46 protein-coding genes and 1 pseudogene (2 of these 47 cut by a window edge) are annotated in these 57671 nt (G+C 73.7%); 25 read left to right on the top strand and 22 right to left on the bottom strand.

All coding sequences use genetic code 11. The annotated features are described in order from the left end of the window. Positions 1-936: the 3' portion of a lipopolysaccharide biosynthesis protein gene (locus C8054_RS11215; protein ID WP_107156686.1), read on the top strand. 471 nt of this gene lie to the left of the window's left edge; 936 of the gene's 1407 nt are visible here — the last part of the coding sequence; the start codon falls outside the window, past its left edge; it ends in the stop codon at positions 934-936. A 7-nt stretch (positions 937-943) separates the two neighbouring features. Here C8054_RS11215 and C8054_RS11210 read toward each other — a convergent pair whose 3' ends face one another. Beyond that, on the bottom strand, positions 944-1807 hold the full coding sequence (locus C8054_RS11210) for an FkbM family methyltransferase (RefSeq protein WP_158273841.1): 864 nt from the start codon (positions 1805-1807) through the stop codon (positions 944-946). Between the two features lie 113 nt (positions 1808-1920). Beyond that, the gene (wecB, locus tag C8054_RS11205; protein ID WP_107156684.1) at positions 1921-3045 is read right to left on the bottom strand and encodes a non-hydrolyzing UDP-N-acetylglucosamine 2-epimerase; all 1125 of its coding nucleotides are present in this window, start codon (positions 3043-3045) and stop codon (positions 1921-1923) included. A gap of 191 nt (positions 3046-3236) precedes the next feature. Between wecB and C8054_RS11200 the strand changes: the two genes are divergently transcribed. Next, on the top strand, positions 3237-4442 hold the full coding sequence (locus tag C8054_RS11200) for a glycosyltransferase (RefSeq protein ID WP_199199688.1): 1206 nt from the start codon (positions 3237-3239) through the stop codon (positions 4440-4442). Continuing rightward, positions 4439-5740, top strand: a complete 1302-nt coding sequence (locus tag C8054_RS11195) for a lipopolysaccharide biosynthesis protein (RefSeq protein WP_146179907.1) — start codon at positions 4439-4441, stop codon at positions 5738-5740. Before C8054_RS11200 ends, C8054_RS11195 begins: the two co-directional genes overlap by 4 nt. Here the strand turns inward: C8054_RS11195 and wzy are convergent. Beyond that, positions 5629-7275: an O-antigen polysaccharide polymerase Wzy gene (gene wzy / locus C8054_RS11190; RefSeq protein WP_107156682.1), complete on the bottom strand. Its 1647-nt coding sequence runs from the start codon at positions 7273-7275 to the stop codon at positions 5629-5631. The two genes, C8054_RS11195 and wzy, sit on opposite strands and share 112 nt — an antisense overlap. Before the next feature lie 7 nt (positions 7276-7282). After that, a complete protein-coding gene (locus C8054_RS31710) occupies positions 7283-8386 on the bottom strand; it encodes a glycosyltransferase (RefSeq protein ID WP_158273840.1) in 1104 nt (367 codons plus the stop codon). A gap of 207 nt (positions 8387-8593) precedes the next feature. Between C8054_RS31710 and C8054_RS11175 the strand changes: the two genes are divergently transcribed. Beyond that, positions 8594-9787 carry a glycosyltransferase family 4 protein gene (locus C8054_RS11175; protein WP_107156681.1) on the top strand — a complete coding sequence of 398 codons (1194 nt, stop codon included), beginning with the start codon at positions 8594-8596 and terminating at the stop codon, positions 9785-9787. A 112-nt stretch (positions 9788-9899) separates the two neighbouring features. Next, on the top strand, positions 9900-10766 hold the full coding sequence (locus C8054_RS11170; RefSeq protein ID WP_107156722.1) for an NAD(+)/NADH kinase: 867 nt from the start codon (positions 9900-9902) through the stop codon (positions 10764-10766). A gap of 3 nt (positions 10767-10769) precedes the next feature. Here the strand turns inward: C8054_RS11170 and pgm are convergent, their stop codons facing one another. Both pgm and glgC read right to left on the bottom strand, forming a co-directional pair. Further along, entirely contained in the window at positions 10770-12413 is a 1644-nt protein-coding gene (gene pgm, locus C8054_RS11165; protein ID WP_107156680.1) for a phosphoglucomutase (alpha-D-glucose-1,6-bisphosphate-dependent), read from the bottom strand. Between the two features lie 32 nt (positions 12414-12445). Beyond that, positions 12446-13678: a glucose-1-phosphate adenylyltransferase gene (glgC, locus tag C8054_RS11160; RefSeq protein ID WP_107156679.1), complete on the bottom strand. Its 1233-nt coding sequence runs from the start codon at positions 13676-13678 to the stop codon at positions 12446-12448. Positions 13679-13772: 94 nt separating this feature from the next. On the opposite strand from glgC, the gene glgA reads away from it, so the two are divergent. The 5 genes from glgA (at position 13773) to C8054_RS11130 (ending at position 17956) form a co-directional block, all read left to right on the top strand. Next, on the top strand, positions 13773-14978 hold the full coding sequence (glgA, locus tag C8054_RS11155; RefSeq protein WP_107156678.1) for a glycogen synthase: 1206 nt from the start codon (positions 13773-13775) through the stop codon (positions 14976-14978). A gap of 533 nt (positions 14979-15511) precedes the next feature. Next, positions 15512-15877: a helix-turn-helix domain-containing protein gene (locus tag C8054_RS11145; RefSeq protein WP_107156677.1), complete on the top strand. Its 366-nt coding sequence runs from the start codon at positions 15512-15514 to the stop codon at positions 15875-15877. Positions 15878-15941: 64 nt separating this feature from the next. Further along, positions 15942-16337: a Uma2 family endonuclease gene (locus C8054_RS11140; RefSeq protein WP_233219584.1), complete on the top strand. Its 396-nt coding sequence runs from the start codon at positions 15942-15944 to the stop codon at positions 16335-16337. 45 nt (positions 16338-16382) lie between these two features. Then, positions 16383-17108 carry a bifunctional 2-polyprenyl-6-hydroxyphenol methylase/3-demethylubiquinol 3-O-methyltransferase UbiG gene (locus tag C8054_RS11135; protein ID WP_107156675.1) on the top strand — a complete coding sequence of 242 codons (726 nt, stop codon included), beginning with the start codon at positions 16383-16385 and terminating at the stop codon, positions 17106-17108. Positions 17109-17209: 101 nt separating this feature from the next. Beyond that, positions 17210-17956 carry a phosphotransferase family protein gene (locus C8054_RS11130; protein WP_107156674.1) on the top strand — a complete coding sequence of 249 codons (747 nt, stop codon included), beginning with the start codon at positions 17210-17212 and terminating at the stop codon, positions 17954-17956. A 181-nt stretch (positions 17957-18137) separates the two neighbouring features. Here the strand turns inward: C8054_RS11130 and C8054_RS33210 are convergent. Continuing rightward, positions 18138-18311 (bottom strand): annotated as a pseudogene (locus C8054_RS33210) (helix-turn-helix domain-containing protein); the annotation flags it as partial. Between the two features lie 149 nt (positions 18312-18460). On the opposite strand from C8054_RS33210, the gene C8054_RS11120 reads away from it, so the two are divergent. Next, the gene (locus C8054_RS11120; RefSeq protein ID WP_107156673.1) at positions 18461-20590 is read left to right on the top strand and encodes an alpha-1,4-glucan--maltose-1-phosphate maltosyltransferase; all 2130 of its coding nucleotides are present in this window, start codon (positions 18461-18463) and stop codon (positions 20588-20590) included. Further along, positions 20578-22680, top strand: coding sequence for a 1,4-alpha-glucan branching protein GlgB (glgB, locus tag C8054_RS11115; RefSeq protein WP_107156672.1), 2103 nt, complete (start codon positions 20578-20580; stop codon positions 22678-22680). The genes C8054_RS11120 and glgB overlap by 13 nt, the downstream gene beginning before the upstream one ends. Before the next feature lie 14 nt (positions 22681-22694). On the opposite strand, the gene C8054_RS11110 is transcribed toward glgB, so the two are convergent. Then, on the bottom strand, positions 22695-23735 hold the full coding sequence (locus C8054_RS11110) for an App1 family protein (protein ID WP_233219583.1): 1041 nt from the start codon (positions 23733-23735) through the stop codon (positions 22695-22697). Between the two features lie 120 nt (positions 23736-23855). Here C8054_RS11110 and C8054_RS11105 point away from each other — a divergent pair, with 120 nt between their 5' ends. The 4 genes from C8054_RS11105 (at position 23856) to C8054_RS11090 (ending at position 28032) form a co-directional block, all read left to right on the top strand. Further along, complete coding sequence (locus tag C8054_RS11105) at positions 23856-25445, top strand: hypothetical protein (RefSeq protein WP_107156670.1); 1590 nt, start codon at positions 23856-23858, stop codon at positions 25443-25445. A 22-nt stretch (positions 25446-25467) separates the two neighbouring features. Beyond that, positions 25468-26265: a peroxide stress protein YaaA gene (gene yaaA / locus C8054_RS11100; RefSeq protein ID WP_107156721.1), complete on the top strand. Its 798-nt coding sequence runs from the start codon at positions 25468-25470 to the stop codon at positions 26263-26265. A gap of 107 nt (positions 26266-26372) precedes the next feature. Beyond that, on the top strand, positions 26373-27023 hold the full coding sequence (locus tag C8054_RS11095; protein ID WP_107156669.1) for a hypothetical protein: 651 nt from the start codon (positions 26373-26375) through the stop codon (positions 27021-27023). A gap of 55 nt (positions 27024-27078) precedes the next feature. Beyond that, positions 27079-28032 (top strand): TAXI family TRAP transporter solute-binding subunit, encoded by a 954-nt coding sequence (locus C8054_RS11090; protein WP_107156720.1) that lies wholly within the window; start codon positions 27079-27081, stop codon positions 28030-28032. 39 nt (positions 28033-28071) lie between these two features. Here the strand turns inward: C8054_RS11090 and C8054_RS11085 are convergent, their stop codons facing one another. After that, positions 28072-29514 carry a HAMP domain-containing sensor histidine kinase gene (locus tag C8054_RS11085; protein ID WP_233219582.1) on the bottom strand — a complete coding sequence of 481 codons (1443 nt, stop codon included), beginning with the start codon at positions 29512-29514 and terminating at the stop codon, positions 28072-28074. A 10-nt stretch (positions 29515-29524) separates the two neighbouring features. After that, positions 29525-30181, bottom strand: coding sequence for a response regulator transcription factor (locus tag C8054_RS11080; protein WP_107156668.1), 657 nt, complete (start codon positions 30179-30181; stop codon positions 29525-29527). Between the two features lie 87 nt (positions 30182-30268). On the opposite strand from C8054_RS11080, the gene C8054_RS11075 reads away from it, so the two are divergent. Both C8054_RS11075 and C8054_RS11070 read left to right on the top strand, forming a co-directional pair. Further along, a complete protein-coding gene (locus tag C8054_RS11075) occupies positions 30269-30607 on the top strand; it encodes a DUF952 domain-containing protein (RefSeq protein ID WP_107156719.1) in 339 nt (112 codons plus the stop codon). A 67-nt stretch (positions 30608-30674) separates the two neighbouring features. Continuing rightward, positions 30675-31217, top strand: a complete 543-nt coding sequence (locus C8054_RS11070) for an acyltransferase (protein ID WP_107156667.1) — start codon at positions 30675-30677, stop codon at positions 31215-31217. A gap of 57 nt (positions 31218-31274) precedes the next feature. Here the strand turns inward: C8054_RS11070 and C8054_RS11065 are convergent, their stop codons facing one another. The 4 genes from C8054_RS11065 to C8054_RS11050 all read right to left on the bottom strand — a co-directional run bounded on the left by C8054_RS11065 (position 31275) and on the right by C8054_RS11050 (position 37653). Then, positions 31275-33023, bottom strand: coding sequence for a CDP-glycerol glycerophosphotransferase family protein (locus C8054_RS11065; RefSeq protein ID WP_107156718.1), 1749 nt, complete (start codon positions 33021-33023; stop codon positions 31275-31277). A 200-nt stretch (positions 33024-33223) separates the two neighbouring features. After that, positions 33224-34507, bottom strand: coding sequence for a nucleotide sugar dehydrogenase (locus C8054_RS11060; protein ID WP_107156666.1), 1284 nt, complete (start codon positions 34505-34507; stop codon positions 33224-33226). A gap of 3 nt (positions 34508-34510) precedes the next feature. Then, complete coding sequence (locus C8054_RS11055; protein WP_107156665.1) at positions 34511-36079, bottom strand: glycosyltransferase; 1569 nt, start codon at positions 36077-36079, stop codon at positions 34511-34513. Then, positions 36076-37653: a glycosyltransferase family 4 protein gene (locus C8054_RS11050; protein WP_107156717.1), complete on the bottom strand. Its 1578-nt coding sequence runs from the start codon at positions 37651-37653 to the stop codon at positions 36076-36078. The genes C8054_RS11055 and C8054_RS11050 overlap by 4 nt, the downstream gene beginning before the upstream one ends. A 278-nt stretch (positions 37654-37931) precedes the next feature. Between C8054_RS11050 and C8054_RS11045 the strand changes: the two genes are divergently transcribed. Further along, complete coding sequence (locus tag C8054_RS11045) at positions 37932-39116, top strand: hypothetical protein (RefSeq protein ID WP_233219581.1); 1185 nt, start codon at positions 37932-37934, stop codon at positions 39114-39116. Positions 39117-39135: 19 nt separating this feature from the next. Here the strand turns inward: C8054_RS11045 and C8054_RS11040 are convergent, their stop codons facing one another. Continuing rightward, positions 39136-40977: a hypothetical protein gene (locus tag C8054_RS11040; protein WP_107156663.1), complete on the bottom strand. Its 1842-nt coding sequence runs from the start codon at positions 40975-40977 to the stop codon at positions 39136-39138. A 206-nt stretch (positions 40978-41183) separates the two neighbouring features. Between C8054_RS11040 and C8054_RS11035 the strand changes: the two genes are divergently transcribed. After that, positions 41184-42542 carry a glycosyltransferase gene (locus C8054_RS11035; protein ID WP_233219580.1) on the top strand — a complete coding sequence of 453 codons (1359 nt, stop codon included), beginning with the start codon at positions 41184-41186 and terminating at the stop codon, positions 42540-42542. Continuing rightward, entirely contained in the window at positions 42539-44689 is a 2151-nt protein-coding gene (locus C8054_RS11030) for a glycosyltransferase (protein WP_233219579.1), read from the top strand. Before C8054_RS11035 ends, C8054_RS11030 begins: the two co-directional genes overlap by 4 nt. A 60-nt stretch (positions 44690-44749) precedes the next feature. Here the strand turns inward: C8054_RS11030 and C8054_RS11025 are convergent, their stop codons facing one another. From C8054_RS11025 to C8054_RS11005, 5 genes are all read right to left on the bottom strand, one after another. Next, the gene (locus tag C8054_RS11025; RefSeq protein WP_107156715.1) at positions 44750-46369 is read right to left on the bottom strand and encodes a glycosyltransferase family 4 protein; all 1620 of its coding nucleotides are present in this window, start codon (positions 46367-46369) and stop codon (positions 44750-44752) included. Positions 46370-46409: 40 nt separating this feature from the next. After that, complete coding sequence (locus C8054_RS11020; RefSeq protein ID WP_107156661.1) at positions 46410-48089, bottom strand: glycosyl transferase family 1; 1680 nt, start codon at positions 48087-48089, stop codon at positions 46410-46412. Next, positions 48086-49114 (bottom strand): Gfo/Idh/MocA family protein, encoded by a 1029-nt coding sequence (locus tag C8054_RS11015; protein WP_107156660.1) that lies wholly within the window; start codon positions 49112-49114, stop codon positions 48086-48088. The genes C8054_RS11020 and C8054_RS11015 overlap by 4 nt, the downstream gene beginning before the upstream one ends. Beyond that, positions 49111-50220: a DegT/DnrJ/EryC1/StrS aminotransferase family protein gene (locus tag C8054_RS11010; protein ID WP_107156659.1), complete on the bottom strand. Its 1110-nt coding sequence runs from the start codon at positions 50218-50220 to the stop codon at positions 49111-49113. The genes C8054_RS11015 and C8054_RS11010 overlap by 4 nt, the downstream gene beginning before the upstream one ends. 130 nt (positions 50221-50350) lie before the next feature. Further along, the gene (locus C8054_RS11005) at positions 50351-50983 is read right to left on the bottom strand and encodes a TetR/AcrR family transcriptional regulator (protein WP_107156658.1); all 633 of its coding nucleotides are present in this window, start codon (positions 50981-50983) and stop codon (positions 50351-50353) included. A 155-nt stretch (positions 50984-51138) separates the two neighbouring features. Between C8054_RS11005 and C8054_RS11000 the strand changes: the two genes are divergently transcribed. The 4 genes from C8054_RS11000 (at position 51139) to C8054_RS10985 (ending at position 56127) form a co-directional block, all read left to right on the top strand. Beyond that, positions 51139-52041 carry an ABC transporter permease gene (locus tag C8054_RS11000; protein WP_107156657.1) on the top strand — a complete coding sequence of 301 codons (903 nt, stop codon included), beginning with the start codon at positions 51139-51141 and terminating at the stop codon, positions 52039-52041. Next, the gene (locus tag C8054_RS10995) at positions 52034-52834 is read left to right on the top strand and encodes an ABC transporter ATP-binding protein (RefSeq protein WP_107156656.1); all 801 of its coding nucleotides are present in this window, start codon (positions 52034-52036) and stop codon (positions 52832-52834) included. Before C8054_RS11000 ends, C8054_RS10995 begins: the two co-directional genes overlap by 8 nt. 102 nt (positions 52835-52936) lie before the next feature. Continuing rightward, on the top strand, positions 52937-54436 hold the full coding sequence (locus C8054_RS10990) for a bifunctional cytidylyltransferase/SDR family oxidoreductase (RefSeq protein ID WP_107156655.1): 1500 nt from the start codon (positions 52937-52939) through the stop codon (positions 54434-54436). Between the two features lie 17 nt (positions 54437-54453). Next, a complete protein-coding gene (locus C8054_RS10985; protein WP_107156654.1) occupies positions 54454-56127 on the top strand; it encodes a CDP-glycerol glycerophosphotransferase family protein in 1674 nt (557 codons plus the stop codon). Here C8054_RS10985 and C8054_RS10980 read toward each other — a convergent pair. Continuing rightward, positions 56124-56921 (bottom strand): alpha/beta fold hydrolase, encoded by a 798-nt coding sequence (locus tag C8054_RS10980; protein WP_107156653.1) that lies wholly within the window; start codon positions 56919-56921, stop codon positions 56124-56126. The genes C8054_RS10985 and C8054_RS10980 overlap by 4 nt on opposite strands. 156 nt (positions 56922-57077) lie before the next feature. Continuing rightward, a protein-coding gene (gene uppS / locus C8054_RS10975; protein ID WP_233219578.1) for a polyprenyl diphosphate synthase crosses the window boundary here: on the bottom strand, positions 57078-57671 show its 3' portion. The gene runs 189 nt beyond the window's last position; the window shows 594 of its 783 coding nt (coding positions 190-783); its start codon lies beyond the right edge, outside the window — the gene reads right to left on this strand; its stop codon occupies positions 57078-57080.

The following is a 57671-nucleotide window of genomic DNA, read 5'->3' as shown; positions in this document are numbered from 1 at the left end:
GTGACCGTCGCCTACACGGCGATGACCCAGTTCCCGGACGTGTGGTACGCGGTGGGCGAGTTCCACGCCGGCAGCGGTTGGGCGGCGGGGATGGCGACCGGCGGGCTGGCCACCATGCTGGCCGCCGCCGCCGTGGACCGTCGGGCCTGGGTGCTGCTGCTCGCGCAGGGGGTCGGCATGTCGCTGGTCGCCGCCGCGCAGACGGTGTGGCTGCGGCGGGCCGGACTGCTGCCGTGGCACCGGCCCGGCCCGGCCGAGTTCGCCATGCTCGTCCGCTCCGGCGTCCGCGCGCTCGCCCTGACGCTGGGCCTGACGCTCGCTCTGCGCACCGACCGGTACATCCTGGGCGCGTTCACCGGCGTGCAGACGGTCGGCGTCTACTCGGTCGCGGTCACCCTCAGCGAGACACCACGGCTCATTCCCGCCTCGCTCGGGCAGATCGTCTACCGGGAGGTGGCCCTCGGCGGCGGCGTGCACCGGGCCGGCCGGGTCCGCCGGCTGGCGTTGCTCTGCTCGGTCGTCAGCGGCGTCCTGCTGGCGGTGGCCGGCTGGCTGCTGGTCGTACCGGTCTTCGGGGCGGAGTTCGCCGACGCCCGCGAGCTGCTGCTGATCCTGATCATCGCGGAGGTCTGCCTGGCCCCGTTCGAGGTGGCCAACCGGGGCCTGCTCGGCGGCGGCTGGATGAACCACGCCGGCCTGCTCGGCGCCGGCGGGAGTGCCCTGGCCGTCGTCCTCTACGTGGTGACAATTCCGCAGTGGGGCGCGGCGGGGGCGGCGGGGGCCAGCGTGCTGCTGTACGCGGCTCTCTCCGCGACCTCGTGGTCGCTGTTCCGCCGGCGACTGGCCGGTCGCCGGGCGGCGACGGAGGCGGGCGGCGTGACCGGTCGCCACCGCCCGGAGCGGGTGGGTGGCGCCGCACGTGCCACCCACCCGTGACCGCGCCTCAGGCGGACGCGCTGGCCAGGCCCGATCCCGTGCCGGCACCCGAGCCGCCCGGCCGGGAGGCGTAGACGTAGTACCGCACCCACGGCCGCGGATCGTCCGGCCGGGTGCGGAGCTGGTAACCGGCGTCGCGCAGCAGCGTGGTGACCGTGTCGAACGTCCGCTGCCAGGACTGCTCCGCCCCGGTCGCCAGGAAGTCGTGACAGGAGACGACGAGGTTGTCGACCATCGACAGATGCGGGCGGAACGCGGTGAGCACCTCCGCCTCGGCACCCTCGATGTTCATCTTCAGCAGGTCCACCCGGTCGACGCCGAGCGAGCCGAGCACGTCGACGAGGGTGCGTCCCGGCACCGCGACACCGCCGGCCTCCGCGCTGGTCAGACTGTTGGCCAGATGCAGTTGCGTGTCGTCCTCGAGGTGGACGGTCCCCGGTGTGCCCACCACCGCGCACTCCACCGCGGTGACGTTCCCCAGGCCGTTCAGCTCCACCATGCGGCGCAGGCAGGCGAAGGTGCCCGGGTGGGCCTCGACGCAGACGACCCGGCCCTCGGGACCGACCAGCCGGGAGAAGACGCGGGCCTCGCCGCCGATGCCGGCGCCGATGTCGACCACCGTGTCGCCCGGCCGGGGCCGGTAGCCGTGGAGGAAGATCTCCTCGGCGGCGTCGTCCTGGGCCCCGGCGGAGGGACCGCCGATCGTCCGGTTGACGACCAGCCCGTTGCGGTACCGGTGGACCCAGTGGTCGCCCTCGTGGCGGACCAGGCACAGCGAACGGTCGCGGACCGTCACGTACGCGGTGGCGAGCACGCTGCCCAGCCGCGGATCCAGTCGGGTGTTGACCACACCCCGCAGACGACTTCTCATCGGTCGGTTCATCGTGGACGGAACTCTCTCTCGGACGGATCGGAACTCGGCCGTTGTCGACGCGACCGACGGAAGCACAACGATCCGGACAAGTCCCCAGATACGCGGCACGGTCAGCGTCGGATGCCGGCCCAGTCGTGGTGCCGCCGCACCGTCGAGAGGATGAAGTCCACGACCCGCCGTGAGGTGTCCGGCACCCGGTAGTCGGCCGGGCAGGGCACGCCGGCCGCGATCACCTGGGCGGTGACCACCTCCACCGCCTCGACCACCGCCGGGGCGTCCAGGCCGGTCATCACGATGCCCCCGGCGTCGAGCGCCTCCGGTCGCTCGATCGACTCGCGCAACGTCACGGCCGGAAAACCGAGGATCGCCGACTCCTCGCTGATCGTGCCGCTGTCGGACAGCGTGCAGCGGGCTTCGCGTTGCAGCCGGACGTAGTCGAACAGACCGAACGGTTCGTGGAAGGCGATCCCCTCCAGCGTGCTCGGGGCCGGCGACAGCGACTCCAACCGCTTGCGGGTGCGGGGATGGGTGGAGACCAGCACCGGCAGACCCCACCGGTCCCGGACCGCGCGCAGGCAGTCCAGCAGCCGGGCGAGCCGGTCCGGACGGTCGACGTTCTCCTCCCGGTGCGCGCTGACGAGGAAGTATCCGCCGGCGGTCAGCTCCATCCGGTCGAGGACGGCGGACCGCTCGATGTCCGGGCGGTAGTGCTCCAGGACCTCCCGCATCGGCGAACCGGTGTGCAGGATCCGCCGTGGGTGCAGCCCTTCGGCGAGCAGGTTGCGCCGGGCGTGCTCGGTGTAGACCAGGTTGAAGTCCGCGACGTGGTCCACCACCCGGCGGTTGGTCTCCTCCGGGACGTTCGGGTCGAAGCAGCGGTTGCCCGCCTCCATGTGGTACACCGGGACGCCCATCCGCCGGGCCATCAGAGCGGCGATGCAGCTGTTGGTGTCGCCCAGCACCAGCAACGCGTCCGGCCGGACCTCGCGGACGGCCTCCTCGGTGCCGGTCAGCACCCCACCGAGCACGCGGCCCAGCGAGGACGTGTCCACCCCGAGGTGGCGGTCGGGTCGGCGCAGCCGCAGCTCGGTGAAGAAGATCTCCGACAGGGTCAGGTCCCAGTTCTGGCCGGTGTGCACGAGCACGTGCTCCACGGTCCGGTCCAGTCGGTCGAGCACCCTCGACAACCGGATGATCTCCGGCCGGGTGCCCACCACGGTCATCACGCGCGTCATGCTTCGTCCCCCGTCACGGCCCGGCGGCCTGCCACGGTCCAACGAGCCCGCGGTCGGACCGGTTACTCCGGCTCGCGTTTCGCGGGCGCTCGCAACCCGCGCCCCGACCGGGTCGTTCACAGGGCGAGCACTCCGGACCCCCCGGAACCCGGGGAGGTGCCGGGTCGGCGGGCGGCACGGGGGGAAATCTGGTGCGGGTCATCGTGACGATGGAGGCACGTCTGCTGCGGACGGCGGACGGCCGGGTCTGGACGCGGGGCGGCCCCGACCACACCACCTGGGCACGCTACCTGTCGGTCTTCGACGAGGTCCGCATCGTCGCCCGGGTGCAGCCCACCGACGGGACGCCGGTCGGGGCGAGCGCGGTGGACGGGCCCGGGGTGCACGTGTGGGCCGTGCCGTACTACGTCGGCCCGGGGCAGTACGTGTCCCGGTGGCGGGAGGTCAGACGCGCCGTCGGCGCCGCGATCGGGCCGCACGACGCCTGCATCCTGCGGGTGCCGTCCCAGATCGGCACGCTGATGGCGCGGGAACTGCGTCGACGCCGGCAGCCGTACGCGCTGGAGGTCATCGGCGACCCGTGGGAGGTGTTCGCGCCGGGCGTCGTCCGCCACCCGCTCCGGCCCTTCTTCCGCCGCCGGTTCGCCCGGCAGCTGGCCGGACAGTGCCGGCACGCCTCGGCGGTGTCGTACGTGACGGCACGGTCGCTCCAGGCGCGCTACCCCGCCGGCCCGGCGACCGTGTCGCTGTCCTGTTCCGACGTCGACCTGCCGGCCGAGGCGTTCGCCGCCGGGCCGCGGCCCGCCGCCGACGTGGCGCGCGCGTGGCGACTCGTCTCGGTCGGCTCGCTGGATCAGCTCTACAAGGGCGTGGACGTCCTCGTCGACGCCCTCGCCCTGCTCGCCGACCGGTCCGTCGACGTACGCCTGCGGCACGTGGGGGACGGACGGTTCCGGTCCCGGTTGGCGGAGCGGGCCGACCGGTGCGGGGTGCGGCAGCGGGTGACGTTCGTCGGCACGCTGCCCCCCGGGGACGCGGTGCGCGCGGAGTTCGATCGGGCCGACCTGCTGGTGATGCCGTCGCGTACCGAAGGGATGCCCCGTGCCCTCGTCGAGGGCATGGCCCGGGGCCTGCCGGCGATCGGGTCGGCCGTCGGTGGCATCCCGGAGGTCCTGCCCGCGGCCGACCTGGTGCCACCGGGCGACCCCGCCGCGCTCGCCGACGCGATCCAGCGGATGGTGGCGACGCCGGCGCGGATGGCCGAGGCGTCCGCTCGGAACCTGGAGACCGCGCGGACGTTCGCCGCCGAGCGGCTGACGGCCCAGCGAGACCGGTTCTACACCCTGGTCCGCGATTCCCGCCGTCGACCGGACGAGGCGCGGATGGAACGCCTGTGACGATGCTCCGGCCGCCGGGGAGAAGCCGGCGACCACCCCGCACCGTCACGGTGCTCACCTGCTCCTCGCTGATCCAGGCGGCCGGTTACGCCGCCACCGCGATGCTCTCCAGCGCCCTGCTGGGCGCGGACGGGCGCGGGCTGATGGTCCTCGGCGTCTCGATCGCGAGCCTGGTGGCGCTCCTCGTCGGCCTGGGCACCGGCGCGCAACTGCGGGCCCGCCTGCCCTCGGCCGACGACCCGGCGCTGCGCCGGCGCGTGCTGGGCGCGTACACCTGGGCGTCGCTCGGGGCGGTGCTCCTGGCCTGCACCCTGGCCGCGGGCATCTCCGCCGGCTCCGCGCGCCTGATCGACCCGGCGATGGCCGCGCCGGGATATCTCGTCGCCATCGTCGTCGTGTCGATGGCCTACACCGGCCTGACCCAGCTCCCCGATCTCTGGTACGCGACCGGCAGTTTCCGGGCGGGCACGGTCTGGGCCTCCGCCGTGGTCTGCGGCGGGCTGCTGGGCATGTCGGCCGCGACCCGGGTCGACCTCTCCGCCGACGCGCTCCTGCTGGGGCAGGGCACCGGCATGCTGGTCGTCTGCCTGGCCCAGGTCGCCCGCATGCGGCGGGCCGGGCTGCTGCCGTTCGCCCGGCCGGCGGACGAACTCCCCCGCCTCTTCCGGTTCGGCAGCCGGGCGATGGGCCTCACCGTCGGGTTGACCGTGGCGCTGCGGGCGGACCGCTACGTCCTCGGCGCGTTCGTGGACACGGCCGCCATCGGCGTCTACTCGCTCGCCGCGACCCTGGCCGAGGTCCCCCGGCTGGTGCCGATCGCCCTGGGCCAGCTCGTCAACCGGCAGGCCGCGCTCGGCCACGGCGTGGACCGGGTCCGCCGCGCCAGCCGGATGGCCCTCGTCGCCGCGGTCGCCGCCGCACTGCTGATCGGCGGCGCCGGATGGCTGACCATCGAACCCGTCTTCGGGCCCTCGTTCGCCGCCGCCGTACCGTTGCTGGGCCTGATGCTGGTCGCGGAGGTCGCCTTCACCCCGTTCACCATCACCAGCCGGGCGCTCCTCGGCGCGGGGCGGATGACCGCGGCGGGCGCGTTGGGGATCGGCGGTGGCCTCAGCGCCCTCACCGCATACCTGATCCTCATCCCGCTGTGGGGGACGGTCGGCGCGGCCGTGGCCTCACTGACCGTCTACACGGGCCTGTCCGTGGCGGGCTCGGTCCTCGTCCGCCGGCTCCTGGGCGAATCCGTGCCGGAAGCCTCCGCCGCCCCTGCCGACCAGCGGCCGCGCACGTACGCCTGACCCCCGTCGCGACGAACGCGCGCTCCGGCCGCCGTCGGGACGGGCGGCGTGGACCCCTCGTCACCGGCCCCGGGCGCTGCCGCCGGCCGGTCACCGACGCGCCCGGCTCGAAAGTCCAGGAGAAGCCCGACCCCGACCGCCACCAGGCATCCGACCGTCTGGACCAGGACCGGCGAGAAGTCGTTCCGGCTCCACACCAACAGCGTGTAGGCGAACATCCCGGTCACGAACCCGGCCCGGGAGGAGTCCGGGCGGGAGTCCAGCAGACCGGCGACGACACCGATGAGCGCCATCACCACCAGCACCCCGAGGATGCCGGCGGCCCGGTAGGACTCCGCGACCGGAGAACCGCCGAGGGGCCCGAGCCGGTCCATGATGGTGGTCATGAACACGCGGGGGTCGTGGTCGACCGGGGTGACCGGCAGGCCGAGCGCGCGACCGAGCACGAGGCGCTCGAACGGCGCCGCGTAGGTGCCCCATCCGACGAACGGCAGCGCGTCCGACGCGTGCCATTCCCGGGCGGCCACCACGGTCTGGAGCGTGCTGCCCAGCTCGGCGAGGCCGTCCGCGGGGTTCAGGCGGACGGCGGAGAAATTCGCCACCGCCACTCCCTCGAGGCGGATCTGGCGCACCACGGAGCCGGCCAGCAACGCGGCGGTCAGGGCGAGGACGTGCCAGGCCCGCACCCGGATGGTCCGCCGCCGGGCGGCCGCCACCAACCACGCCGCCACGGCGAACACCGACTCGCCGCGGAACCCGATGGTGAACGACACCAGGCTGAACGCCAGGAAGAGGTAGAGCGCCCACTTCCGCTGGGTGTCGTTGCGGCTGAAGCCGAGTGCGCTGAAGCCGAGCCCGATGAGGATGAAGCCGGTCGACAGCAGCGGCATGTCGACGTAGGCGCGCATCGACAGGTAGTCCTCGGTGAACACGGTGTTGACGCCCCGCCCCGCCACCTGCTCCGCCCACAGGACGAGCCCGACGACGAGCAGCAGCAGGGACACGGTGCTGATGCCCGTCCGGCCGGTGACCACCGGCGGACGGACGACACCCGGGCGGAAGCCGACGAGCGTCACCACCGCGTAGCCCGTCACGAACGCCAGGATGCCGATCGACACCGTGATGATCGCCGGGGCCAGCATCTGGCTCGTCAACCACAGCGAGTCGCCGTTCGGGCCGTTCACGTACAGCGTCGGTCGCCACCGCAGGATGAGGTACGGGAGCTGTCCACAGTGGAACAGCACCAGCACCAGCAGGTACACGAACCCGAGGGTGAGGCGTCGGCCCACGATGAGTCGCGCCGTCACGACCATGGCGCCGACGGCCACCGCGGTGGTGAAGATCGCCGCCGACTGGACCGAGACGCTCAACGCGTCCTGGAAGCGGAGGGTCAGCGTCAGCAGCACGACGCCGACCGCGGCGACCCAGATCGACAGGACCCGGTCGGGATGGCAGCCGGCCCGCGTTCCGGTGACGATCGCCCGGGCCGCCGGACCGGAGTGGTCCGTCCCGGTCCTGTGCACGGTCGCGGTCATCTCGCGTTCAATCCGCAGTTCCTCCGACGCCGCCGACCGCCTCCAGGATCTGGTCCGCGTGGAACGCCGCGACGTCCTCCCGCTGCCACGCCCGCAGGGACTCCGGCCTGATCTGCACCGTTCGGGCACGGAGCTGGGCGAGCAGAGCCAGCGAGAGGGCGGTGGCGTCCGGCGGCGCCAGGAGCAGCCCCTCCCGCACGTGCCGGGCGACGGCCCGGGTGCCGCGATTGTCGACCCCGACCACGGGAGTGCCGACCACGAGCGCCTCGGTGACGACCAGCGGGAACCCCTCCCGCAGGCTGGTCAGCAGCACCACGTCGGCCGCCGCCAGCTCGGCGGCCGGGTCGTCGGTCCACCCGGTGGGCACGATGCCCGCCTCCTCCGGCGGCGCCCATGACGGTTCGCGGGCCACCGTGGAACCGACGATCCGCAGTTGCAGGTCCGGGCGCGTCTGCCGGGCGAGCCGCCACGCGGCGACGGCCAGGTCGAGGTTCTTGTCGGGGGTCAGGCGGCCCATGATCAGGACACGTGGCGCGCCGCGCCCACCCTCGCCGACCAGCCGGCGCGCCGCGCGCAGCCCGACCACGTCCACCCCGGCCCCGCCGCACGGGGCGAGCCGGACCTCGCTGCGCGGCGCGAGGCGGCGGTACGACGCCTGGTCGTCCGGGTTCTCGGTGACATACCACGGAGTGAACCTGGCCGACGCGCTCTCCACCGCGGCGAAGATCCGCCCGGACCGGCCGGACGCCCCGAAGAGCGTGCCGTGCACGACGGCCAGGTGCCGGGTCCGGGTGGCCCGGGCGACGACCCGGCCCAGCGCGATGGCGTACGGCGTGTGCAGGTGCAGCAGCGCGGGCCGCTCGTCGCGGACGATCCGCGCCAGGTCCCGACCGGCGCGGACGAGACCGCCGAGCCCGGCCCGCCGGAAGGGGGTGATCTCGTGGACCTCGTCGAAGCTACGACGGAGCGACGGGGGGACGCTGCCGCGCCCGGCCACCGCGACCCGGCGGAAGCCGTGCGACTCCAGCGCCCGGGAGACCGGGGCGACCACGCCCTCCAGCGTCAGGCCCAGCGCGGCGACGAACAGCACGGTGGGCGGCGGCTGGGCCACCGACCGCCGCTCACCCGGCCGTGTACTGCCTCGAACCCGCATCAGGTCCCTTTCCTGTCTCACGACGGCCCGCCCGACGGCCGGATCGGCCCCGCCCGGCATTCCGGTCGCCACGTCGTGTCGCTTGAGGTCAACGAACCACCGGACGGGTGGTGATGCCGCGGACGGCCGGCGCGACCTCCGCCCGGGGAGATCGTTGAGCACCACATGTCCGCCCGTGAGATCGGCGTGCCGCCGACCGCCGACCACCGACCACCGGCGCGATGCCTCGCGGTCGCCCGCGTGCTGGGTTCGCTGGACACCGGCGGCACCGAGCTGCGGGCGCTGGAGATCGTTCCCCGGCTGCGGGAGGCCGGGGTGGCCACCCATTTCGTGACCATCACCGGTCGGCGGGGCGCCAACGCCGCGGCGGCCGAGCGGGCCGGCGCCCACGTCCACCCGCTGCCGCTCGGCCCGTCGTTCCCGGTGCGCTTCGTCCGCCTCCTCCGGCGGCTCGGGATCCGGGTGGTGCACGCCGACGTGCACACCTTCTCGGGGGCGATCCTGCTGCTCGCCGCCATCGCCGGCGTACCGGTCCGCATCGCGCACTTCCACTCCGACGGCGACGGGTGGCCGGACACCGTGCGACGCCGCGTCCAACGTGCCGTGATGCGGAAGCTGATCTCGACGTTCGCCACCGACGTCCTCGGCGTCGCGCCGAGTTCGCTGGCCGGTGGCTACGACGCCGACTGGCCGTCAGATCCCCGGTGCCGGGTCGTGCCGACCGGGCCCGACGTGGATCGGCTGCGCCGGCTCCCGGAGTCGGATCTGCGGGCCGAGGTGGGCGCGGCGCCCGACGACCTGCTCTGCCTCTTCGTCGGTCGACCCGACCCGGTCAAGCGCCGCCCGATGCTGCCCCGGATCGTCGCCGCCCTGGCGGCACGCGGTGTGCCGGCCCGCGTCGTCGTCGTGGGACCGCACGAGCCGGACGCCGACGAGGAGGTCCGACGGACCGCCCGTACGCACCACGTCGAGGACCGGGTGCACCTGCTCGGCGCCCGCGACGACATCGGCGCGTTGCTGCGCCAGGCCGACGTGATGATCCATCCGGCGAGTCGGGAAGGGCTGCCCGGGGTGGTGCTCGAAGCGGTCGCGACCGGCACTCCGGTCGTCGCCACCGACCTGCCCGGCGTGCGGTACATCGGCGACGAACTGGGTGGGGTGTCCCTGGTGGACGTGGACGCGCCGCCCGAGCGCTGGGCCGAGCGGGTGATCTCCCTCGCGCTCACCCCGGGCCGGGACCGGGACGTGGAGGCCGCGCTGCGGCGGTACGAGGCGAGCAGCTTCGCGCCCGAGGCGCTCCGGCGGGAGTTCCTGGCGACGTACCGGGCACCGGTCGGTGACGGTGCCGCCCACCACTGAACGCCGTCTTCGCCGGGCGGGCCGCCCGCCGGTGTGGTGAGCTGTATCGGTGGCGGGGTATGTGTTCGGGCTGGTGCTGCACCCGACCCGGGACGTCTCCGAGGTGGTGGAGATGATCGTGGGCTGGGCCACCCGGCACGGCAAGACGCTTGCCGTACGCGCCGAGGACCGGCACCGCGTGCCGCCCTCGGTGGCGGCGGTGCCCGCCGACGCGCTGGCCGCGCAGAGCGACGCGCTGATCAGCATCGGCGGGGACGGCACCATGCTCGGCGCGTTGCGGCTGGCCGTGCGGGACCCGAAGCCGGTGCTCGGGGTGCACCTGGGCCGGGTCGGTTTCCTGGTCGAGGTGCAGCCGCCCGATCTGCCCCGGGCGCTGGAGCGGCTGGTGGCGCACGACTTCACCATCGAGTCGCACGCCTGCCTGGCCTGTGACGTGTGCGGCGACGACGTGGTGGCGTTCAACGACATCGCGCTGGTCCGGCAGCCGGGGGCCGGCTTCGTCACCGCCACGCTCGCGGTGGACGACCAGCGGTACGGCTACTACCGGTGCGACGCGATCGTGGTGAGCACGCCGACCGGCTCGACCGCGTACAGCTACGCCGCCGGCGGCCCGCTGGTCTCGCCGGCCACGGAGGCGCTGGTGGTGACGCCGTCGGCGCCGATGGCCGGGATCTCCCGGTCGGTGCTGCTCTCCCCGCACGAGAGCGTCCATCTGGAGCTGCGGCCGGACTCGGCGCCGGTGGCGGTGGAGATGGACGGGCTGCTGATCCGCGAGGCGGCGACCGGCGGGTCGGTGCACGTCCGGTACGTTCGCGACGCCGGCCGGGTGGTCCGCCTCGACCCGCGCCGCTACCAGGAACGCAACCAGCTCAAGCTGAGCCTGCTGGACCTGCCGCTGCTGCCCGACCAGCTCCGCGAGCTGCTGCCGGACGGGCTGCGGGAGCAGCTCAACCGTCGTGAGCTGCCCCCGGACCGCTGACCGTCAGGCCGTGCCGAGCACGCCGTCGACCAGTGCCTTCGCCTCGTCCTGGATGCGGGCCAGGTGCTCCGGCCCCTGGAACGACTCGGCATAGATCTTGTAGACGTCCTCGGTGCCCGACGGCCGGGCCGCGAACCAGCCCGACTCGGTGGTCACCTTCAGCCCGCCGATCGACGCGCCGTTGCCCGGGGCGCTGGTGAGCGTGGCGGTGATCGGCTCGCCGGCCAGTTCGGTGGCGGTCACCTGCTCCGGCGAGAGCTTGCCGAGGACGGCCTTCTGCTCCCGGCTGGCCGGTGCGTCGATCCGGGCGTAGGCGGGCGCGCCGAACCGCTCGGCCAGCTCGGCCCAGTGTTCGCTGGGCGTGCGCCCGGTCACCGCGATGATCTCGGCGGCCAGCAGGCAGAGCAGGATGCCGTCCTTGTCGGTGGTCCAGGTGCTGCCGTCACGGCGCAGGAAGGACGCGCCGGCGCTCTCCTCGCCGCCGAAGCCGACAGTGCCGTCGAGCAGGCCGGGCACGAACCACTTGAAGCCGACCGGCACCTCCAGCAGCGGCCGGCCCAGGTCGGCCGCGACCCGGTCGATCATCGAGGAGGAGACCAGCGTCTTGCCCACCGCCGCGGCCGGGCTCCACCGCTGGCGGGTACGGAACAGGTGGCCGATCGCCACCGCCAGGTAGTGGTTGGGGTTCATCAGCCCGCCGTCGGGCGTGACGATGCCGTGGCGGTCGGCGTCGGCGTCGTTGCCGGTGGAGACCGCGAAGCGGTCCCGGGCGGCGATCAGCGAGGCCATCGCGTTCGGTGAGGAGCAGTCCATCCGGATCTTGCCGTCGCCGTCGAGCGTCATGAACCGCCAGGTCGGGTCCACCTCCGGGTTGATCACCGTGAGGTCGAGGCGGTGCCGCTCGGCGATCTCCCCCCAGTACGCGACGCTCGCCCCGCCCATCGGGTCGGCCCCGACGCGCACCCCGGCGTCCCGGATCGCGTCGATGTCCAGCACGGCGGGCAGATCGTCGACGTACCGGGCGAGGAAGTCGTACTCCCCGGTGGTGTCGGCGGCGCGGGCCCGCGCGTACGGGATGCGCTTCACCTCCTTGAGCCCGGCGGCGAGGATGGCGTTCGCGCGGTCCTGGATCCACTTCGTGACGTCGGTGTCGGCGGGCCCGCCGTTTGTGGGGTTGTACTTGAACCCGCCGTCGGACGGCGGGTTGTGCGACGGGGTGATCACGATGCCGTCGGCGAGGCCCGACGTGCGGCCCCGGTTGTGGGTGAGGATGGCGTGCGACGCCGCCGGGGTCGGGGTGTAGCCGTCCCGGCTGTCGCGCAGCACGGTGACGTCGTTCGCGGCCAGCACCTCCAGCGCGTCGACCTCGGCCGGCGCGGAGAGCGCGTGCGTGTCCCGGGCCAGGAACAGCGGGCCGTCCACGCCGTGCTCCCGCCGGTAGTCGCAGAGCGCCTGCGTCACCGCGAGGATGTGGTCGGAGTTGAACGCGTTGCGCAGGCTCGACCCGCGGTGCCCGGAGGTGCCGAAGGAGACCTGCTGCGCCGGGTCGTCCGGGTCCGGGTGCTCGGCGTAGTAGGCGGTGACCAGCCGGGGCACGTCGACCAGGTCGGCGGGCTCGGCGGGCTGCCCGGCACGGGGGTGGGCCACTGCGGGATCCTCCTCGGGTTGGATGGGGCCGGTCAGGGCTCGACGCGCTGGCCCTTGCCGATGACGACGATGCCGTTGTCGGAGACGGTGTAGCGCTGGCGGTCCTTCTCCAGGTCGACGCCGATCTCGGCGCCCTCCGGAACGTAGACGTTCTTGTCCAGGATCGCGCGGCGGACGACCGCGTGCCGGCCGATCTCGACGCCCTCCATCAGCACCGCGCCGTCGACGTGCGCCCAGGAGTGCACCTTGGCCTTCGGCGAGACGACCGAGTTCTCCACCAGCGAGCCGGAGATCACCGCGCCGGGCGAGACCATCGAGCCGACCGCCCGGCCGACCCGCTCACCCCACTGGTGGACGAACTTGGCCGGCGGGTACGGCGGCTGGTCGGTGTAGATCGGCCAGTCGAAGTTGTAGAGGTTGAACACCGGGTGCACGTTGATCAGATCCATGTGCGCGTCGTAGAACGAGTCGAGCGTCCCCACGTCGCGCCAGTAGCCGCGGTCCCGGTCGGTGCTGCCCGGCACCTCGTTGTCCTTGAAGTCGTAGACGTTGGCCTCGCCGCGCTCGACCAGCATCGGGATGATGCTGCCGCCCATGTCGTGCTTGCTCGTCTTGTCCTCCGCGTCGCGCTCGACCGCCTCGCAGAGCGCGCCGGTGGAGAACACGTAGTTGCCCATCGAGGCGTAGATCTGGTCGGGCGCGTCGGGCAGCCCCACCGCGTCGGTGGGCTTCTCCCGGAACGCCCGGATCCGCTTGCCGTCCTCGCCGACCTCGATCACGCCGAACTGGTCGGCCATGCTCAGCGGCTGGCGGATGCCGGCCACTGTCACCCCGGCGCCGGAGGCGATGTGGTCCTCCACCATCTGCCGGGGGTCCATCCGGTAGATGTGGTCGGCGCCGAAGACGATCACGTAGTCGGGCTGCTCGTCGTTGATCAGGTTGAAGCTCTGGTAGATCGCGTCGGCCGAGCCGGCGAACCACCACGGGCCGCGGCGCTGCTGCGCCGGCACCGGCGTGACGTAGTTGCCGAGCAGCGTCGACATCCGCCAGGTCTTGGTGATGTGACGGTCGAGGGAGTGGGACTTGTACTGGGTCAGCACGACGATCTTGAGAAAGCCGGCGTTCGCCAGGTTGGAGAGGACGAAGTCGACCATGCGGTACATCCCGCCGAAGGGGACGGCCGGCTTCGCCCGGTCGGTGGTCAGGGGCATCAGGCGCTTGCCCTCCCCGCCGGCCAGGACGATCGCGAGCACCTTGGCAGCCATGGTCAGACGCTATCCACCCGGACGCGACTTCACCACTCGGACGGCCACACTTGCGTACCCGGTGCGATCCGGCGGTCTGCACTAGGGTGCGGGCATGGCACCGATGCGCGTCGACCTGCTCACCCGTGAATACCCGCCGGAGGTCTACGGCGGGGCCGGGGTGCACGTGGAATACCTGGCCCGCGAGCTGCGCCGCCTCGCCGACGTGCGGGTGCACTGCTTCGGCGCGCCGCGCGACTCCCCGGGCGTCACCGCGTACGCCGAGCCGGCCGGGCTGGCCGGCGCGAACGCCGCGCTGCGCGTCATGGGCGTCGACCTGGAGATGGCCGCCGGCACCGCCGGCACCGACGTGGTGCACAGCCACACCTGGTACGCCAACCTGGCCGGGCACACCGCGAAGCTGCTGCACGGGGTGCCGCACGTGGTGAGCGCGCACAGCCTGGAGCCGCTGCGCCCGTGGAAGGCCGAGCAGCTCGGCGGCGGGTACGCGCTCTCCTCCTGGTGCGAGCGGACCGCGTACGAGAGCGCCGACGCGATCATCGCGGTGAGCGCGGGCATGCGGCGCGACGTGCTCACCGCGTACCCGGCGGTGGACCCGGACCGGGTCCGGGTGGTCTACAACGGCATCGACACCGCGCAGTACGCCCCGGACCGGAACACCGACGTGCTCGACCGGCTCGGCATCGACCCGGCCCGGCCCAGCGTGGTCTACGTCGGGCGGATCACCCGGCAGAAGGGCCTGCCGTACCTGCTGCGCGCGGCCCGGGAGCTGCCCGCCGACACCCAGCTCGTGCTGCTGGCCGGCGCACCGGACACGCCGGAGATCGGCGCCGAGGTGGAGGAACTGGCCGCCGAGCTGCGGGCGAAGCGCTCGGGCGTGGTCTGGGTGGCGGCGATGCTGCCCAAGCACGAGGTGATCCAGGTGCTCACGCACGCCACGATCTTCGTCTGCCCGTCCGTCTACGAGCCGATGGGCATCGTCAACCTGGAGGCGATGGCCTGCGAGACGGCCGTGGTGGCCACCGCCACCGGCGGCATCCCGGAGGTCGTCGCCGACGGCGAAACCGGGCTGCTGGTGCCGATCGAGCAGGCCGCCGACGGCTCCGGCACGCCACGGGACCCGGAACGCTTCGTGGCCGACCTGGCCGCCCGGATGAACGAGCTACTGGCCGACCCGGCGCGGATCGCCGCGTTCGGCGCGGCAGGCCGGCGGCGCGCCGTGGAGCACTTCTCCTGGCCCGCCATCGCCGACCAGACGCTCGCCCTCTACCACTCCGTGCAAGGCGGGGCCCCTTCTTGACGCCTCCGGTAGAGGCGGGGCCCCTTGTTGACCGGGGACGCGGTTGATGATCCTGTCGACCAGTTCCGGCGTCCATTCCACGTACTCGATCTCGGCGCCGCCCGCGTGCCGGGCGTAGAGGTAACGACCGGTCGGGCTGGCAGCCTCCGGTGTGGTGACCTCGCCGCCGGCGGCGTGCAGCTCCGCGACGACCGTGTCCAGGTTGTCGACGATCACGGTGGCCGAGGCGTGCGCGTAGCGGGCCCGCTCCGTGGCTGGACCGGCGATCACCAGGAAGTCACCGATCGCGGCCAGTTCGATCGCGCCGAACCCGAACCGTAGGTCCGGCTCCGCACCGGTAAGGGTCCGCAGCAGCGGCAGCGAGGTGTCCAGGTCGTCCACCCACAGCCGGGCGTACGTTTTGAGAACGGTCATGCTTTTCCCCTCATCAAGGTTCTGGCCAGACCGTAGGACAATGATTCCGAACAGGTAAAGTACGCACTTTTTGGTAAGAGGCGGCACACGTGAGCGGTTTTCACCGGGCGGATGACGTCGTGGGCACGCCGACGGCGACCGATGTGGCGCGGGTGCAGGCGGTCGCCCGGGAGGTGTTCGGCGTGGTGGGCACCAAGTGGGCGCTGCCGGTGATCGAGGCCATCGGCCCGGACTCACCCCGCTTCGGCGAGTTGCACCGGCAGGTGACCGGTATCAGCCACCGGTTGCTCACCGTGACGCTGCGGCAGTTGGAGCAGCAGGGGCTGGTCCACCGGACGCTCCACCCGACTGTGCCACCTCGGACCGAGTACCGGCTCACCACTGCCGGGCGGGACATGCACGACACGATCAACGGCTTCTGTCGATGGAGCCGCCGCCACCTGGACGAGGTGTTGGCCGCGCGCCGACGGTTCGATCGACCCTGAGCGCCGGTCCGACGCCAGGACGAAGGAGGGGGCCCGGTTCAACGCATTCGGTAGAGGCAGGTCCTTGCTCAACCGGTGTCGACCGGCCGGCGAGCGCGCCGGGGCGGACCACATCGCCCAAGCGGTCGGGCTGCGTATCCCGGGCCGGCGCGGCGGGGTCGGCGGACGCATCCCCGATCTGGTGGTCTGGAGCAAGGCCCAGGTCGATGGTGTGTGGCTGCCGGCGGCCGACGTCCTTCTCGTCGCCGAGATCGTCTCGCCAGGATCCGACGGCATCGACACGGTGACCAAGCGGAGCGAGTACGCCGCCGCCGGCATCCCGCAGTACTGGATCGTGGAGCAGGATCCGGCACAGACGGTCACGATGCACCGCCTGGCGGGCGAGCGCTACGAGGTGCGCGCGACCATGCCGCTCGCCTGGGTGCTCAACACCGGCCCGGTCGAGTACGACCTCGGCTGAGAACTCCGTCGCCGAGGCGCGGCACCAGGGGCTACGGTCGGCCGGATGCTCGATGCGATCTTCGCCCATCCGCGTCTCGCGGCGATCTACGACGCGTTCGACGACGACCGTGGTGACCTGGCCGCCTACCTGACGGTCGCCGGTGAGCTGGGCGCCCGCACGGTGCTCGACGTGGGATGCGGGACCGGGTCGCTGGCGGTGCTGCTCGCCCGGCACGGTCACGCGGTCGTCGGCGTCGACCCGGCCGGGGCGTCCCTCGACGTCGCCCGCGCCAAGGACGGCGCGGACCGGGTCCGCTGGCTGCACGGCGACGCCACCGCGCTGCCGGCGCTCGACGCCGACCTGGCCACGATGACCGGGAACGTGGCCCAGGTGTTCCTGACCGACACCGACTGGGCCCGCACGCTCCACGGCATCCGTGCCGCGCTCCGCCCGCACGGGCACCTCGTCTTCGAGACCCGGCGGCCCGAGCGGCGGGCCTGGGAGGAGTGGGCCACCACGGCTCCGGTCACCCGGGACGTCCCGGGCGTCGGGCCGGTGGAGCAGCACCTCCACGTCACCGGCGTCGACCTGCCGCTGGTGTCGTTCCGGCACACGTACCGGTTCCTCGCCGACGGCGCGGTCCTCACCTCGGACTCGACGCTGCGGTTCCGCGACCGCGACGAGGTCGAGTCGAGCCTCGCCACCAACGGCTACCGGGTCCTCGACGTGCGGCAGGCGCCCGACCGCCCCGACCGGGAGTTCGTGTTCGTCGCCCAACGGTCGCCCTAAGCCGGACACCGAAGCCCGCTGATCCGGATGACCGGCGGACACGTCCGGCCCGCCCGCAAACTCCGACGACATCGACGCCCGCCCACGCCAGGATGGCCGGTATGGCAGACGTTGAAGTCGTCGTCGCCCACCGCCAGCGCGTGACGCTGCGCGTCGGCGACGTGTTCCTGAAGATCGACGGAGACCCGTCGCACGCCGACGTCGAGGTGCGGGCGATGGCCCTCGCGCCGATACCGACCCCGGCGGTCCGCTGGCACGAGCCGCCCGTACTCGCGATCGCCGCCGTGCCCGGCACGGCGCTCGGCCTCCTCGGCGAACCGTCGCCCGCGTCGCCGTCGGCGTGGGCCGCCACGGGGGCCGCCGTCCGGCGGTTGCACGACGCGCCGTTGCCGCCGTGGCCGGGACGCCGGCTCGACGACGTGGCGGCGGAACTCGACAGCGAGTGCGCGTGGCTGCTCGCCAACGCCGTCCTGCCCGCCGAGGTGATCCGGCGCAACCGGGAGATCGCCGGGGCCGCGCTCCGGCCGCGGAAACCGGTGTTCGTCCACGGCGACCTCCAGATCACCCACGTGTTCGTCGACGGCGACGAGGTCACCGGCGTCATCGACTGGTCCGAGGCCGCTCCCGGCGACGCCATGGCCGACCTCGCGACGCTGACGCTCGGGCACGAGGAACGCCTGGACGACCTGCTCGCGGGCTACGGCGCCGGCGCGGACCGGGAGGTGATCCGCGCCTGGTGGTCGCTGCGCAGCCTGGTGGCGTCACGCTGGCTGATCGAGCACGGCTTCGACCCGGACGCGCCGGGGTGCGAGTTCGACGTGCTCCGGGCCCGGATGCGGGAGCCCTAGGCGGGCCGGCCGGCGGTGGGACGGGGCAGGCCGGGCGGGGCGGCCGGCGACCGCGCGCCCGGCTGCTTTGCTCGTCACCGGCCCGCGCCGCGCGGTCGAGCAGTTCGCGGGCGGCGGCCGGGAGGTGGTAGCGGGCGAGCGCGGCACGCAGACGCTCCACGTCGACGACGGTCGGGGGCGGCCGGTCCGGCGACTCGACCAGCAGAACGTCCAGGTCGATCCGGAGCGCGTCGGCGATCTCGCGGAGGTTGGACACCCGTTCCAGCCGGCGTACCCCGCGTTCCGCCTTGTCCACCCAGCTCTTCGACTTGCCGAGGCGGTCGGCGAACTGCTGCTGCGTAAGCTCGGATGCCAGTTCGGCGAAGTGGTCCTATCCCGGTCGTAGGGACACCACTACTTCACCGAGCTGGTGTCGATCATTGACCGAAACCCGCCAATGGCGCGATCCGGTGCATCGGGGGGCGCTGCCGAGCGCGAGACGATCTCGCGCAGTAGGTTGAGCGGGTGACTGGACGGTTCCCGATCGAAGACGTCTCCCCCGTCGTCGCCTGCGGTCGCTACCCGGCCAAGGCGGTGGTCGGCGAGGTCGTGCCGGTGTCGGCGCGCGCCTACCGCGAGGGCCACGACGCGCTCGGCTGCAACGTGGTCTGGCTCGGCCCGGACGGCGCGGCCCGCCCGTTCACCCGGATGCGTCCCGGCGAGCCGGGGCAGGACCGCTGGCACGCCACCATCTGCCCGGACGCGGTCGGCGAGTGGCGGTTCACCGTCGAGGCGTTCCAGGATCCGTACCTCACCTGGCAGAACGCAGTGACCAAGAAGCTGGCCGCCGGGCAGGGGCCGGCCGAGCTCGCCAACGACCTGGCCGAGGGTGCGCGGGTGCTGACCGCCGCGCTCGACCTGGTGCCGAAGGCCGATCGGAAACGCGTGCGGACAGCCGCGAAGGCGTTGCGCGACGAAGACCAGGATCTCGCGCGCCGGGTGACGCCGGCGCTGGACCTCGCGCCGCTGCTCTGGGCGTACCCGGTCCGTGAGCTGGTCACCACCGGCGACGAGCGGACGCTGTGGGTGGACCGGCCGCGCGCGTTGTTCTCCGCCTGGTACGAGTTCTTCCCCCGTTCCGAGGGCGCGATCCCGGCCACCGTGGACGCGCCGGCCCGCTCCGGCACGTTCGTCACCGCGCTCGACCGGCTGCCCGGCGTGGCCGCGATGGGCTTCGACGTGCTCTACCTGCCGCCGATCCACCCGATCGGCCGGGTCAACCGCAAGGGCCGCAACAACGCGCTCACCGCCGGGCCGGACGACGTCGGCTCGCCGTGGGCGATCGGCGCGGCCGAGGGCGGCCACGACGCCATCCACCCCGACCTGGGTACGCCGGAGGACTTCCGCGACTTCGTCGCCGCCGCCGCCGAGCAGGGCCTGGAGGTGGCGATGGACCTGGCGTTGCAGTGCGCGCCGGACCACCCGTGGGTCACCGAGCACCCGGAGTGGTTCACCACCCGCGCCGACGGCAGCATCGCGTACGCGGAGAACCCGCCCAAGAAATACCAGGACATCTACCCGGTGAACTTCGACAACGACCCGGAGGGCATCCGGGCCGAGGTGCTGCGGGTGGTCCGGCACTGGGTCGGCGAGGGCGTGAAGATCTTCCGGGTCGACAACCCGCACACCAAGCCGTTCGACTTCTGGCACTGGCTGATCGCCGAGGTGAAGCGCGTCGATGAGGACGTGCTGTTCCTGGCCGAGGCGTTCACCCGCCCGGCGATCATGCACGGGCTGGGCAAGATCGGCTTCACCCAGTCGTACACCTATTTCACCTGGCGCACGACGGCGGCCGAGATCCGGGAGTACTGCGAGGAGCTGGTCGCCTCGGCGGACTGGATGCGCCCGAACTTCTGGCCCAACACGCCCGACATCCTGCACGAGTCGTTGCAGCACGGCGGGCCGCCGATGTTCAAGATCCGGGCGGTGCTGGCCGCGCTGCTCAGCCCCTCCTGGGGCATGTACGCCGGCTTCGAGCTGTTCGAGCACGTCGCGCGGCCCGGCGCCGAGGAGTACCTGGACAACGAGAAGTACGAGCTGCGGCCCCGCGACTGGGCCGGCGCGCTGGCGCGCGGGCGGTCGCTGGCGCCGTTCATCACCACGCTCAACCGGGTCCGGCGCGACAACCCGGCCCTGCACCAGCTCCGCAACCTGCGTTTCCACGACATCGACAACCCGGCGCTGCTGTGCTGGTCGAAGCACGACCCGGCGACCGGCAACACGGTGATCGTGGTCTGCTCGTTCGACTCCCGCACCGTGCAGTGGGGCAACACCACGCTCGACATGCCGGCGCTCGGGTTCGACTGGCACGAGCGGTTCACCGTGCGCGACGAGCTGACCGGCGCGGAGTACGACTGGGGGCAGCGCAACGCGGTGCGCCTCGACCCGTACCTGCAACCGGCGCACGTGCTCACCGTGCGCCGTCCGGCCGAGCCGGAGACCGCCGAGCCGGCGCACCCGGCCGAGCCGGAGACCGCCGAGCCGGCGCACCCGGCCGCGCCCGACCTGACCGTCGAAGACGTACCCGCCGACCTCTCCGGCGGCACCGCACCGACCGCACCGGCCGAGAAGGACGACGCACGATGGACCAGCTGATCGCCGGCGAGGCGCACGACCCGCACGCCGTGCTCGGCGCGCACCCGGCCGACGGGAGCACCACGATCCGCACGCTGCGCCGGGGCGCGGGCGAGGTGACGCTGCTCGTCGACGGGGAACGGCACCCGATGAAGCGGGTGCACGACGTCGGCGTCTTCGAGTCGGTGGTGCCCGGCGAGGTGCTCGACTACCGGGTCGAGGTGGACGGCGCGACGCTCGACGACCCGTACCGTTACCCGCCCACGCTCGGCGACCTGGACCTGCACCTGATCGGCGAGGGGCGGCACGAGCGGCTCTGGTCGGCGCTCGGCGCCCGGGTCTTCGACGAGGGCGTGGCGTTCACGGTCTGGGCGCCCAACGCGCGCGGCGTGCGGGTGGTCGGCGACTTCACCGGCTGGGGGCCGGACGACGGCTGGCCGATGCGCTCGCTCGGCTCCAGCGGAGTGTGGGAGGTCTTCCTGCCCGGCGTCCCGGCCGGCAGCCGCTACAAGTACCGCATTCTCGGCGCCGACGGCCGGTGGCGGGACAAGGCCGACCCGATGGCCACCCGCACCGAGGTGCCGCCCGCCACCGCGTCGGTGGTGCACCATTCGGCGTACGCGTGGGGCGACGCGGAGTGGCTGGAGCGCCGGGCGGCGCGGCGGCCGCACGAGGAGCCGATGAGCGTGTACGAGGTGCACCTGGGCTCGTGGCGGCCCGGCCTCGGCTACCGCGAGCTGGCCGAGCAGTTGACCGCGTACGTCACCGAGATGGGCTTCACGCACGTGGAGCTGCTGCCGGTGATGGAGCATCCGTACGGCGGCTCGTGGGGCTACCAGGTCACCGGCTTCTACGCGCCCACCGCCCGGTTCGGCGACCCGGACGACTTCCGCCACCTGGTGGACCGGCTGCACGCCGCCGGCATCGGGGTGATCCTGGACTGGGTGCCGGGGCACTTCGCCACGGACGAGTGGGCCCTCGCGCGCTTCGACGGCGCCCCGCTCTACGAGCACCCCGACCCGCGCCGCGGCGAGCAGCCCGACTGGGGCACGTACGTCTTCGACTTCGGGCGCAACGAGGTGCGCAACTTCCTGGTCGCCAACGCGCTGTACTGGCTGGACGAGTTCCACGTCGACGGGCTGCGCGTCGACGCGGTCGCCTCGATGCTGTACCTCGACTACTCCCGGCCGGAGGGGCAGTGGGCCCCGAACGTGCACGGCGGCCGGGAGAACCTGGAGGCCATCGCGCTGCTCCAGGAGGTCAACGCCACCGCCTACCGGCGCCATCCGGGCGTGCTGATGATCGCCGAGGAGTCCACCGCCTGGCCGGGCGTGACGCGGCCGACCTCGGACGGCGGGCTCGGCTTCGGGTTCAAGTGGAACATGGGCTGGATGCACGACACCCTGCTCTACACCTCGAAGGACCCGATCTACCGCCAGCACCACCACCACCAGCTCACGTTCTCCCTGGCGTACGCGTGGAGCGAGAACTACGTGCTGCCGATCAGCCACGACGAGGTGGTGCACGGCAAGGGCTCGCTCGCGGGCAAGATGCCCGGCGACACCTGGCAGCGGCTGGCGAACGTGCGGGCGCTGCTGGCGTACATGTGGGCGCACCCGGGCAAGCAGTTGCTCTTCATGGGCTGCGAGCTGGCCGACGACCGGGAGTGGAGCGAGGAACGCGGCCTCGACTGGTACCTCACCCACGACCCGGCCCGCGCCGGGGTGCAGCGCCTGGTCGCGGACCTGAACCGCGCCTACCGGGCCACGCCGGCGCTCTGGGCGCAGGACACCGACCCGGCCGGGTTCCGCTGGATCGCCGGGGACGACGTCGCCAACAACGCGGTCTCGTTCATCCGGATCGCCCCGGACGGCGGGACGCTGGTGTGCGTGACGAACTTCTCCGCGACGCCGCTGGCGGACTACCGGATCGGCCTGCCGGCGGGCGGCACCTGGACCGAGGCGCTGAACACCGACGCCCACCACTACGGCGGGTCGGGGGTGGGCAACCTGGGCGAGGTGCACGCGGAGAACATCCCGTGGCACGGCCTGCCCGCCTCGGCGGCCCTCCAGGTCCCCCCGCTGGGCGTCCTCTGGCTCCGCCAGAACTGACCGGAGCCCGGCGCTCAGACCAGGTCGGCTTCGCGGAGGAGTTTCCACAGGCCGGCGCCGTCGGGGGCGCTGAGCCACTTCTGGCCGATCGGGCCGGAGGAGGAACGTCCCTGCGGCGCGGGGAGGCTGCCGGCGAGCACGGACTGCGTCGGCGAGAGCCGCCGGATCGCCACGCCGGCCACGTTGTCCGGGTGGGCGGCGGCGAACTCCCGGTAGATCTCCGGGTCGTGCTGCCCGTCGTCGCCGATGAGCAGCCAGCGCACCTCGGGGAACTCCCGGGACAGCCGGGCCAGCGTGGCCCGCTTGTGCTCCCGCCCGCTGCGGAACCAGCGGTCGGCGGTCGGCCCCCAGTCGGTGAGCAGCAGCGGCCCGGCCGGGTACAGGTGCCGGGACAGGAACCGGGTCAGCGTGGGCGCGACGTTCCAGGCGCCGGTGGAGAGGTAGAAGACCGGCGCGCCGGGGTGGGCGGTGGCCAGTCGTTCGTAGAGCACCGCCATGCCGGGCACGGCGTTGCGGGCGTGCTCGTCGAGCACGAACGTGTTCCACGCGGCGAGCATCGGCCGGGGCAGCGCGGTCACCATGACCGTGTCGTCGATGTCGGAGAGGATGCCGAACCGGACGTTCGGGTCGAGGACGCGCACCAGCGCCTCCACCGGCTCGGCGTCCGCCACGCTCAGGCGTACGCAGCCCCAGCCGGGCGTGAAGTCACCCTCGACGACGGTGTCGACGAAACCGCTGCGGTCCGCGGTCACCTCGTGGCGCACGCCGTTGACCTCGACGGTCACCCGGGCGTGCTTGGCCGGCAGGGTGGCGAAGCTGCGCCAGCCGCGCACCTTGTCCAGCCGGCCGCGGCGTCGGGTGTCCGGTCGGCCCAGCAGCACGCGGCAGAGCACCCGCGCCCAACCCGGCGCGCCGTAGCCGGCGTACGCGATGATGTTGGGCTGCCACCCGGTGCGCCGCAACCGGCGCTCCACCAGGCCGTGCAGCGCGTCCTCGATGCGCGCGGCGCGGTGCAGTTGGGGCACGGCGAGCTGGTCCGGTGGTGTGGGCGGCACGTGCCAACCCTGCCACAACCGGCCGGGCCCGGCCACGCGAGTGATCTCCGCCGATCCGCCCCGGCACCGGGTGGGCAGCGTGTCAGACTGCGGTCGGGGGCGACGACGGGGGCCTGGGTCGTGTCGACAGCGAAACGCAACCCGGACGCGCCGGCGCTGGTGGCGTTGCTGCTGGGCGCGGCCGGGGTCGGCTACCGGCTGGTGCTGACGCTGTTCACGGTGCCCGCCTCGAACAGCGACGAGGCCACGTTCGGCCTGGCCGCGCTGCACATAGCCGGCGGCCACGAACGGCCGGTCTTTCTCTACGGCCAGCGCTACATGGGGATGCTGGAGTCGTACCTGGCCGCCCCGCTGGTGGGGTGGGCCGGGCCGAGCTGGCCGGTGCTGCGGCTGCCACTGCTCGCGCTCTACGCGGTCTTCCTGTGGCTGGCGTACCGGTTGACCCGCCGGCTCTTCTCCCCCTGGCTGGCGGTGGCCGTGGTGGGCCTGCTCGCGCTCGGCTCGGAGCGGGTGGTCCGGGACCAGCTCACCGTGGTCGGCGGCCGGCCCGAGGTCAAACCGGCGGTGCTGGCGCTGCTGCTGCTCGCGGTCGCGCTCGGCGAGCGGCGGGTCCGGCACCGCTGGCTCGCCACCGGCGCGTTCGGCCTGCTCACCGGGCTGGCACTCTGGTCGGACTGGCTGATCACGCCGTACCTGCTGGCGGCCGGCGTGGTGCTGGTGCTGGCCGCGCCCCGGGACCTGATCGGCTGGCCGGGCGTGCTGCTGGTGGTCGGTTTCCTGGCCGGCGTGGCCCCGATGATCAAGGACAACGTGGTGGCGCCGGCCGGGCAGGACTCACTGTCGGTGTTCCGGGAGATCAGCACGAAGGAGGGCGTCGCCCCGTCGCTCGCGGCGCGGCTGCACGGCGGGCTGCTGGAGGGGGTGCCGCTGGCGTCCGGGCTCTGCCCGATGGACGGCTGCGCGCGCTGGGCGCAGTGGTTCGGCGTGCTCTACCCGGTGCTGCTGGCGGTCGCCGCCGGGCTCGGCGTGGTCGCGTACCGCCGGGCCGGGGACCCGGCCGCACGGGTCCGGGCCGCGGCGATCCTCGCGCTCATCGCCGGCGCGGCGTTGACGCTGCTGGCGTACGTGCGCAGCCCGCTCGCCGCCACCGACCCGCTGGGCGACGCCCGGTACCTGTCGGTGCTCCAGGTGTCACTGCCGGCGGTGCTCTGGCCGCTCTGGCGGGCCGCGGTACCCGCGCTGCGGGCCACCGCCGGCCGGGCGGACCGGCTGCGCGGCGTGCCGGCCGCCGTGGTGCTGGCCGGGCTGACCGCCGCCACGCTGGCCGGCACCGCGGCGTTCCTGGTCGGCCTGCCCGGGATCCGCGCCGACGAGCGGGACGCCCGCCGGTTGGCCGGCGCGGTGCGGCGGGCCGGGCTGCACGAGGTGTACGGCGACTACTGGACCTGCAACCGGCTGATCTTCAACACCGGCGAGGCGGTGGCCTGCGGTGTGCTGGACGGCAACCTGACCCCGGGGCAGAACCGCTACCCGGCGTACTGGCAGCGGGTGGCCCGGGCGGCCCGCCCCGGATACGTGGTGGCGGTCGGGTCGCCGGCCGAGCGCGCCCTGCGGCGGCTGCTGGGCGGGCGGGCCGACGCGGCGGTGGTGGCCGAGGTGGGGCACAGTCGCGTGTACCACCCGGAGCGTGCCGTGCGGCCGTGGCGCTGACGCCCGCCCGTACGCTGTGCCGATGCTCATCCTGCTGCCCCCGTCCGAGGGCAAGGCCGACGCCGGCACCGGCCGCCGGCTGGACCTGTCCCGGCTCTCCCTGCCCGAGCTGAACCCGACCCGGGACGCGGTGCTGGACGCGCTCGTCGCGCTGTGCGCCGGGCCGGACGAGACCGCCGCCCGGGACGCGCTGGGGCTGAGCGAGGGACAGCGCGGCGAGCTGCGCCGCAACGCGCGCCTGCGGGTGGCGGCGACCGCGCCGGCCGGGCGGCTCTACACCGGGGTGCTCTACGAGGCGCTCGACCTGGCCACGCTCCCCCCGGCGGCGCAGCGGGCCGCCCGCCGGTCGGTGCTGATCAGCTCCGGCCTGTGGGGCGCGGTGCGGCTCACCGACCGGGTGCCGCCGTACCGCTGCCCGGTCGGGGCGCGGCTGCCGGGGATCGGGGCGCTGTCGGCGTACTGGCGGGCCGCGCTGGACCCCGCCGTGACGGCGGCGGCGGGTCGCGGCCCGGTGCTGGACCTGCGCTCCGGCGCGTACGCGGCCACCTGGACGCCGTCGGGCCCGCTCGCCGACCGGACGGTGACGGTGCGGGTGCTGCACGAACGGCTGGTGGACGGCAGCCCGTCCCGGTCCGTGGTGAGCCACTTCAACAAGGCCACCAAGGGCCGGCTGGTCCGGGACCTGCTCGTCGCCGACGCCCGCCCGCGCAGCGCCGCCGCGCTGGTGGGGGCGCTGCGCGACCTGGGGCACACGGTCGAGGAGGGCCCTCGCACGCCCGGTCGGCCCCGACTGCTCGACGTGGTCGTCACCGAACTCTGAGCGCGGCTTCGCGCAAATTTTGCTCAAGGCTCGGGCGCAGCGGTTCCCCGGCCCGGCGGCGCGGGCCACGGTAGAGGGGCCCCGACGTCGACCAAGGAGCTGTGCCGATGCTCTCCGAGCCCACCACGCTGCTCGACCGGCCGCGCCCGTCGTCGCCCCCGCCGCTGGACTGGCCGACCCTGACCGACGCCTTCGAACTCGCCTGCCTGGTGCGCTGCACGACGCCGCCGGCCGCGCACGTCCGCCGGCTCGACGTCGACCCGTACCGGGGCGGGATCGCCGAGTTCAACCGGGAGGACGCGGCGCACCGGATGCGGCACCTGCTGCGCCGGCTCGACGTGCCGGTCGCGCACGAGCTGACCACCGGTGGGCTGCGCCGCCGGTACGAGCTGCACCGGCTGTCGGTGCTCCCGGAGCACCGGTCGGCGTACGCGAACCTGCTGGCGGCCGGCTGGCGGCAGGGTCGTCGCGAGCTGCTCGGCGGGCCGTTCCCGGGCGCGTCGACGGCCCGCCGCGTCTGGCGTCCCCGGCTGGCCACCGCGGTCTGGCGGGCCGCGCTGCTCGCCGGCGGCCGGCACGTACGCCGGCACTGCCTCGGCATCCGGCTCACCGACCGGGACCTGGCGGCGGTGCTGGTGCGCGGCGCGGCGCTGCTGGAGGTGCCGGCGGCGTTGCGGCCGGGTTCGGGCTGTTTCCTGGTGAGCGTCGCGAACGGCGAGCATCGGGCCCGGATCACCGAGAGCGCCGCCCTGGGCTGACCGGTCCCGGCGGCGGGCTTGCGCGGCGGCGGGTGCACGGCGCAGAGTGCAGCGCGTGAACCGACACTGGTCTGCGCGCGGCCGGCGCCGGACCGCGGCCCCGCTGGCGTTGCTGCTGCTGCTCGTCGCCGGGGTGACCGGTTGCCGGGACGAGCCCACCGAGCCGGTGCGGATCCGCATCGCCACCGGCAGCCCGACCGCCGTCTACCATGCCTTCGGCCAGTCGCTCGCCGCGCTGCTCAACCGGGAGCTGCCCGGGGTGCGGGCGGACGTGGTGGTGACCGCCGCCTCCGCGCAGAACGTCCGGCTGGTCGGCGCCGGTGACGCGGAGCTGGGCTTCACCCAGGCCGACGTGCTGCCGCCCCGGGAGCCGGCCCACCCGGCCGTGCTCGCCGTGGCCCGGGTCTACGACGACCTGCTGCACCTGGTGACCACCGCCGGCGGCCCGGTCCGCACGCTGGCCGACCTGCGCGGCCGGCGGGTCTCGGTGGGCGCCGACGGCTCCGGCACCGAGGTGACCGCCACCCGGCTGCTGGAGGTGGCGCAGCTCGGCGGCGCCCGGATCCGCCAGGAGCATCTGGGGCTGGACGACTCGGTGGCCGCGCTGCGCGAGGGGCGGATCGACGCGTTCTTCTTCTCCGGCGGCCTGCCGGTGCGGGGTGTCGCCGAACTGGCCCAGCGCAGCGCACTGCGGATGGTGGACCTGGGCGACTGGACCGAGCCGCTGCGGCGCGCGTACGGGCAGGTCTACGTCACCCGGGACATTCCCCGCTCGGTCTACCAGACGGAGCCGGTCAGCACGGTGGCGAACCCGAACTACCTGATCGTCCGCGCCAGCCTCCCCGCCGATCTGGTGCGCGAGGTGACCCGGTTGCTGATGGAACGCCGGGAGGAGTTGGCCGCGGCGCATCCTGCGGCCGGCCGGATGAGCCCCCGGTCGGCGATCGTGACCACCCCGCTGCCGCTGCACCCGGGCGCGGCCCGGTGGTACCGCGACGCCAAGCCCTGACCGGGCACCGGAGCCTTCCGGCCCGCTGACGCGGGCCGCTCAGCGGCCCACCGGCTCGTCGTGGCGCTGCGGCGCGGCCGGCGCGTCGGCCGCGTCGAGGCCACCCGGGTCGTCGGGCGGCGCCGGGAACCACAGCTCCGCGACCAGGCCCCGCGGCTCCCCCTGGCGCATGGTGAGCCGGCCGTCGGACGCGTCGACGAGCACCGCGGCGATGGTCAGCCCCAGCCCCGCGCCGTCCACGTTCTGCACGTCCGGCGCCCGCCAGAACCGCTCGGTGGCCTGGTCGAGCTGGCTGGCCGTCATGCCGGGACCGGTGTCGGCCACGGTCAGCGCCGTCCCGCCGTCGGCCGGGTGGACGGTCACCGTCACCTCTCCCCCGGCGCCGCTGAACTTGACCGCGTTGTCGATGAGCGCGTCGAGCGCCTGGTCGATCGCGGTCGGCACGGTCCGGGCGTACGCCGGCGTGTCGACCGGGTCGAGCCGGAGCGTGACCGCCCGGTGCCGGGCCAGCGGCAGCCAGGCCGCCACCCGGGACGCGGCGGCGGCGCCCGCGTCCACGGTGACCCGCTGGTTCTCCTCCCGCTCGGCCCGGGCCAGCGTCAGCAGCGCGTCGAGCACGGTGGCCAGCCGGTCGGTCTCCTCCAGCGCCAGCCGGTGCTCGGCCCGGCCGTCCGGGTCGGTGAGGCTGGGGCCCAGCTCCTCCACCCGCAGCCGCAGCGCGGTCAACGGGTTGCGGAGCTGGTGGCTGGCGTGCGCGACGAAGGCCCGCTGCCGGTCCATCACGTCGGAGACCGCGTCGACCATGTGGTTGAAGCTGGTCGCCAACCGGCGCAGCTCCGGCGGGCCGAGGCGGGGCCGGACCCGGGCGGTGCGGCGTCCCTCGGCGATCTCGTGGGTCGCCGCGTCCAGCTCGGTGACCGGGCGCAGCACCCAGCCGGCCAGCCCGAACGCGGTGGAGACGCAGGCCAGCACCGCGAGCAGGCCGATGCCGGCCAGCATCAGCCACCACACCGTGACGGTGCGGCGCACCGCGTCGGCCGGGGTGGTGGTGACCACCGCCCCGAGCACCTCGCCGCCGTCGTTGATCGGAACCGCCGTCACCAGTGGCCCGTCCACCCAGGGCCAGACCGACTCCGGGCCGCTGAACTGCTGCCCGGACAGCGCGGTGTCGACCGCCGGGCCGGTGCCGGCGTCCGGCTCCCACCGGGACGACGCGGCCACGGTGCGCCGGTCCCGGTCCACCACCGCCGCGCCGATGCGGTAGAGGTCGTCGTAGGCGGCCAGTTCCCCGTCCAGCGGGCCGGGGCTGCCGCCGCGCAACGCCGGGCCGGCGAGCGACGCGAAGCGGGTGGCGTCGGCGAGCCGGTCGGCCCGGACCCGGTCGGTCTCCCGGGACGCCAGCGTCACCGCCAGCGGGGTCTCCAGCGCGAGCAGCACCAGCACCATCAGCAGCAGGTAGCTGATCACCAACCGGCGGCGCACCGTGGCCTCCTCACGTGGTGCGGAGCCGGTAGCCGACCCCGCGTACGGTCTCCACCAGCGTCGGGTCGCCGAGCTTGCCGCGCAACGAACCGACGTGCACCTCGACGGTGTGCCGGTCGGCCCAGGTGGTGCCCCACACGTCGAGCAGGATGCGGTCCCGGGGCACCGCCACCCCGGGCTGGCGGGCCAGCGAGAGCAGGATGTCGAACTCCTTACGGGTCAGCGTCACCGCCCGCCCGGCCACGCTGACCGTCCGGCCGCCCACGTCGATGCGGACCTCGCCCGCCTCGATCAGGTGGCGTTCCGGCACGGTGTGCGCGGCCCGGCGCAGCACCGCCTCGATCCGGGCCTGCAACTCCACCATCGAGAACGGCTTGACCACGTAGTCGTCGGCGCCCAGCCGCAGGCCCAGCACCCGGTCGCGTTCCTCGCCCCGGGCGGTCACCGCGATGATGCCGAGCTGGCTGCTGCGCCGGCGCAGCTCGCGACACAGGTCGGTGCCGTCGCCGTCGGGCAACGTCAGGTCGAGCAGCACCAGGTCGCAGGGGGCGGCGGAGAGCGCGGCGGCCACCGTGGCGGCGTGCTCCACCTGGTACCCCCGACGGGTCAGCGCGGACGACAGCGCCGCGGCGACCCGTCGGTCGTCCTCGACCAGGAGGATCCGCACCCGTGTCTCTCCGTCCGCTCGACCTGTTGCCCCCGGAATGGTGGCAGACGCGTCGCCCGGGCGCGACTGCCGTTCTAGGCTGCGGTGGTGATCTACAAGATTCTCGCCGACGACGAGTGGCGGGCGGCGCGGGCGGCCGGGAGCTTCGCCGGCACCGCCCTGGACCGGCAGGACGGCTACCTCCACCTCTCCGCCGCCGGGCAGGTGGTGGAGACCGCGCGCCGGTACTTCGCCGGCGTCACCGGCCTCACGCTGCTCGCGGTGGACGAGGCGCGGCTCGGCGACGCGTTGCGGTGGGAGGAGTCCCGCGACGGCGCGCTCTTCCCGCACCTGTACGCCGCGCTGCCGGTCGACGCGGTGGTCGCCGCGCACGCGCTGCCGGCGGACCGGCCGGCCGCCGACGCGGTGGCCGAACTGGTCACCTGACGCGCTCGTTATGCTGCGTCGAGCCCCGCCCGACGGCGCGACGCGCCCCGCAACGATGCGAGTGGAAATGACTGACAGCAACGACCGGTCCGCCTCCGTCTTCGTCCACCCGACGGCCGACGTCGAGGACGGCGCCCGGGTCGGCGACGGCACCAAGGTCTGGCACCTGGCCCACATCCGGTCCAGCGCCCAGGTCGGCGCCGACTGCGTGATCGGCCGCAACGTGTACGTCGACGCGAGCGTCACGGTCGGTGACCGGGTGAAGATCCAGAACAACGTCTCCGTCTACCAGGGCGTGACCATCGAGGACGAGGTCTTCGTCGGGCCGTGCGCGGTGTTCACAAACGACTTCCGGCCGCGCGCGCAGAATCCGGACTGGACGATCACCCCGACGCTGGTCCGCCGCGGCGCGTCGATCGGCGCCAACGCCACGCTGGTGTGCGGCATCGAGGTCGGCGAGTACGCGATGATCGCGGCCGGCTCGGTGGTCACCCGGGACGTCCAGCCGTACCAGCTCGTGGCCGGCAACCCGGCCCGCCCCAAGGGCTGGGTCGACGCCAAGGGCGAGGTCGTCTCCCGGGACGTCGACAACCCGCCGCGGCAGGGCTGAACGCGCGACGGGGGCGGCGACCGGACCGGTCGCCGCCCCCGCGTGTCGGTGCGCCGGTCAGCCGCAGAGCCGGCCGATCTCGTCCCGGAACCGGTCCATCGGGTTGGACCCGGCCGGGCCGAGCAGGTACTCCTTCAGCTCCCGCCGCGCCTCGGTCATCGGGTCGTCGCCGACCCGGGTCACGTCCAGGATCTTGGCCAGCTCGCCGCAGTCCGCCGAGAGCAGGTACGCCGCCCGCGCGGTGGGGAACTGCCGGCGGAACTCGTCCTCGGACAGCCCGGCCGGGTTCGCCACCACGTACGGCCGCTCGCTCTGCACGAAGTCGGAGACCACGCTTGAGACGTCGCTGACCAGCAGGTCGGTGACGTTGAAGCAGTCGAACAGCGCCGGCGTGCGGCCGGTGACCACCAGGTGCGCGGCACCGTCGAGCGAGGTCGGGTCGGTGTCGCCGCCGGCGGCCCGGATCCGGGCCACGATCCGCTCGTGCGCCGCCCTGGCCTTCGGCGAGCGGGTGCCGGTCAACGGGTGCGGCTTGTAGACCACCCGCAGGTTCCCGGCGGCCAGCAGCCCGGCCACGATCCGCTCCCCCATCAGCACCAGCGAGGTGTGGTAGGGGTCGTCGTCCAGCCAGCCCTCCCAGGTCGGCGCGTAGAGCACGGTGAACGCGTGGTCGGTGGCGCCGGAGCCGAACGTGTGCACGCCGGCGAGCTGCGGGCGACCCACCTCCACGATGTCGCGGTCCAGCACGCCGACGCCGGCCCGGGCGTACCGCTCCCGGCCGGCGGGACCGGCCACCCACACCTCGTCGTACACCTTGCTGTACGGGTTGACGCTGGCCGCCTTGTCGCTGTCGCCGTGGCCGACGAAGACGTGCTTCACGCCCGGCTCGCGCAGCAGGTGGATGTTGGCGCCGACGTTCGCCGCGTACAGCGCGACCCGCAGCGAGCCCAGGTCGAGGTTCATGAAGTCGACGCCGGCCGGCACGCAGACCACCGGCAGCCGGGTGTCAGCGAGCTGGCCGAACGCGTCCGCGGCGCGCAGCAGCACCACCGCGCGGCGACCGGTCGCCTCCAGCGGCGCGAGCCACATGTTGGCCTGGTAGACGTCCTTGGCCGGGCCGGCGAAGTAGAGCGCCACCTCGGGCTGTTCCCGGGCCAGCCAGTCGTGCACGGCGGGCAGCACGCCCGGCGACCCGCCCCGGCCGCGCAGCGCGGTCAGCGCCAGCACCACGGCGGTGACCAGACCGGCGACCAGCGTGACCAGGCCGGTGAGCACCACGGGGGCGACCCGGTCCAGCGCGGCGGCCACCACGGCCGCCGGCACCAGCAGCACGTTGAGCAGCGGCATCCGCAGCCCGGCCAGCCCGCGCGCCCAGGCCGGCGGCACCGGGACGCGGCGCAGCGCGCCGAGGTCGATGTTGCGGGTGTACGCCGGCGGGTCGACCCGCCCGTCGATCGTCTTCGTCACGGCGGTGGTGAGCACGGCGAGGGTCCACAGCGCGGCGGGCAGCAGCAGCACCGCGACCGTGCCGGCGACGCCCGGACGCACGGCGGCGAGCACCAGCAGGACCACCGACAGGTCCCGCAGCAGCCGCCGGAACGTGGCGCCCACACCGGCCTTGGCGAGCAGCTCGGCCGTTGCGGCGTACCGGACGGCCAGGGCCGCCTCACCGGCGAGGGCGACCACCGCGGCCACCGCGTACGGGACCACCAGGCCGAGCGCCCCGGCGAGGATCATGACGCCGTACCCGAGGAGCGTCGCGCCCACCGCGGCGAGGCCCTGCTGGCTGCGTACTCTGCTGAACAACGACACGCTCCCTGTCTGCCCGCCGGGGTCGGCGGAGCCCGATACGGACGGCTGCGACCCTAAACGGGTCAAGTGACGCAAGTATTACCGGGGTGTCCGACAGGTGAACATCGGACGACGGCTTTCCCGCCCGGTACCCGCTCGGGCACAGCACGAAGCGGGCCCCGGCCGGAACGGCCGGGGCCCGCCGCGCAGCCTGATCAACCGCCGATGACCACCCGGCGCACGCCCGCCCAGCGAGCCGGGTCGGTGACCCGACGGCCGTCCACCAGCACCGTCACGCCCGGCAGGTCGGCCGGGGTGAGGTTGCGGTACTCCGCGTGGTCGGCCTGGATCACCGCCGCGCCGACCGGCTCGCCGTCGTAGCCGGGCAGGCCGTGCGCGGCCAGCTCCTCGTTCGAGTACATCGGGTCGGACACGTACGGCGTCGCGCCCCGCCGGCGCAGCGCCTCCACGGTCGGGAAGACGCCCGAGAAGGCGGTCTCCTTCACGCCGCCCCGGTAGGCGGCGCCCAGCACCAGCACGCCCACCCCGGTCAGGTCGCCGTACGCGGCGGCGAGCAGGTCGACCGCGTAGTCCGGCATCGCGGCGTTGGCCTCGCGCGCCGAGCGGACCACGGTGGCCGCCGGGTCGTTCCACAGGTACATCCGCGGGTAGATCGGGATGCAGTGGCCGCCGACCGCGATGCCCGGCGAGTGGATGTGGCTGTACGGCTGGGTGTTGCACGCCTCGATCACCTTGGTGACGTCCACGCCGACCGTGTCCGCGAAGCGGGCGAACTGGTTCGCCAGGCCGATGTTCACGTCCCGGTAGGTCGTCTCGGCGAGCTTGGCCAGCTCGGACGCCTCCGCCGAACCGAGGTCCCACACGCCGTTGGGCTTGTCCAGGTCGGCGCGGGCGTCGAAGTCGAGCACCGCCTCGTAGAACCGCACGCCGTGCGCGGCGGACGCCTCGTCGATGCCGCCGACCAGCTTCGGGTAGCGGCGCAGGTCGGCGAAGACCCGGCCGGTGAGCACCCGCTCGGGGCTGAACACCAGGTGGAAGTCGGTGCCCGCGGTGAGGCCGGAGCCCTCGGACAGCATCGGCGCCCAGCGGCTGCGGGTGGTGCCGACCGGCAGCGTGGTCTCGTAGCTGACCAGCGTGCCCGGCTTGAGGCCACGGGCGATGGCCCGGGTGGCGTCGTCCATCCAGCCGAAGTCCGGCACGCCCTCGGCGTCCACGAACAGCGGCACGACCACGACGACCGCCTCCGACTCGGCGACCGCGGCGGCGGTGTCGGTGGTGGCCGACAGCAGCCCGGCGGCGACCGCCTCCTTCAGCTTGACGTCCAGGTCGGCCTCACCCGGGAAGGGCACGGCACCGTCGTTGACCAGCTGGACGACCCGCTCGGAGACGTCGGCACCGAGCACCCGGTGCCCCTTCGAGGCGAACTGCACGGCGAGCGGCAGGCCGATCTTTCCGAGCGCGACGACGCAGATGTTCATGAACTACTTTCCTCCAGAGGGCCAGATGCGGCGCAGGCGGGCAAGGAACCGACCGGGGGTCACCGGCGTGATCGCGACGATCACGTGGCCCTTGTGGTTCGTGGTGGGTGTGACGAGGTGCAACCGGGCGCCGTGGCGGGCCAGCAGCTTGGGCGCGGCGACGGGTCGGTCGGTGCGCATCGGCGCCGAGCCGGCCCCGCCCAGCGCGGACACCTCGGCGCGTACCGTCCGCCGTTCCCCGTTCGGCGCGACGACCGCCAACAGCCGGTCCACCGCGAAGTCGGTCCGTACGACGGTACCGGGCCCGTCCGGCGTCACCGACGTGGCACCCGTGAGATCGCCCACGCTCACCCGCAGCGCCTCGGCGCTCAGCTCGGCCAGCTCCGCCCACCGGCTCCGGGCGGTGACCACCAGGGCCCGCGCGCCGGCGGCGTCCCGCCCCCAGGCGAGCTCGGTCGCGGTCAGCTTCGCGAGCTGCGCGGCGGCCCGGTCGGTGACGTCGTACCAGTCGTCCGGGTAGCCGAACGCCGGGTCGCGGAACCCGACGTGGTGGGCGTACCAGCGGCCGTCGTCCACGGTGACCTCGGGCAGTGTCTTGTCGGCCTGCTGCCCGATCAGCTCGCGCACCGCGTCGAGCCCACCGTCGCGCGCCACCGCCAGCCGCACCCGCAGGGCCGGCTCCATCCGGGCGAGCACGCCCTCGGTGAGGTACGCCCCGGCCAGCTTCCGGACCCGGTCGTGGACGTGCTGCTGCACGTCCGGGGAGAGGGTGAGGAACTCCTCGCGGAGCAGCTTCGCCACCTCCCAGCTGAAGTGGCGCACCAGCACCGCGTCCCGCTTCGGGCCGGGCCCGATCAGGCCGGCCACGAACGCGACCAGCTCCTCGGCGCAGCGCAACCGCTCGGAGAAGCGGCTGGCGTAGGTGATGTTCTGGGCGTTGTCCCGCTTGACGGCGAAGTAGTAGTCGTAGTCGCCGAGGACCGAGACCTTCTTCGCCCGGAAGCACGCCTCCAGCGTGAACGGCTGGTCGCTACCCATCGGCATGTCGGTGCGGAAGCGCAGCCCGTGCTGCTCGACCAGCTCCCGCCGGAACAGCTTGGTGTTCGACAGCGACCAGGGCAGCGCGCTGTCGAACAGGTCGAGCCGCTCCGCGGTGCAGGCGTACGCCGCCTGGTGCACGTAGCGCTTGTTCGTGCCGACCATCCGGCCGAGCACCACGTCGGAGTCCCACCGGTCGGCGGCGGCGACCAGGCGCTCCAGGGCCTCCGGCCCGAGGTGGTCGTCGGAGCCGACGAAGAAGACGTAGCGGCCCCGGGCGTGGTCCAGCGCCAGGTTGCTCGGCGCCGCCGGACCACCGGAGTTGGCCTGGTGCAGCACCCGGACCGTCCCCGGGTAGCGGGTGGCGTAGCGGTCCAGCTCCGCGCCGCTGCCGTCGGTGGAACCGTCGTCGACCGCGACGACCTCCAGCCGGTCCCGGCCGATGGTCTGGCCGACAAGCGAGTCCAGGCAGGCGGTGAGGTACGGCATGGTGTTGTAGACGGCCACCACCACCGTCACGTCCGGCTGGCTCACGCGCCCACCTCCACCGAAGCCGGAACCGCTGTCGGAGCCGGCGCGGACGCCGGCGTGGCCGGGCGGGGCGGCGCGTCGGGCAGCAGCCGGGCGTAGACGTCGTCGAGCACCCGCGCCTGCGCCTCCCAGGTCCAGTCGGCCAGCAGGCCCGGCCGGTCGTACGCGGCGCGGTACCGCGCCGGATCGGCGAGCACCGCGGTGACCGCCCGGACGAAGTCGGCCACGTCCTCGGCGCGGAACACCTCGCCCTGGCCGGTCTCCCGGACAGTCTCGGCCATGGTCCGCACGTCGGAGACGACGAGCGGCAGGCGGGCGTGTGAATACTCGAAGAACTTGGTGATCAGCGCGATCTCGTGGTTCGGCCAGTGCTGGATCGGGATGACGCCGACCTGCGCGCCGGCCAGGAAGCGGACCACCTGGTGGTGCGGCACGTACGGCAGCACGTGCAGCCGGTCCGCCACGTCCAGCTCCTCGGCGCGGGTGACCAGGCCCCGCACGTATGCCGAGGTGGGCTTGTTGACCACCAGGGCGACGTGCGCGCCGGGCAGCCGGGGCAGCGCCTCGACCAGCACGCCCAGCCCGCGCTTGGCGGCGGCCACCCCGCTGTAGACCAGCAGCGGGGCGTCCGGCCCGAGCCCGCACAGCGCGCGGATGTCCGGCACCGGCCCGGTCGGGTCGGCCGGCACCTCGTCGACCGCGGGGGCGTTGAGCACGACGGCCGGGCGCTCGGCCAGCCGGTGCTCCTCGCGCAGCAGGTCGGCCAGGCCGCCGGAGACGGTGGTGGTGGCGTCCGCGTACGGCACGTACTCCCGCTCGTGCGCCACGTTGCCGGGCAGCCAGCGGGCGTTGTCCCGCCACGGCTGCACACCGGGGAGGTATTCGTGGGCGTCCCACACCAGCGCGATCCGCCGGCCCCTGGCGGCGGCCCGGATCTTCGCGCGGGCGCCGACGCCGAGCATCCGGAAGTCGTTGGCGTGGATCAGGTCCGGCGCCAACTCGTCGACGACCGGGCCGTAGGCCAGCTCGTAGTCCCACAGGCCGGGCTCCAGCCGGCGCCACGCGCCGTCGCCGCGCAGCCTCCGCCAGAACGCGGTGTACGCGCGGTCCCAGGGGCCGTCCAGCTTGCGGCCCTTGCGGGCGCGGGTGAGCTGACGGTTGCGGAACCCGACCCACCGACGGGTCAGGCCGGCCAGCTTCTCCTCGGCGCGCAGCGTGGCCCAGGGCAGCCCGCCGGGGCGGCCGGCGCCGGCGTCGCGGGCCGCGGTGGTCAGCGCCGCCCGACGGACGGCCAGGTCCGCGCGCCACGCCCGGACCGTCTGGGTGCGGTGCGCGGCGACGCCGCTCGGCGGGTACGCCAGCGGATGCCGCAGCCAGGCGCGGCGGAACTCGTGCCGGCGACGGGACAGCGGCTCGGCCATCGGGATCAGGCGCACCTCGGCGGCGCCGAGCCGCCAGCTCTGCGGCTGGCCCACCGGCGCGCGCCCGAGCAGGACGACGTCCCAGCCGGCGTCGGCGGCGGACCGTGCCGCCTTCTGCACCCGGGAGTCCCCGATGACCCCGTTGTCCACCAGCATGACCACCCGTCCCCGGGGGCCCGCCGCTGCGGTCGTGCCGTCAGATCCCATCCCTGCCCGTTTCGTCGTCGCCAGCACCGCGCCCGCGGACCCGAGCGAGTCTACGACAACGGTTCCGGCCGCCACGCCCGCCGCCGTCGGTGGTCCGTGACCTGTCGCGCCGATTGCTACCCTCCATGCTGTTCAACGACCGGCGCTCGCCCCGGGTCGTCGCCGGGCCGGCGGTAGGCCGCCCGCCCGCGGCCCGCGTGCCGCCGGATCACTCCAGGTCAGCGCGGATGGATCAGACAATGGACGTGGTGACGACCGAGGAACCGAGCCGCCCGGCGTCGGCAGCGCCCGACCCGCCCCGGCCCACGCCCGCCGGGCGGCTGCGCCACGCCGCCCGCGCCGCGCTGCCCGCGCTGGCGGTCTACGCCGTGATCCGCCTGATCGGGCTGCTGACCGTCTGGATCTGGGCCGGCAACGTGGGGAGAAACCCGGTCGAGGAGCTCACCCGGGCCGACGGCAACTGGTACCTCGCCATCGCGCGGCACGGGTACGACGGGTACGAGAAGACGCAGAGCAACATGGCGTTCTTCCCGCTCTACCCGGGCCTGACCGGGGCCCTGGACCGGATCTCCCCGCTCAGCCCCCGCGAGTCGGCGCTGCTGGTGGCGTGGCTGGCCGGGCTGGCCGCCGCGTGGGCGCTGTTCGCGATCGGCGCGTACCTGCACGACCGGCGCACCGGCGTCCTGCTCGCCGCGCTCTGGGCGGCGATGCCGCACGCGGTGGTGGAGTCGATGGGCTACAGCGAGAGCCTGTTCACCGCGCTCGCCGCGTGGACGCTGTACGCGCTGCTGCGCCGGCACTGGGTCACCGCCGGGGTGGTCTGCCTGTTCGCCGGCCTGACCCGGCCCACCGCCTCGTCCCTGATCCCGGTGGTCGGGCTGGCCGCGCTGCTGGCGGCGCTCCGGCGGCGGGACGGCTGGCGGCCGTACGCGGCGCTGCTGCTCGCGCCCGCCGGCTGGCTGGCGTACCTGGCCTGGGTGGGGGCGCGGACCGGACGGCCGGACGGCTGGTTCCACATCCAGTCGGCCGGCTGGGGCACCTCGTTCGACTTCGGCGTCTACACCGTCGACCGGGGGCAGCAGGCGCTGGTGCAGGTGGCCGCGCTGCCGCTGCTGGTGGTCACCGTGGTGGCGCTGGTGTCGCTGATGTTCTTCGTGCTGAGCGTGCTCGACCGGCAGCCCTGGCAACTGCTGCTCTACAGCGGCCTGCTGCTGGTGACCACGCTCGGCGCGGCCGGCTACTACCACTCCAAGGCGCGGTTCCTGCTGCCGGCGTTCCCGCTGCTGCTGCCGGCGGCCGTGGGCCTGGCCCGGGCCGGTCGGGCCCGGGCCGTCACGGTGCTGGTGACGCTCGTCGTGTTCTCCGCCTACTTCGGCGGCTACCTGCTGCTGATCTGGACGAAGTCGCCCTGACCGCCCCGCCGCCGGGCGGTCAGCCGGTGACCGACCGGACGTCCCAGAGCCACACGTCGTCGACCCGCCGGCCGGGCCCGTACAGCGCGTCGAGCACGACCTTCAGGTCGTCGTGGCGGCGCGCCCCCCGGTCCGGAAGCACCACCGCGTCGGCCTTCCAGTACCGCACGTCGGTGCGGGCCTGGGCGATGTCGGCCGGTCCGACCGCGGTGTCCCGTTCGCCCCGGGACACGGCGGTGAGCAGCTTGGCGGTGGGCTGCGGGTCGACGCCCCAGCGCCCGGTCGCGTCGGTGGCCGAGACCGGCCCGAGGAAGTAGCCCTCGGGCACCGCGAAGCCGGCCACCGCTGCCGAACTCCAGTACAGCGACGTCATGCCGTTGACCGGCACGGGCACCAGGGTGCGACCGGGTGCCACGTGGTCGCGCCAGGCCCCGCCGGTGACGAACTCCGGCACCGGCGTGCGGCCCCGCGCCTCCAGCGGCACCGGCAGCACCGGCAGCAGCGCGGCGGCCACCGCGACGGCGCCGACCCGGGCGGCCAGCCGTCCGGACGGCTCGTCCCGCCGGGCGGCGAGCCGGTCGCCGGCCACGGCCAGCAGGACGCCGAGCGCCACGGTGGTGATCAGCGCGAACCGGGCCACCACCACGGAGTCGAACACGGGCAGGTCCTGCACCAGCGCGAACGGCGCCGGGATGTCGGTGCGGCGGGTGCCGGACGTCCAGGTGGTGCCGATCGAGAACAGCGCCGAGACCAGACCGACGACGCCGAGCACCCGGGCCGTCACGTCCCGCCGCAGCCACCACAGCGCGCCGGCCGCGAGCACCAGCAGCGACCAGCCGTAGAAGCTGGCCTGCTCGGTGGTGTTCGGCGCCCAGCCGACCGCGCTGGTCGGGCCACCGGCCACCGACTGGGTGGCGTACTTGACGTACGAGCCGAGCTTCAGGGCGTAGATGTCCGGGGTGCCCGGGTGCCCCACCCGGTGCTGCGGCCCGGCGAACTGCATCCAGAGCGGGTACGCCGCCGCGGCCCCCACCAGCACGGCGGTGATCGCCAGCCCGGGCAGCATCGGGCGGGCGCGGCGCAGCGCGTCGCGGGGTCGCACCGCCAGGTGGGCCAGGACCAGCATCAGGCAGCCGAGCGCGGTGAGGAAGAGGATCTCCAGGCTCACGAAGAACTGGGCCACCACCAGCCCGCCCAGCACCAGGCCGTCGCGGACCACGTGCCCGCCCCGGGACAGCGCGACCACCCGCCAGACGATGAACGGCACCAGCCACTGCGCGGTGATGTGCGGGTGGCCGTTGCTGTGTGAGACCAGCGCCGGGGCGAAGGCGCAGAACAGCCCGCCGACGAACGCGGCGGCCCGGGAGTCGACCAGGTGCCGGGAGAGCACGTGGTACCAGGCGTATCCGGTGCCGGCCAGGTTCAGCGTGATGAACAACAGATAGGAGAAGGACGCGCCGAACAGCAGGGTGACCGGGGCGAGCACCAGCCCGGGGAGCTGGAGCCCGACGTTTGTCATCAGGTTCACCCCGGCCGGGGCGTTCTGGAGCGTGGTGAAGAACGGGTTCTCCAGGTGGCTGACCGCGTGCGCCGCGTACGCCAGCATCCACTCGTTGAAGCCCTGGTCGTTGGGGCGGCTGCCGAGCAGTCGCCCGCCCGGGTCCCGCCAGCCCCGGGCGGTGACCCAGACCGCGCCGAGCAGGAACACCAGCGCGACCACCGCGTCGACCCGGGACCACCGCCGGCGAGCCGGACGACCCTCGGCCGCCGGCGCCGGACCGGGGGTGTCGCCACCGGCCACCTCGGCGTCCCCGGCGGGGACGGGCTCACGATCGCGGGTGTCGGGCGCGGGCGAGGTCATGGCGTAGCAGTCTACGAAAGCGGTGACGCCCATCCCTCGGTGGCACGTCCGGCGCGCGGGGCGGCGTTATTGTAGGGTCCGCAGGCTGTCCGAGGGCCGTTCCGCTCTCCCCCACCCTCCCAGGATCGGAATCGATGAACAACGGGCGAACTCTCTGGGACTCGTTGAAGCTCCCCCGGCCGCGACGGTCCGGGTCCCGACCGCACATGATCTATTTGGCCATCGGCTTTCCGCCGGCGGCCAAGAGCTGCGCCTACCGGATGCGGGAGACCGCGAACCAGTTCGCCGCGGCGGGCTGGGACGTGACCGCGGTCACCATCGCGGACGAGGCGTGGGAGCGCGAGTACGGGCTGGACCACACGCTGTCCCAGGGGCTGGACCCGCACGTCCGGGTGGTGAAGCTGCCGCTGTTCCGGGACGACCTGGAGACCGACATCCGCGCGTTCACCGAGCAGCGCGCGCTGGCCCACCTGGACTACCTGGCCGAGCTGCGCAAGCAGAACCTGAAGATCTTCCCGGAGCCGGTCTTCGGCGGGTGGCGGCCGGCGCTGGAGAAGGCGCTGCTCCAGATCCACCGGGAGCGGCCGGTCGACCTGCTGGTCACCACCTGCGCCCCGTACGTGAACCTGTCCGCCACGTGGAAGCTGTGGGAGACCCACCGGGTCCCGTACGTGGTGGACTTCCGCGACGGCTGGTCGGTCGACGTGATCAACAACGGCGAGGCGTTCACCCGGGAGTCGGTCTCCGGGCAGTGGGAGATCAAGCTGCTGACCAACGCCATCGCCATCTGGAACGTCAACGAGCCGATCTCCCGCTGGTACCGCGAACGCTATCCGGAGCTGGCGCACAAGATGCGGGTCGTGCGCAACGGCTACGACGCGGCCAGCATCCCGGCCGAGGCGCTCCCCGCCCCCGCCGACCGGCCGCTCACCTTCGGCTACCTCGGCGCGCTCAACCTGCCGGTGCCGCTGCTGAGCGCCGTGCTGGAGGGCTGGCGGACGGCGCGCGCGGAGGACCCGGCGCTGGCCGACGCCCGCTTCGAGGTCCGCGGCCACATCGGCGCGGCCTGGGCGCGCGGCGACAACGCCCACGCCGAGCTGCTCCGGGCCGCCGCCGTCGACGGGGTGGTGGTCGGCGGGTCGGTGCCCAAGGCCGAGGTGGTGGACCTCTACTCCCGGTGGGACGCGGTGGTGCTGATGGTGACCGGTGGCCGGTTCATGACCTCCGGCAAGGTCTACGAGTACATGGCCACCGGGATGCCGGTGGTCTCCGCCCACGAGGCGGACCACGACGCCTCCACCGTGCTGTCGACGTACCCGCTCTGGACCGGCGCGGTCGGGTTGGACCCGGCCGAGCTGGCCGGCGCGTTCCGGCGGGCCGCCGCGATGGCCCGCGAGGCCGGCCCCCGGGAGCGGGCGGAGGCCCGCGCCGAGGCGCGGCAGTACGCCCGCGAGGAGCAGCTCATTCCCGCCGTCCGCGAGGTCACCGAGCTGGTCCTCGGCACCGGCGCCCCGCGGACGTCCCCGGCCGGCGCGCGCGTCCTGGCCCGAGAAGGTAGGTCATGATCGAGGTCCTGATGGTGATGGGCACCGTCCCCGGGCGGGTGGCGGTCCTCACCGACGCGTTGACGCAGTTCCGCGCCCTGGGCGTCACCGTGCGGGTGGCCACCACGTTCGACCCGGCGGAGCGGATCCCGGCGGCCACCGAGCTGGCCGAGCTGCACCTGCTGCCGACCGCCAAGGAGCTTGGCCCGCGGTTCGGCCGGATGGTCAAGCGGGCCAGCCCGGCCCGGCGGCCCTGGCTGCGCGCCCAGCGCGACCCGTGGGTCCGCCGGCACGCCAGACGCGCCGACGTCCTGGTCGCGCTGGACGCGCAGGCGTTGCACACGGTCTGGCAGTTGGCCCAGCGGCACCGGCGCGCGGACGCGGTCTACGGCATCGCCCCGGCGCTGCGCGCGGTGGAGAAGCGGTCGGCCGACCCGGCGCGCTACCGCCGTCCCCGGCTGCACACCGTCGGCCCCGCCCCGTCCGTGCTGACGAGCGCGACCCGCAACCAGACCGTCGACCTGGCGAAGCGGATGTTCGAGCTGAGCACCGGCAAGCGGGCCATGAAGCTCAGCCCGGTGCGCTGGTTCTGGCAGGGGGCCGTCACGGCGCCCGGTCTGCCGGAACGGCACCGTGGCAAGATCGCCCAGCGGGTCACCGGCACCATGCTCAAGTCCGGGCACGGCGCCAGCGCGAAGCGGGTGGCGTTGGCGGCGCAGGGCCGCCTGAAGAGCCCGACGACCCGGGGGCAGCTCCTCGGCCCGATCGTCGACGCGGAGCTGAGCCAGGGCCGGGTGCCCGAGCATCTGATGACCGTGGTGCGGGGCCAGCTCAAACTGGCCGACGGCTTCCTGAAGAAGCGCAACCCGGGCAAGGCCGCGCCGCACGTGCTGCGCGCGTTCAACCTGCTGTTCCACCGGATCGTGCAGTTCGACGGCACCACCTCGCCGCTGGCCGAGGACCCGGAGAAGTTCCTCGCGCCGCTGCACGACAGCGACGCCGGCCGGGCGCTGGCGACCCCACGCGGCCGGCAGCAGCCGGCGACGTTCCCGCCGGCCGACCGGCCGCACCGGATGCTCTTCTTCACCGGCTTGAACGACAACTTCCTCGGGCCGATCCTGGATCGCTACGAGGCGATGCCCGGGGTGGAGGTCCGCCGGCTGAACCTGATGGAGGAGTCGATCCTCCCGGTGCTCAGCAACGGCCGCACCAACGTGACGCTCCACATGCTCGCCGGCGCCTCCAAGCGGGCCGGCGAGGTCCAGGAGGCGTGGGGCCCGCACCTCGACTGGGCCGACACGGTCTTCGTGGACTGGTGCAACCTGGGCGCCGCGATGCTGTCGATGATCGACCCGGGCACCACCCGGGTGGTCGTCCGGCTGCACAGCTTCGAGGCGTTCAGCTGGTGGCCGCACGTGACCGACTGGTCCCGGGTGGACGACGTGGTCTTCGTCTCCGAGCACCTCCGCGACCTGGCGCTGGCCGCGGTGCCGCGGCTGCGTGCCCCGCAGGGGCCCCGGACGCACATGATCTTCAACGCCATGGACCTGCACCGGTACGTGGCGCCGAAGGTCTCCGCCGACAGCCGGTTCACGCTCGGGCTGGTCGGGTTGAGTTCGCTGGCGAAGGATCCGCGCTGGGCCCTCGCCGTGCTGCGGGAGCTGCGCCGCCGCGACGACAGGTACCGCCTCAAGCTGGTCGGCGACCCGCTCAACCCGGAGCTCAGCCCGGCGGTCGCGGCGTACGTCCGGGACCTCGACGCCGAGCTGGCCGAGTTGGAGGCGGCCGGCGCGGTGGTGCGGGCCGGCCGCACCGACGACGTGCCCGGCGCGCTCACCGACGTCGGCGTCATCCTCAGCACCTCGCTGCGGGAGAGCTTCCACTGCGCGCTGGTCGAGGGCGCGGCCAGCGGGGCCGTGCCGGTGGTCCGCGACTGGCCGTTCTTCGCCGGCCGTCAGCACAGCGCCCGGACGCTCTTCCCGAGCGACTGGGTGGTGGGCACGCCGGAGGAGGCCGCCGAGCGGATCCTGGCGCTCACCGCGTCGGAGGAGGTCTGGCGCGAGGCGGGCCGGGCGGCGGCGTCGCACGTGTTGAGCACCTGGGACTGGTCGGTCACCCAGAAGGACTTCGACCGGCTGCTGCTGGAGCCGCCGACCAGCACGGACTGACCGGCGGAAACAGAATCGGCCGGCTCCCCCTCGGGGAGCCGGCCGAACTCGTTCGTCGGGTCAGCGCGACATGCCCGCGAGCTGCTGCTCGTCCTCGGCGGTTCGGGACGCCGGCGGGCGGGCCCCGCCGGCGCGGGACGCGCCCCGCAGCGAGGAGTAGACCTCGTCGAGGATGCGGGCCTGCGCCTCCCACGTCCAACCGTCCAGCAGGCCCGGCTTGTCGTAGGCGGCCCGGTAGCGCTGCGGGTCGGCGAGCACGGCCCGCACGGCGCGCGCGTAGTCGGCCAGGTCCTCGGCGGTGAACACCTCACCCTGGCCGGTGGCCCGCGCGGTCTGCGCCATCGTCTTCACGTCGCTGACCACGATGGGCAGGCGGGCGTGCGAGTACTCCAGGAACTTCGTGATCAGCGCCAGCTCGTGGTTGGGCTTGTGGTGGATCGGGATGACCCCGGCGTCCGCGGCGGACAGGAACGGCACCACCTGCCAGTGCGCCACGTACGGCAGCAGGTGCACCCGGTCCGCGACGCCCAGCTCGACGGCCCGCTCCCGCAGCCGCTCGGAGAACGTGTTGTCGCCGTTCGGGTTCATGGTCACGAACGCGACGTGCACGTCGGGCAGTTCCGGCAGCGCCTCCACCATGATCTGACAGCCCCGGCTCGGGTTCACCGCGCCGGAGTAGACGAGCACCGGCGTCCGGGCGTCCACGCCGCACAGCGCCCGCAGGTCCGGCACCTCGCCCTCGGCCTCGGCCGGCGGGGCCATCGGGGCGTTGAGCACCACGGCCGGCCGCTCGGGCAGGGCGTGGGTCTCCTGGAGCAGGTCGGCGAGCGTGTCGGAGACCGTCACCACCGCGTCCGGGTAGGCCGCGTACTCGGCCGTGTAGGCGATCTGGGCCGGCAGCCAGCGCGGGTTGTCGGCCCGGCCGGTGATGCCGCCGACGAACTCGTGGGCGTCCCAGACCAGCTTGGTGTGCCGGCCGGCGGCCCGGGCCCGCAGCGTCGCCCGCGCCCCGATGCCGAGCATCCGGAAGTCGTTGGCGTGGATGATGTCCGGCTTCAGCTCGTCGAGCGCGGTGCGGAACGCCAGCTCGAAGTCCCACAGGCCCGGGTCCAGCCGACGCCAGGCGCGGTTGCCCAGCACGCCCTGCCAGAGCCGGATGGGCAGCCGGGTGAGCGGCGCCTCCGGGTCGAGCTGGGCCTTGCGCAGCCGGTGGGTCTCCCCGTTGCGGAACCGGACCCAGCGGGCCAGCGCCGTGGCGACGGCACGGGACGGCAGCTGGGCCGCCTGCCGCACGGCGGCGGGTGGCCCGCCGTCGAGCGCCCGGGCGCGGACCCGGCGCTCGTAGAGGTCGGCCTGCCAGGCCTTGATCTCCTGGACCCGGTAGGCGGCCCGGCTGGTCGACGCGTACGCCAGCGGCCGGCGCAGGGAGCGACTGTATTCCCGGGGCAGCCGGTGCAGCGGCTTGGGCACGCGCAGCAGGCGCACCTCCGCGCCGCCGATCCGCCAGGTGTCCACCTCGGAGCGGGCGTTGCGGATGCCGAGCAGGACGACCTCCCAGCCGGCGTCCGCCGCTGACCGGGCGGCCTTCTGCACCCGGGAGTCGCCGTGGACCCCGTTGTCGACCAGCATCACCACCCGGCCCCGGGTCGGTCGGGCAGCGGTGTTCGAGCCAGCTTGCATCGGGTGCTTCTCCTCGTGGACGGGGGCGGGCACGGGCGGGCTATCGGAGGAAGGCGTCGAACGCCTCGGCGGTCCGTCGCCCGTCGTGCTGGTCACGGACGTAACGCGTGCCCTCCGCGGCGAGGGCGACGGCGGCGGGCCGGTCGTCGAGCAGCGACTCGATGGCCTTGACGAGGGTGTCCGGCGTGGCGTTGGCGATCGGCGGGCGGACGCCGGCGGCCCGGTGCGGGCCCTCGCTGACGTACGCCACGACGACCCGGCCGGCGGCCATCCCCTCGCAGGAGAAGGTGCCGTAGCTGCCCATCACGAGCTGGTCGACCACGATGTCGCAGTCCTGCACCTGGCGGCGCATCTCGTGGTGCGGCAGCCCTTCCACCAGGCGCAGGTCGATGACGTGGCGGTCGTGCAGCTCCCGCAAGCGGGGCAGGAGCCGGTCGGTGCCCTTGGTCCACCGCTTCGACGGCGCGTGCAGCACCACCGGCCGGGCGCGCTCCAGCACCGGACGGTCGCAGGCCCAGGCGTCCACGTCGACGATCAGCGGCGCCCAGGTGGCGAACGGCACGTCGTCCAGCAGGTCGGGGGTGGTCACGAAGAACGGCAGGCCGCTCTCCTCGGCGGTGCGCCGGTTGCGTTCGGCGACCGTGGTGAGCCGCTCGCGCAGTTCGGGGTCGGCGTCCCGGAACGCGGACTCGGCGTGCCGTTCCAGGTGCGCGCCCGGATGGCGGATCTCGCTGCCGTGCGCCAGAAGCGCGACCTTGAGCCGGGCCCGACGCAGCGCGGGCAGGTCGGCGGCGATGTCGTCGCCGTTGGCCCGGCCGAGCACCGGACGGAACGCGTCCACGATCAGGTGGGTGTACCAGCCGAGCACCCGGCGGGCCTGCTCCGCCTGCACGTCGAGCCGGTGCTCGCCCGGGTAGTTCAGGTAACGGTCCGCCGGGTAGCGGTAGGTCTCCGGCGGCTTGGCCATCACCAGCTCGACGCCGACGTCCGTCCGGGCGGTGGTGAGCGCCACGGCCAGGGCGGAGAGCTGCCCCGCGTAGTTGGCGGTGCCCAGCCCCAACCGGACCGGACCGGCGCCGAGCGCCCGCCAGGGGCCGGGGGTGCCGGCCTCGATCGGCGCGACCGTGTGCCCGTCCGGTGCGACGGCCCCGTCGTCGTGCTGCCGGGCCCGCTGTACCGCCTTCGCGAAGGAGGGCAGCGAGCCGGGCGCGAAGAGGTCGCCGGTTCCGTGTCGGGTCAGGTGCTCGCGGACCACCCGGCTGTCCGCCGCGACGATCCGCAGCCCGGCGGCGAGGTAGGTGTCGAGCAGCGCCAGGCCGGCGTCCGGGTCGAAGCCGAACACGGCCACGTCCGCCGAGGCGAGGAACGCGGCGGTCACCGCGCGTGGGCGCGGCACCTGGTGGATCCGCCGACGGGCCTTGCCGGCGCGGTCGATCAGGTCCCGGGCCGCCGCCCGCTCCGCCTCGTCGCAGACCAGCGCGAGGTGGAACTCGGGCAACCGGTCGAGCGTCCGGACCACCCCGTCCAGCGCCCGGTCCGCCGTGATCCCACCGGCGTGCACCAGGAGCGGCGTGCCGGCGGGCAGCTCGCACAGCTCGCGTACCGACGGGGTCTGGAAGGGCCGGGTGCCGGCGGCGGCCCGGCGGAGCGCGATGCGCCACCGCCGGGGGATCCGCCGCCGTACCGCCGAGACCGTCCGCCGCACCGGCGCGGGGCTCATTGCAGCGCCGGCTCCGCGTCGCTGCCGCTCGACACGACCGACACGACCTTGCCGTCGGACGCGGACTCCAGCAGCGCCGCCGCCACCCGCACGGTACGCAGCCCCTGCCGCAGCGTGACGATGTCGCTCTGCTTGCCCTCGACCGCGTCGCGGAAGCGCTCGTGCTCGACCAGCAGCGGTTCCCGCTTCGGGATGGCGTAGCGGACCATGTCGCCCTCGGCCACGCCGCGGAACGCGCGCAGCGCCTCCCACTCGGTGTCGATGGCGGCGTTGGCGTAGAAGGTGAGGTCCGCGGTGAGCGTGTCGGCGACGAAGCAGCCCTTGTCGCCGGTGACCACGGTGGACCGCTCCTTGAGCGGGCTCAGCCAGTTGACCAGGTGGTTGACCATGGTGCCGTCGGCGAGCGTGCCGACCACGGCGACCATGTCCTCGTGCAGCCGGCCGCTGCGGGAGACCGTGCGGGCGGCGACCGAGGTGTATTCCTGGCCGGTCACCCAGGCGGTCAGGTCGATGTCGTGGGTGGCCAGGTCCATCACCACGCCGACGTCGGCGATGCGGTGCGGGAACGGGCCCTGCCGGCGGGTGACCACCTGGAAGACTTCGCCCAGCTCGCCGGCCTCCAGCCGGGTACGCAGGCTCTGCAACGCCGGGTTGTAACGCTCGATGTGGCCGACGCCGGCGACCAGCCCGGCCGTCTCGAACGCGTCGACCAGCTTGGTGGCCGCCTCGACGGACTGCGCGAGCGGCTTCTCGATCAACGCGCAGACACCGTTGGCGGCCAGCTCCAGGCCGATCGACTCGTGCAGCGCGGTCGGGCAGGCGACCACCGCGTAGTCGACGCCCAGCGCCAGCAGGTCGCTCAGCTCGGCCACGACCGGCGCGCGCAGCGTGCCGGTGGTGGCGCCGGCCGGGTCGACGATGCCGACCAGCTCGACGCCGTCCAGGTTGGACAGCACCCGGGCGTGGTTGCGGCCCATGGCGCCGAGGCCGATCAGCCCGGCGCGCAGCTTGCGTCCCCCGCTCATCGGGCACCGCCCGCGACGTTCGCCGCGTCGGCGATCCGCTCCAGCTCGGCCTGGCTCAGCGACGGGTGCACCGGCAGCGAGACCACCTCGGCGGCGGCCCGCTCGGTCTCCGGCAGCTCCCACGGGCCGGGCTGGCCGTCGGCGTTCAGGTAGGGCTTGAGCCGGTGGATCGGGGTCGGGTAGTAGACCGCGTTGCCGATGCCCAGCTCGGTGAGGCGGGCCTGGGCGGCGTCGCGGTCGCCGGTCACCCGCACCGTGTACTGGTGGTAGACGTGCTTCGCGCCGTCGGCGACCGGCGGGGTGACCATGCCGGTGATCGCGGAGTCGAGGAACTTGGCGTTCGCGCGGCGCTGCTCGGTCCACCCGGCGAGCTGGCCGAGCTGCACCCGGCCGATGGCGGCGGCCACGTCGGTCATCCGCATGTTGGCGCCGACGATCTCGTTGGCGTACCGCTGCTCCATGCCCTGGTTGCGCAGCAGCCGCAGCGTGCGGGCGAGCCCGGCGTCGGCGGTGGTGATCATGCCGCCCTCGAGGGAGTGCATGTTCTTGGTCGGGTAGAAGCTGAAGCAGCCGGCGGTGCCGAACGCGCCGACCGGGGTGCCGTTCAGCTCGGCGCCGTGCGCCTGGGCGGCGTCCTCGACGACGGCCAGGCCGTGCTGCTGCGCGATCGCCATGATCCGGTCCATCGCGGCGGGGTGGCCGTAGAGGTGCACCGGCATGATGGCGACCGTCTTCGGGGTGATCGCGGCGGCGACCGCCTCCGGGTCGACGCAGAAGCTGCCCGGCTCGATGTCCACGAAGACCGGCTCGGCGCCGACCAGCCGGACCGCGTTGCCGCTGGCGGCGAACGAGAACGAGGGCACGATGATCTCGTCGCCCGGGCCGAAGCCGAGCGCCATCAGGGTGAGCTGGAGCGCGGACGTGCCGGAGTTGACGGCGACGCAGTGCCGGCCGGCGACCAGGTCGCCGAACTCCTCCTCGAACGCGGCGACCTCGGGGCCCTGCACCACCCGGCCGCTCCGCAGCACCCGGACAGCCGCCTCGATCTCGGCCTCGCCGATGATCGGTCGTGCTGGGGGAATGAACTCTGGATGCGGCCCGGCCATGGGGCTTCCTCCTGTCGACGCGTGACTGTGGGGGACGTTCGGGGGGATGGTAGCGGTCTGGACGGAAAACGCTGCGTTCGCGCTCAGTGTCCGACCGGATGTTCCGCGCTGTTCATGATCGACGAGTGACTCACACTTCCACCTCGTCGCGGGCAGGCCCCAAGCATGCTACCCGCAGCGCCGCGACGATCGCGGCGGCCATCCGGGGCACCTCGGCCGCCTCCAGCGGGGCCCGGGAGATGGCCATCCGCCAGTAGACCGGCCCGACGATCAGGTCGACCGCGGCCCGCCGGTCGGTGTCCGGGGACAGCTCGCCGCGCTCCACCGCCCGGCCGATCAGGATCCGGCCGACGGCCTGCTGGTAGTCGTCCAGCGCGGTCTGGAGCTTCTCGGCGATCTGGGGGTTGCGCGCGGCCTCGGCCAGCAGGTCCGGGATGATCTGCGCGGCCAGTCGGTGACGCAACGCACGCGCCATCACGTGCAGCAGGATCTCCAGGTCGCCCAGGAGGCTCCCGGTGTCCAGCAGCGGGATGTTCCGCCCGGCCACCGCGGAGACCATGTCCAGCACCAGGTCGAGCTTGGAACGCCACCGTCGGTAGATCGCGGTCTTGCTCACGCCGGCCCGGCGGGCCACCGCCTCGATCGAGAGGCGACCGTAGCCGACCTCGGCCAACTCCTGCATCACGGCGGTGCGGATGGCGCTGGTGATCTCGCCGCGCAGCACCGCCGCGCCGGCCGGGGCACGCCTCTTCTCGGTCGTCACGTGGGACAATGTAGCGCAACGACGGTACGGTTGCGTCCCGACGTTCGGTGGACTACCTTCCATGCAGCAGCGAGGCGGCTCCTCCCCGCCCGGCCACGCTGGATGTCTTCACCGCACTGCTCCCCATCGGCACGAAAAGATCGGAGCGCCTGACCATGGCCAACACCGCGGTGGCCGACCCCGAATCCGGACTGACCCGGGCCCAACTGGCCGGGCGGTACGGACTGCGGGTCGCCGGCGAACGACCGCCGCTGGGCGAGTACGCCCGCCGGCTCTGGGCGTACCGGCACTTCATGACCGCGTACTCGCGGGCGAAGGTCGCGTCCTCGCTGAGCAACACCCAGCTCGGCCAGCTCTGGCAGGTGCTGACCCCGCTTACCAACGCGGCGGTCTACTTCCTGATCTTCGGGCTGATCCTGGCCCAGCACCGGAACGTGAACAACTTCATCGCGTACCTGTGCACCGGTGTGTTCATCTTCATCTTCACCCAGACCGCGGCCACGAACGGCACCAGCGCCATCACCGGCAACCTGGGGCTGATCCGGGCGTTGCAGTTCCCGCGCGCCGCGCTGCCGATCACGGTCACCCTGGTGCAGCTCCAGCAGCTGCTCATGTCGATGGTGGTGCTGGCCGCGATCGTGCTGCTCACCGGCGAGCCGGTCACGTTCCGCTGGCTGCTGCTGCCCCCGATGCTGCTGCTCCAGACGATCTTCAACGTCGGGCTGAGCATGGTGATGGCCCGCCTCGGCTCCAAGGTCGCCGACCTCAAGCAGATCATGCCGTTCGTGATGCGCACCTGGCTGTACGCCTCCGGCGTGCTCTACCCGGTGGCGCTGCTGCGCGAGCACCTGCCCTCCTGGGCGGCCAGCATCCTGGAGTGGAACCCGCCGCTGGTCTTCATCGAGCTGGCCCGCTACGCGCTGCTCGACTCGCACCAGCCCAACATGGTGAGCTCCCCGCCGAAGCTCTGGGCGCTCGGCGTGTTCTGGGCGGTCGTCATGGGCGTCGGCGGGTTCGTCTACTTCTGGCGCGGAGAGAAGGAGTACGGCCGTGGCTGAGCAGACCCTGCCGGTGAACGCCGGCACCGTGACCGACTCGGGCCGCGTCCCCACCGTGGTGGTGGACGACGTGCACGTCATCTACCGGATCCACAAGGGCGCGGCCGGCGGCACCACCCCGGTCTCCGCGCTCAAGCGGATCGTCTCCCGCACCAAGGCGCCGAACATCCGCGAGGTGCACGCCGTCAAGGGCGTGAGTTTCACCGCGTACGAGGGTGAGGCCATCGGCCTGATCGGCAGCAACGGCTCCGGCAAGTCGACCCTGCTGCGGGCCATCGCCGGCCTGCTCCCGCCGGCCCGGGGCGCGGTCTACACGCAGGGCCAGCCATCCCTGCTCGGCGTGAACGCCGCGCTGCTCAACGACCTCTCCGGCGAGCGGAACGTGGTGCTCGGCTGCCTCGCCATGGGCATGCCGCCGGAGGAGGTCAAGCGCATCGCCCCGGAGATCATCGAGTTCTCCGGGATCAACGAACGCGGCGACTTCGCCTCGCTGCCGATGCGGACCTACTCCTCCGGCATGGGCGCCCGGCTGCGCTTCGCGATCTCGTCGGCGAAGAAGCACGACGTGCTGCTCATCGACGAGGCGCTGGCCACCGGCGACCGCAAGTTCCGGGTCCGCAGCGAGCAGCGGGTCCGGGAGCTGCGCGACAGCGCCGGCACCGTGTTCCTGGTCAGCCACTCGATCGGCTCGATCCGGGACACCTGCGAGCGGACCATCTGGCTAGAGAGCGGCGTCCTGCGGATGGACGGCCCCACCCAGGAGGTCTGCGACGCCTACGAGAACCAGAAGTAACCCGCCGGAGCGCACCGACCCGGGATCCGTCCGGGCGGTGCGCTCCGCCGTACGCGTTAAGGTTTCCGGACCCATCCCCTTCACCCAGAGTGAGGTACGGCAATGACGCAGGACCACACCACCGCACCGGACGCCGCGCCGGCGAGCCCGGCACCCTGGCGCCCCACGCGTACGGTGGCCGTGATCCTCGCCGGGGGCACCGGGACCCGCCTGGGCCTGGGCATCCCGAAGCAGCTCCTGAAGATCGCCGGCAAGCCGATCATCGAGCACACGCTTGCCGTCTTCGAGGCCGCGCCGGAGATCGACGAGATCATCGTGCTGATGGCCACCGGCCACGTGCCGGACGCCGAACGGATCGTCGCCGGCGCCGGCTTCCGGAAGGTCACCAAGGTGATCGAGGGCGGCGAGACGCGCAACGACACCACCCGGATCGCGCTCGACGCGGTCGGCGAGGGCGACGTCAACATCCTCTTCCACGACGCGGTCCGCCCGCTGGTCAGCGCGCGGATCGTGCGCGAGTGCGTGAACGCGCTCTGGAGCTACTCGGCGGTCGACGTGGCCATCCCGTCCGCCGACACGATCGTCCAGGTCGACGCGGACGACTGCATCACCGACATCCCGGTCCGCTCCCGCCTGCGCCGCGGCCAGACCCCGCAGGCGTTCCGCTCCGGCACCATCCGCGAGGCGTACCGGCGGGCCGAGGGCGACAGCAACTTCGCCGCCACCGACGACTGCGGCGTGGTGCTGCGCTACCTGCCCGGCACGCCGATCAAGGTGATCGACGGCTCGGACGAGAACATCAAGGTCACCCACCCGGTCGACGTGCACCTCGCCGACAAGCTGTTCCAGCTCGCCGCCGCCCAGGCGCCCCGGCTCAGCCACCGCGGCTACGCCGAGGAGCTGACCGGCCGGACCATCGTGGTCTTCGGCGGCAGCTACGGCATCGGGCACGACCTCACCGAGCTGGCCCGCGGCTACGGCGCCCAGGTCTTCCCGTTCAGCCGGTCCAGCACCGGCACCCACGTGGAGCGCGCCGAGGACGTGGCCGCCGCGCTGAAGACCGCGTTCGAGGCGACCGGCCGGATCGACCACGTGGTGGTCACCGCCGGCATCCTGGAGAAGGGCGCGCTCGCCGAGATGGACGACGAGACGATGGACCGGCTCCTGCACGTCAACTTCGTCGGCCCGGTCACCATCGCCCGCCAGTCGCTGCCGTACCTCCAGCAGACCAAGGGGCAGTTGCTGCTCTACACGTCCAGCTCCTACACCCGGGGCCGGGCCCGGTACGCGCTCTACTCGGCCACCAAGGCCGCGCTGGTCAACCTCACCCAGGCGCTCGCCGACGAGTGGGCGGAGTTCGGCGTACGGGTCAACTGCGTCAACCCGGAACGCACCGCCACCCCGATGCGGACCAAGGCGTTCGGCGAGGAGCCGGAGCACACGCTGCTCGCCTCCGAGGCGGTCGCCCAGGCCTCCCTGGACGTGCTGATCTCCGAACTGACCGGTCAGGTGGTCGACGTCCGCCGGGCCCCCGGCGAGCCGGTGGCCGCGGTGCCCGCCCAGCCTGACGCGCAGCGGTCCGTCGCCGGCGTCGACGCCTGAACGACGGGACGAGTCGGATGCGTGGTGACCTGGTCCGGAAGCTGCTCGCGCGGGTACTGACCAGCGGGCTGGCGGTGTTGGCGTTCCTCGTCGTGGCGCTCACCGGCGCCACCGGCGCCGGCCTGGCGCTGGCGGTCGCCGCGCTGGCCGCCGCCGCCTGGGAGCGCCGGGTCCGGCCCAGCGCCGACGGGCTCGTCGAGACGGTGCTGGTGGCCGCCGGGATCCTGGTCGGCTACGCCCGCCGCGCCGACGACGGGTTCGATCCGGCGCTGGCCGCCACCGCGCTGGTCCTGCTCGGCCTGGTGCTGCTGGTCGGCCCGCTGCGGCAGGCCGGCGCGCTGGAGATCCGGGCGGCGAACCTGCCGGTCCGCTCCTGGACGCCGCTGGTCGCCGCCCGGCTCGGCGACGCCCTGCTGGTGCTCCTCGCCCTGGTGGCGCTCGCCGCCGCGTGGCCGCTGCCGGCCTGGCTGCCGCTGGCCGCCACGCTGCTGGTCGGCGCCGGTTGTGCCGCGATCGCGTTCGACCTCGCCCGGCGCCGGTTTCGGCCGCCGGCCGGGGGCGGTCCGGTCGGCCGGGCGCTGCGTCGGCAGCAGCCGGAGTTCGTGCTGCACTTCTCCGCCCCGCCCGGGTCGGAGTACCAGGTCACCATGTGGCTGCCCTACCTGGAGCGGATCGGCCGGCCGTTCCTGGTGGTGGTGCGCGAGCCGGAGTTCCTGTCCACCGTGGCCGCCGCCACCCGCGCGCCGGTGGTCCTCTGCCCCACCCTGAAGGCGCTCGACGAGGCGCTGGTGCCCAGCCTGCGGGCGGCGTTCTACGTCAACCACGGCGCGAAGAACGCCCACGTGATCCGGTTCCACCAGCTCACCCACGTGCAGTTGCACCACGGCGACAGCGACAAGGCGCCCAGCGCCAACCCGGTCTCGGCGATCTTCGACAGGATCTTCGTGGCCGGCCAGGCCGCGATCGACAGGTACGCCCGTGCCGGCGTGGAGATCCCCGCCGAGAAGTTCGTCGTGGTCGGCCGCCCCCAGGTCGAGGCCATCGAGGTACGCCGGGAGCCGGGGCGGACGTCGACGCACCCGACCGTGCTCTACACCCCGACCTGGACCGGGCACCACGCCGACGCCAACTACTGTTCGCTGCCGGTGGCCGAGACGCTGATCCGGCGACTGATCGACCGGGGCGCGGCGGTGATCCTGCGCGCCCACCCGTACACCGACCGGAACCCGGCCTCGGCGCGACAGCTCGCCCGGCTCACCGAACTGCTCGCCGCCGACAGGGCGAAGACCGGCCGGCCGCACCTGTGGGGCGCGGCGGCGGCCCGGGAGCTGACGCTCACCGAGTGCGTCAACCGCGCCGACGCGCTGGTCTCCGACGTCTCCGGGGTCATCTCCGACTGGCTCTACTCCGGCAAGCCGTACGCGGTCACCGACACCGGTGCCGACGGCGCGCACTTCGTCGAGCGGTTCCCGCTCGCGGCCTCCGGCTACGTGCTGCGGCGCGACATGTCCAACGTGGACGACGTGCTCACCGCGCTGCTCGACACCGACCCGAAGGCCGCCGAGCGCTGGACGGCCCGGACCCGCTACCTGGGCGACTTCCCCGCCGACGGTTACGCGGAGGCGTTCCTCTCCGCCGCCCGCCGCGAGCTGGAACCGGACTGGGCCGTCCCGGCGCCGCGTCCGGCCTAGAGGTAGGGGTCGAGCAGGGCGAGCACTGCCGCCGGGTCCTCGACGTGGGCGTGGTGGCCCAACCCGGGCAGGGTGGCCACCGGCACGCCGAACGCCGTGAGCTGCGCGTCCGTCACCATCGGATCCGTCTCGCCGCGCGCCAGCAGCACCGGCGCGTCGGCGGCGGCCAGCAGGGCGGGCATGTCGGGCTCACCCACCGCGAACGCGGCCGGGTCCATGGCCAGCCGCCACCGCCCACCGCCCCGCTCGTCGCCGCCGGGGTGGCTCCGGTGCCCGCGGGCGTCCTCCCGCCGCAGCCCCGCGTCGACCACCGGGTGGTCGGGGGCGAACAGGCCGGCGAGCCCGGAGACCCGCAGGTAGCGGCGGGCCGCCTCGTCCCGGGTGGCGAACCAGGTCACCGGCCGGGCCGCCAACTCGTCCGCCTTGGCCAGCTCGGCCGGTGACCAGACCACCTTGATGCCCAGCCCGACCACCGCGTCGACCGGCAGGCCCCGCTGCCGCGCGGCGAGCGACAGCGCCACCACGCCACCGAGCGAGTGCCCGAGCAGCACCAGCCGGTCGTGCGGGCCGAGCCGGAGCGCGTCGAGCCCGTCCGCCACGCGCCGCGCCAGGGCCGCGAACGAGTACCCGGACCCCGGCAACGGCGGTGACCAGCCGTGACCGGCCAGGTCGGGGGCGAGCCAACGCCCCTGCCAGCGACGCTCCAGCAGCGGCGCCCAGGGCAACCACACCTCGTCGGTGGCACCCATGCCGTGCAGGAGCACCAGGTGGCGGGTCGCCGTCGCATCGCCCATACGCCGCAGTCTGCCACCGCACGAACACCCTGCGCGAGGCCGGTGCCGGCGGTCGGGACCGGGCAGGCGGCAGCTGGGGGGCACGTGTTGTCGCCTGGTCGACTACACGTGCCCCACCCCGGACGGCGCTGGCGTCGCACGTCCGGCCGTCGCGTCTCAGGTGCCGAAGCGGCGCTCGCGGGCGGCGTAGGAACGCAGAGCACGCAAGAAGTCGACCTTGCGGAAGCCGGGCCAGTGGACGTCGCAGAAGTAGAGTTCCGAGTAGGCGGCCTGCCAGAGCAGAAAACCGGACATGCGATGCTCGCCACTGGTGCGGATGACCAGGTCGGGGTCGGGTTGGCCGCTGGTGTAGAGGTGGGCGGCGATCTGGTCGGCGGTCAGCCGTTGGGCGACGTCGTCGAGGGTCTGCCCGGCCTGCCATGCGGTGTCGAGCAGGGATCGCAGGGCGTTGACGATCTCTTCACGCCCGTCGTAGCCGATCGCGATGGTGAGGTGGCACGCGGCGTCCTTGTCACGGGTGGCCTCCTCGGCCGTCTTCAGCGCGTGGCGGGTGGAGTCCGGCAGGACATCGAGCCGGCCGGCGGTCTTGACCTGCCAGACGCTGCCCGGTCGGGTCAGACGGTGGGTGATCACCTCCTCGATCATGAGCAGGAGGTTGCCGACCTCCTCGGCGTCACGTTTACGCAGGTTGTCGACAGACGCCAGGAAGACCGTGACGTGCCGGATGCCCAGTTCGAGGCACCAGGCGAG

It is taken from the genome of Micromonospora sp. RP3T, from assembly GCF_003027925.1.
GTDB lineage: Bacteria > Actinomycetota > Actinomycetes > Mycobacteriales > Micromonosporaceae > Micromonospora.
This window is presented reverse-complemented; position numbering and strand designations above follow the sequence as displayed.

Bases quoted from the DNA above. Each gene is read 5' to 3' on its own strand.
- C8054_RS11210 (WP_158273841.1), bottom strand. From the start codon at position 1,807: ATGAGAAGTCGTCTGCGGGGTGTGGTCAACACCCGACTGGATCCGCGG.
- wecB (WP_107156684.1), bottom strand. From the start codon at position 3,045: ATGACGCGCGTGATGACCGTGGTGGGCACCCGGCCGGAGATCATCCGG.
- wzy (WP_107156682.1), bottom strand. From the start codon at position 7,275: ATGACCGCGACCGTGCACAGGACCGGGACGGACCACTCCGGTCCGGCG.
- C8054_RS11175 (WP_107156681.1), top strand. From the start codon at position 8,594: ATGTCCGCCCGTGAGATCGGCGTGCCGCCGACCGCCGACCACCGACCA.
- C8054_RS11170 (WP_107156722.1), top strand. From the start codon at position 9,900: ATGATCGTGGGCTGGGCCACCCGGCACGGCAAGACGCTTGCCGTACGC.
- glgC (WP_107156679.1), bottom strand. From the start codon at position 13,678: ATGGCTGCCAAGGTGCTCGCGATCGTCCTGGCCGGCGGGGAGGGCAAG.
- glgA (WP_107156678.1), top strand. From the start codon at position 13,773: ATGGCACCGATGCGCGTCGACCTGCTCACCCGTGAATACCCGCCGGAG.
- C8054_RS11135 (WP_107156675.1), top strand. From the start codon at position 16,383: ATGCTCGATGCGATCTTCGCCCATCCGCGTCTCGCGGCGATCTACGAC.
- C8054_RS11130 (WP_107156674.1), top strand. From the start codon at position 17,210: ATGGCAGACGTTGAAGTCGTCGTCGCCCACCGCCAGCGCGTGACGCTG.
- glgB (WP_107156672.1), top strand. From the start codon at position 20,578: ATGGACCAGCTGATCGCCGGCGAGGCGCACGACCCGCACGCCGTGCTC.
- yaaA (WP_107156721.1), top strand. From the start codon at position 25,468: ATGCTCATCCTGCTGCCCCCGTCCGAGGGCAAGGCCGACGCCGGCACC.
- C8054_RS11095 (WP_107156669.1), top strand. From the start codon at position 26,373: ATGCTCTCCGAGCCCACCACGCTGCTCGACCGGCCGCGCCCGTCGTCG.
- C8054_RS11070 (WP_107156667.1), top strand. From the start codon at position 30,675: ATGACTGACAGCAACGACCGGTCCGCCTCCGTCTTCGTCCACCCGACG.
- C8054_RS11060 (WP_107156666.1), bottom strand. From the start codon at position 34,507: ATGAACATCTGCGTCGTCGCGCTCGGAAAGATCGGCCTGCCGCTCGCC.
- C8054_RS11050 (WP_107156717.1), bottom strand. From the start codon at position 37,653: ATGCTGGTGGACAACGGGGTCATCGGGGACTCCCGGGTGCAGAAGGCG.
- C8054_RS11045 (WP_233219581.1), top strand. From the start codon at position 37,932: ATGGATCAGACAATGGACGTGGTGACGACCGAGGAACCGAGCCGCCCG.
- C8054_RS11040 (WP_107156663.1), bottom strand. From the start codon at position 40,977: ATGACCTCGCCCGCGCCCGACACCCGCGATCGTGAGCCCGTCCCCGCC.
- C8054_RS11035 (WP_233219580.1), top strand. From the start codon at position 41,184: ATGATCTATTTGGCCATCGGCTTTCCGCCGGCGGCCAAGAGCTGCGCC.
- C8054_RS11030 (WP_233219579.1), top strand. From the start codon at position 42,539: ATGATCGAGGTCCTGATGGTGATGGGCACCGTCCCCGGGCGGGTGGCG.
- C8054_RS11025 (WP_107156715.1), bottom strand. From the start codon at position 46,369: ATGCAAGCTGGCTCGAACACCGCTGCCCGACCGACCCGGGGCCGGGTG.
- C8054_RS11020 (WP_107156661.1), bottom strand. From the start codon at position 48,089: ATGAGCCCCGCGCCGGTGCGGCGGACGGTCTCGGCGGTACGGCGGCGG.
- C8054_RS11015 (WP_107156660.1), bottom strand. From the start codon at position 49,114: ATGAGCGGGGGACGCAAGCTGCGCGCCGGGCTGATCGGCCTCGGCGCC.
- C8054_RS11010 (WP_107156659.1), bottom strand. From the start codon at position 50,220: ATGGCCGGGCCGCATCCAGAGTTCATTCCCCCAGCACGACCGATCATC.
- C8054_RS11000 (WP_107156657.1), top strand. From the start codon at position 51,139: ATGGCCAACACCGCGGTGGCCGACCCCGAATCCGGACTGACCCGGGCC.
- C8054_RS10990 (WP_107156655.1), top strand. From the start codon at position 52,937: ATGACGCAGGACCACACCACCGCACCGGACGCCGCGCCGGCGAGCCCG.
- C8054_RS10985 (WP_107156654.1), top strand. From the start codon at position 54,454: ATGCGTGGTGACCTGGTCCGGAAGCTGCTCGCGCGGGTACTGACCAGC.
- C8054_RS10980 (WP_107156653.1), bottom strand. From the start codon at position 56,921: ATGGGCGATGCGACGGCGACCCGCCACCTGGTGCTCCTGCACGGCATG.